The 56,599-nt window shown below is 66.2% G+C and carries 52 protein-coding genes and 1 tRNA gene; 29 read left to right on the top strand and 24 right to left on the bottom strand.

All coding sequences use genetic code 11. From position 1 onward, the window contains the following. The first annotated feature begins 117 nt into the window (after positions 1-117). On the top strand, positions 118-888 hold the full coding sequence (locus IEY43_RS16730) for a GntR family transcriptional regulator (RefSeq protein WP_188949949.1): 771 nt from the start codon (positions 118-120) through the stop codon (positions 886-888). A 21-nt stretch (positions 889-909) separates the two neighbouring features. Further along, entirely contained in the window at positions 910-1,599 is a 690-nt protein-coding gene (locus IEY43_RS16725) for a phosphonatase-like hydrolase (RefSeq protein ID WP_188949947.1), read from the top strand. Positions 1,600-1,667: 68 nt separating this feature from the next. Here IEY43_RS16725 and IEY43_RS16720 read toward each other — a convergent pair whose 3' ends face one another. Continuing rightward, the gene (locus IEY43_RS16720; protein WP_308425072.1) at positions 1,668-2,345 is read right to left on the bottom strand and encodes a metal-dependent transcriptional regulator; all 678 of its coding nucleotides are present in this window, start codon (positions 2,343-2,345) and stop codon (positions 1,668-1,670) included. Positions 2,346-2,634: 289 nt separating this feature from the next. Here IEY43_RS16720 and IEY43_RS16715 point away from each other — a divergent pair, with 289 nt between their 5' ends. The 7 genes from IEY43_RS16715 (at position 2,635) to IEY43_RS16685 (ending at position 9,429) form a co-directional block, all read left to right on the top strand. Beyond that, complete coding sequence (locus tag IEY43_RS16715) at positions 2,635-3,696, top strand: LacI family DNA-binding transcriptional regulator (protein WP_209550336.1); 1,062 nt, start codon at positions 2,635-2,637, stop codon at positions 3,694-3,696. After that, on the top strand, positions 3,689-5,203 hold the full coding sequence (locus IEY43_RS16710; protein WP_188949943.1) for a sugar ABC transporter ATP-binding protein: 1,515 nt from the start codon (positions 3,689-3,691) through the stop codon (positions 5,201-5,203). The genes IEY43_RS16715 and IEY43_RS16710 overlap by 8 nt, the downstream gene beginning before the upstream one ends. Beyond that, entirely contained in the window at positions 5,203-6,171 is a 969-nt protein-coding gene (locus IEY43_RS16705) for an ABC transporter permease (RefSeq protein WP_188949941.1), read from the top strand. The genes IEY43_RS16710 and IEY43_RS16705 overlap by 1 nt, the downstream gene beginning before the upstream one ends. A gap of 54 nt (positions 6,172-6,225) precedes the next feature. Continuing rightward, on the top strand, positions 6,226-7,164 hold the full coding sequence (locus IEY43_RS16700; protein ID WP_188949940.1) for a substrate-binding domain-containing protein: 939 nt from the start codon (positions 6,226-6,228) through the stop codon (positions 7,162-7,164). A gap of 80 nt (positions 7,165-7,244) precedes the next feature. Continuing rightward, positions 7,245-8,147 carry a ribokinase gene (locus tag IEY43_RS16695; protein WP_188949938.1) on the top strand — a complete coding sequence of 301 codons (903 nt, stop codon included), beginning with the start codon at positions 7,245-7,247 and terminating at the stop codon, positions 8,145-8,147. Between the two features lie 16 nt (positions 8,148-8,163). Then, positions 8,164-8,547, top strand: a complete 384-nt coding sequence (rbsD, locus tag IEY43_RS16690; RefSeq protein ID WP_188949936.1) for a D-ribose pyranase — start codon at positions 8,164-8,166, stop codon at positions 8,545-8,547. Between the two features lie 36 nt (positions 8,548-8,583). After that, positions 8,584-9,429 (top strand): oxygenase MpaB family protein, encoded by an 846-nt coding sequence (locus IEY43_RS16685; RefSeq protein WP_188949934.1) that lies wholly within the window; start codon positions 8,584-8,586, stop codon positions 9,427-9,429. Here the strand turns inward: IEY43_RS16685 and IEY43_RS16680 are convergent. Continuing rightward, positions 9,414-9,905 carry a DUF6328 family protein gene (locus IEY43_RS16680; RefSeq protein ID WP_188949932.1) on the bottom strand — a complete coding sequence of 164 codons (492 nt, stop codon included), beginning with the start codon at positions 9,903-9,905 and terminating at the stop codon, positions 9,414-9,416. The genes IEY43_RS16685 and IEY43_RS16680 overlap by 16 nt on opposite strands. 309 nt (positions 9,906-10,214) lie before the next feature. Here IEY43_RS16680 and IEY43_RS16675 point away from each other — a divergent pair, with 309 nt between their 5' ends. Next, on the top strand, positions 10,215-10,610 hold the full coding sequence (locus tag IEY43_RS16675; RefSeq protein ID WP_188949930.1) for a hypothetical protein: 396 nt from the start codon (positions 10,215-10,217) through the stop codon (positions 10,608-10,610). Between the two features lie 71 nt (positions 10,611-10,681). Here IEY43_RS16675 and panD read toward each other — a convergent pair whose 3' ends face one another. The 3 genes from panD to IEY43_RS16660 all read right to left on the bottom strand — a co-directional run bounded on the left by panD (position 10,682) and on the right by IEY43_RS16660 (position 13,436). Then, on the bottom strand, positions 10,682-11,104 hold the full coding sequence (panD, locus tag IEY43_RS16670; RefSeq protein ID WP_188949928.1) for an aspartate 1-decarboxylase: 423 nt from the start codon (positions 11,102-11,104) through the stop codon (positions 10,682-10,684). A 100-nt stretch (positions 11,105-11,204) separates the two neighbouring features. Beyond that, positions 11,205-12,755 carry a histidine ammonia-lyase gene (hutH, locus tag IEY43_RS16665; protein ID WP_188949926.1) on the bottom strand — a complete coding sequence of 517 codons (1,551 nt, stop codon included), beginning with the start codon at positions 12,753-12,755 and terminating at the stop codon, positions 11,205-11,207. A gap of 108 nt (positions 12,756-12,863) precedes the next feature. Next, a complete protein-coding gene (locus IEY43_RS16660) occupies positions 12,864-13,436 on the bottom strand; it encodes a DUF3060 domain-containing protein (protein ID WP_188949924.1) in 573 nt (190 codons plus the stop codon). 342 nt (positions 13,437-13,778) lie between these two features. On the opposite strand from IEY43_RS16660, the gene IEY43_RS16655 reads away from it, so the two are divergent. Further along, complete coding sequence (locus tag IEY43_RS16655) at positions 13,779-14,009, top strand: hypothetical protein (RefSeq protein WP_188949922.1); 231 nt, start codon at positions 13,779-13,781, stop codon at positions 14,007-14,009. A 217-nt stretch (positions 14,010-14,226) separates the two neighbouring features. Further along, on the top strand, positions 14,227-14,736 hold the full coding sequence (locus tag IEY43_RS16650; RefSeq protein ID WP_188949920.1) for a Dps family protein: 510 nt from the start codon (positions 14,227-14,229) through the stop codon (positions 14,734-14,736). Positions 14,737-14,845: 109 nt separating this feature from the next. Here the strand turns inward: IEY43_RS16650 and IEY43_RS16645 are convergent, their stop codons facing one another. Next, positions 14,846-15,631, bottom strand: coding sequence for an IclR family transcriptional regulator (locus tag IEY43_RS16645; protein ID WP_188949918.1), 786 nt, complete (start codon positions 15,629-15,631; stop codon positions 14,846-14,848). An 85-nt stretch (positions 15,632-15,716) separates the two neighbouring features. Next, positions 15,717-16,625 carry a carbohydrate kinase family protein gene (locus tag IEY43_RS16640; protein WP_188949916.1) on the bottom strand — a complete coding sequence of 303 codons (909 nt, stop codon included), beginning with the start codon at positions 16,623-16,625 and terminating at the stop codon, positions 15,717-15,719. A 182-nt stretch (positions 16,626-16,807) separates the two neighbouring features. Between IEY43_RS16640 and IEY43_RS16635 the strand changes: the two genes are divergently transcribed. Further along, positions 16,808-17,476, top strand: a complete 669-nt coding sequence (locus IEY43_RS16635) for an alpha-ketoglutarate-dependent dioxygenase AlkB family protein (protein ID WP_229777462.1) — start codon at positions 16,808-16,810, stop codon at positions 17,474-17,476. On the opposite strand, the gene IEY43_RS16630 is transcribed toward IEY43_RS16635, so the two are convergent. Next, positions 17,473-18,414: an endonuclease/exonuclease/phosphatase family protein gene (locus IEY43_RS16630; RefSeq protein WP_188949912.1), complete on the bottom strand. Its 942-nt coding sequence runs from the start codon at positions 18,412-18,414 to the stop codon at positions 17,473-17,475. The genes IEY43_RS16635 and IEY43_RS16630 overlap by 4 nt on opposite strands. A gap of 84 nt (positions 18,415-18,498) precedes the next feature. Between IEY43_RS16630 and IEY43_RS16625 the strand changes: the two genes are divergently transcribed. Beyond that, a complete protein-coding gene (locus tag IEY43_RS16625; RefSeq protein ID WP_188949910.1) occupies positions 18,499-19,779 on the top strand; it encodes an MFS transporter in 1,281 nt (426 codons plus the stop codon). Here the strand turns inward: IEY43_RS16625 and IEY43_RS16620 are convergent, their stop codons facing one another. Further along, positions 19,780-20,205, bottom strand: coding sequence for a VOC family protein (locus tag IEY43_RS16620; RefSeq protein WP_188949908.1), 426 nt, complete (start codon positions 20,203-20,205; stop codon positions 19,780-19,782). A gap of 192 nt (positions 20,206-20,397) precedes the next feature. Between IEY43_RS16620 and IEY43_RS16615 the strand changes: the two genes are divergently transcribed. After that, positions 20,398-20,473 (top strand) — tRNA-Ala (locus IEY43_RS16615). Between the two features lie 146 nt (positions 20,474-20,619). Here IEY43_RS16615 and IEY43_RS16610 read toward each other — a convergent pair. After that, positions 20,620-22,026: a trimethylamine monooxygenase gene (locus IEY43_RS16610; RefSeq protein WP_209550334.1), complete on the bottom strand. Its 1,407-nt coding sequence runs from the start codon at positions 22,024-22,026 to the stop codon at positions 20,620-20,622. Between the two features lie 814 nt (positions 22,027-22,840). On the opposite strand from IEY43_RS16610, the gene IEY43_RS16605 reads away from it, so the two are divergent. Then, positions 22,841-23,611, top strand: coding sequence for an SDR family oxidoreductase (locus IEY43_RS16605; RefSeq protein WP_188949904.1), 771 nt, complete (start codon positions 22,841-22,843; stop codon positions 23,609-23,611). Positions 23,612-23,627: 16 nt separating this feature from the next. Next, positions 23,628-24,647 carry an L-idonate 5-dehydrogenase gene (locus IEY43_RS16600; RefSeq protein WP_188949977.1) on the top strand — a complete coding sequence of 340 codons (1,020 nt, stop codon included), beginning with the start codon at positions 23,628-23,630 and terminating at the stop codon, positions 24,645-24,647. Between the two features lie 57 nt (positions 24,648-24,704). Here the strand turns inward: IEY43_RS16600 and IEY43_RS16595 are convergent, their stop codons facing one another. Both IEY43_RS16595 and IEY43_RS16590 read right to left on the bottom strand, forming a co-directional pair. Further along, a complete protein-coding gene (locus IEY43_RS16595) occupies positions 24,705-26,621 on the bottom strand; it encodes a heavy metal translocating P-type ATPase (RefSeq protein WP_229777461.1) in 1,917 nt (638 codons plus the stop codon). Positions 26,622-26,659: 38 nt separating this feature from the next. Next, positions 26,660-26,890 (bottom strand): heavy-metal-associated domain-containing protein, encoded by a 231-nt coding sequence (locus tag IEY43_RS16590; protein WP_204675566.1) that lies wholly within the window; start codon positions 26,888-26,890, stop codon positions 26,660-26,662. A 122-nt stretch (positions 26,891-27,012) separates the two neighbouring features. Between IEY43_RS16590 and IEY43_RS16585 the strand changes: the two genes are divergently transcribed. Then, positions 27,013-27,696: a Crp/Fnr family transcriptional regulator gene (locus tag IEY43_RS16585; RefSeq protein WP_188949900.1), complete on the top strand. Its 684-nt coding sequence runs from the start codon at positions 27,013-27,015 to the stop codon at positions 27,694-27,696. A 79-nt stretch (positions 27,697-27,775) separates the two neighbouring features. On the opposite strand, the gene IEY43_RS16580 is transcribed toward IEY43_RS16585, so the two are convergent. Together IEY43_RS16580 and IEY43_RS16575 are read right to left on the bottom strand one after the other, a co-directional pair. Further along, entirely contained in the window at positions 27,776-27,997 is a 222-nt protein-coding gene (locus IEY43_RS16580) for a hypothetical protein (RefSeq protein WP_188949898.1), read from the bottom strand. A 4-nt stretch (positions 27,998-28,001) separates the two neighbouring features. After that, positions 28,002-29,186, bottom strand: coding sequence for a S8 family serine peptidase (locus tag IEY43_RS16575; protein ID WP_188949896.1), 1,185 nt, complete (start codon positions 29,184-29,186; stop codon positions 28,002-28,004). Between the two features lie 221 nt (positions 29,187-29,407). Here IEY43_RS16575 and IEY43_RS16570 point away from each other — a divergent pair, with 221 nt between their 5' ends. Genes IEY43_RS16570 through IEY43_RS16555 form a run of 4 tightly spaced genes read left to right on the top strand, consistent with a single transcriptional unit; the run spans position 29,408 to position 33,381 of the window. Continuing rightward, positions 29,408-30,616, top strand: a complete 1,209-nt coding sequence (locus IEY43_RS16570; protein ID WP_188949894.1) for an NAD(P)/FAD-dependent oxidoreductase — start codon at positions 29,408-29,410, stop codon at positions 30,614-30,616. 2 nt (positions 30,617-30,618) lie between these two features. Next, positions 30,619-31,524: a P1 family peptidase gene (locus IEY43_RS16565; protein WP_188949892.1), complete on the top strand. Its 906-nt coding sequence runs from the start codon at positions 30,619-30,621 to the stop codon at positions 31,522-31,524. A 45-nt stretch (positions 31,525-31,569) separates the two neighbouring features. After that, positions 31,570-32,013 (top strand): universal stress protein, encoded by a 444-nt coding sequence (locus IEY43_RS16560; protein WP_188949891.1) that lies wholly within the window; start codon positions 31,570-31,572, stop codon positions 32,011-32,013. Between the two features lie 3 nt (positions 32,014-32,016). Beyond that, complete coding sequence (locus IEY43_RS16555; protein WP_188949889.1) at positions 32,017-33,381, top strand: mycothione reductase; 1,365 nt, start codon at positions 32,017-32,019, stop codon at positions 33,379-33,381. On the opposite strand, the gene IEY43_RS16550 is transcribed toward IEY43_RS16555, so the two are convergent. Both IEY43_RS16550 and IEY43_RS16545 read right to left on the bottom strand, forming a co-directional pair. After that, complete coding sequence (locus IEY43_RS16550) at positions 33,378-33,716, bottom strand: CHY zinc finger protein (protein ID WP_308425071.1); 339 nt, start codon at positions 33,714-33,716, stop codon at positions 33,378-33,380. The genes IEY43_RS16555 and IEY43_RS16550 overlap by 4 nt on opposite strands. Then, positions 33,709-34,740, bottom strand: coding sequence for an alcohol dehydrogenase catalytic domain-containing protein (locus IEY43_RS16545; RefSeq protein WP_188949887.1), 1,032 nt, complete (start codon positions 34,738-34,740; stop codon positions 33,709-33,711). The genes IEY43_RS16550 and IEY43_RS16545 overlap by 8 nt, the downstream gene beginning before the upstream one ends. Before the next feature lie 50 nt (positions 34,741-34,790). Between IEY43_RS16545 and IEY43_RS16540 the strand changes: the two genes are divergently transcribed. From IEY43_RS16540 to IEY43_RS16525, 4 genes are read left to right on the top strand one after another with little or no spacing between them, the layout of a single operon-like run. Continuing rightward, a complete protein-coding gene (locus tag IEY43_RS16540; RefSeq protein WP_188949885.1) occupies positions 34,791-35,480 on the top strand; it encodes a tyrosine-protein phosphatase in 690 nt (229 codons plus the stop codon). Continuing rightward, complete coding sequence (locus IEY43_RS16535; protein WP_188949884.1) at positions 35,477-36,568, top strand: ROK family transcriptional regulator; 1,092 nt, start codon at positions 35,477-35,479, stop codon at positions 36,566-36,568. Before IEY43_RS16540 ends, IEY43_RS16535 begins: the two co-directional genes overlap by 4 nt. A 57-nt stretch (positions 36,569-36,625) precedes the next feature. After that, positions 36,626-37,420 (top strand): polyphosphate--glucose phosphotransferase, encoded by a 795-nt coding sequence (ppgK, locus tag IEY43_RS16530; protein WP_188949882.1) that lies wholly within the window; start codon positions 36,626-36,628, stop codon positions 37,418-37,420. Between the two features lie 43 nt (positions 37,421-37,463). Beyond that, entirely contained in the window at positions 37,464-38,279 is an 816-nt protein-coding gene (locus IEY43_RS16525; protein ID WP_188949880.1) for an HAD family hydrolase, read from the top strand. Here IEY43_RS16525 and IEY43_RS16520 read toward each other — a convergent pair whose 3' ends face one another. From IEY43_RS16520 to IEY43_RS16510, 3 genes are read right to left on the bottom strand one after another with little or no spacing between them, the layout of a single operon-like run. Next, positions 38,280-39,488, bottom strand: a complete 1,209-nt coding sequence (locus IEY43_RS16520) for an amidohydrolase (RefSeq protein WP_188949878.1) — start codon at positions 39,486-39,488, stop codon at positions 38,280-38,282. Positions 39,489-39,498: 10 nt separating this feature from the next. Further along, a complete protein-coding gene (locus IEY43_RS16515; protein ID WP_188949876.1) occupies positions 39,499-40,218 on the bottom strand; it encodes a hypothetical protein in 720 nt (239 codons plus the stop codon). 9 nt (positions 40,219-40,227) lie between these two features. Further along, the gene (locus tag IEY43_RS16510) at positions 40,228-40,974 is read right to left on the bottom strand and encodes a DUF5058 family protein (protein WP_188949874.1); all 747 of its coding nucleotides are present in this window, start codon (positions 40,972-40,974) and stop codon (positions 40,228-40,230) included. A gap of 239 nt (positions 40,975-41,213) precedes the next feature. Here IEY43_RS16510 and IEY43_RS16505 point away from each other — a divergent pair, with 239 nt between their 5' ends. Both IEY43_RS16505 and IEY43_RS16500 read left to right on the top strand, forming a co-directional pair. Further along, positions 41,214-42,179 (top strand): Lrp/AsnC family transcriptional regulator, encoded by a 966-nt coding sequence (locus IEY43_RS16505; RefSeq protein WP_188949872.1) that lies wholly within the window; start codon positions 41,214-41,216, stop codon positions 42,177-42,179. 301 nt (positions 42,180-42,480) lie between these two features. Continuing rightward, positions 42,481-45,222 (top strand): aminotransferase class I/II-fold pyridoxal phosphate-dependent enzyme, encoded by a 2,742-nt coding sequence (locus tag IEY43_RS16500; protein ID WP_229777460.1) that lies wholly within the window; start codon positions 42,481-42,483, stop codon positions 45,220-45,222. A 70-nt stretch (positions 45,223-45,292) separates the two neighbouring features. On the opposite strand, the gene IEY43_RS16495 is transcribed toward IEY43_RS16500, so the two are convergent. The 5 genes from IEY43_RS16495 to IEY43_RS16475 form a co-directional block, all read right to left on the bottom strand. Further along, positions 45,293-46,525, bottom strand: a complete 1,233-nt coding sequence (locus IEY43_RS16495) for a serine hydrolase domain-containing protein (RefSeq protein WP_188949869.1) — start codon at positions 46,523-46,525, stop codon at positions 45,293-45,295. Then, positions 46,515-48,137 carry a biotin carboxylase gene (locus tag IEY43_RS16490; protein WP_209550333.1) on the bottom strand — a complete coding sequence of 541 codons (1,623 nt, stop codon included), beginning with the start codon at positions 48,135-48,137 and terminating at the stop codon, positions 46,515-46,517. The genes IEY43_RS16495 and IEY43_RS16490 overlap by 11 nt, the downstream gene beginning before the upstream one ends. 262 nt (positions 48,138-48,399) lie before the next feature. Then, the gene (locus tag IEY43_RS16485; protein WP_209550332.1) at positions 48,400-49,800 is read right to left on the bottom strand and encodes an NAD-dependent epimerase/dehydratase family protein; all 1,401 of its coding nucleotides are present in this window, start codon (positions 49,798-49,800) and stop codon (positions 48,400-48,402) included. Between the two features lie 195 nt (positions 49,801-49,995). Then, entirely contained in the window at positions 49,996-51,501 is a 1,506-nt protein-coding gene (gene putP / locus IEY43_RS16480) for a sodium/proline symporter PutP (protein WP_188949867.1), read from the bottom strand. A 142-nt stretch (positions 51,502-51,643) separates the two neighbouring features. Next, on the bottom strand, positions 51,644-52,600 hold the full coding sequence (locus IEY43_RS16475) for a LysR substrate-binding domain-containing protein (RefSeq protein WP_188949865.1): 957 nt from the start codon (positions 52,598-52,600) through the stop codon (positions 51,644-51,646). A gap of 264 nt (positions 52,601-52,864) precedes the next feature. Between IEY43_RS16475 and IEY43_RS16470 the strand changes: the two genes are divergently transcribed. Then, positions 52,865-56,356, top strand: coding sequence for a proline dehydrogenase family protein (locus IEY43_RS16470; protein WP_229777465.1), 3,492 nt, complete (start codon positions 52,865-52,867; stop codon positions 56,354-56,356). Positions 56,357-56,599: the final 243 nt, after the last annotated feature.

Here is a 56,599-nt window from a genome sequence, read left to right as displayed (position 1 = left end):
ACTTGTTCAAACAAGTTTGCCCAGTGTTCAACTTGGTTAATTTTCGTTAACCTAAGCTTCATTTGGAAGCCGGAAAAACCACTGATTTCAAGGGATTTCCACTTGTATGATCAAGTGGTGATTCAGAATAAGAACCAACCCAAGCACCAGTTGCTGGCCGCGGACCTGCGCGAGCGGATCGCGTCCGGCCAATGGCTGGAGGGGGAACCGATTCCCAGCGAGACGGAGCTGTGCGCCCAGGCGAACGCTTCTCGGGGAACCGTGCGCCATGCCCTGGCTACGCTGCGTTCCGAAGGCTTGATCGCAGGCGGCCAGGGAAAGCCCCCGGTTGTTGCGCATGCGGTGCGCTCGCAGTCCTTCAGCACTTTCATGTCCTTCACCGAGTGGGCGCATTCCGTCGGGCGGACTCCGGGGCAGCGCACGCTGGAACTCGCGCGCCGCCCGGCCACGGAGGAGGCCGCCGGGCAGCTGGAGCTGGAGCCCGGAACAATGATCGTCCAGGTGCTGCGCCTTCGCCTGCTGGATGACACCCCGGCCATGATCGAACGCACCAGTTTCGCGCCGGACGCAGGACGCCTGCTCTTCGACTTCGACACCGATTCCGGGTCGATCTTCAACTACCTGCGCGAACAGGGCGTGGATCTGAGCCGCGGCAAGCACATCATCGACGCGGTGGCCGCGGACGGCGAAGACAGCACGCTGCTCCAGGTGCCCGCCGGCATGCCGCTGCTGCGCGAACGGCGCATCACCTCATCCAGCACCGGCGAGGTCAAGGAATATTCCGATGACCGCTACCTGCCCCACCTTGCCAATTTCACCATTGAAAACACCATCGAGGAACGCGCGGCATTCACCCGCGCGCCGAGCTTGGCACTGCAAAGCTTTTAACCATACCCAAGGAGAAACACCATGATTGAACTGATCGTTTGCGACATGGCCGGAACCACCGTCGATGAGCATGCCGACGTCTACCGCGCGCTGGAGAACAGCGTGCGCGAAACCGGTGCCGAGGTCACCGCGCAGAACCTGCAGGCCTGGATGGGAGCCGAGAAGCGCGAGGCCATCACCGCATTGATCGCGCTGGGCGGAGGCGTTCCCGAAACGCGGCTGGTTGACGGCACCTTCGAGCGTTTCCGCGAACTGCTGTTCTCCTACTACGAGCAGAATCCTCCGGTAGCATTGCCAGGCGTTGTCGAAGCCTTTCAAAAGCTCGCTGCGCAGGGCATCAAGATTGCGCTGACCACGGGGTTCTCCCGCGATGTCGCATCGGTGATCCTGCCTCAGCTGGGCTGGGCCGTGGGCGAAGGCGAACTGCTGGACGCCGTGGTCACCGCCGACGAGGTGGCCGCCGGCCGCCCCGCTCCGTACATGATCCACCGCGTGATGGAGCTGACCGGAATCCGCGACGTGCGCAAGGTGATCGCCGCCGGCGACACCGTCAACGACCTGCAGGCCGCCAAGAACGCCGGAGTCATCGCGGTGGGCGTGCTGACCGGCGAGCTGGGCCGCGGCGACCTGGAGATCCACGAGCACGACGTGATCCTGGACGGGGTGGCGCAGCTTCCGGAGTTCATTTCCCACCTTGAGGCCAAGGCCTAGTTTTCGCCGGCAGGAACGCAGCGGCCGGGGAACCTCTCATGGTTCCCCGGCCGCTGCGCCGTTAAGCCTCAATCGATCACGGAGACCCACACGGCACCGGCGGCCCGCTGGCCCAGGCGCAGCGCGGCACCGGTCTTCGGGGAGGCGACCTCCAGGGTGTCTGAGAAGGCGTCGCCGGGGCGGATGCCCAGCCGGGCGCCGACGATGATCCCGTGGTCGGAGAAGTACTGCAGCAGTTCCGAATCGTCATCCGAGATCCGCTCGACCCGGACCTGCGAACTGTCGGTGATTTCCGTGAGCGATACCGCCTGCGGGATGCTGATCTGGCCTTCCGCGGTGGGGATGGGGTCGCCGTGGGGGTCGCGGGAGGGGTGCCCGAGCAGCTCGTCGATCCGCGCGATCATGAAATCCGAGACCGCATGCTCCAGCTGTTCGGCCTCGTCGTGGACCTGGTCCCATCGGTAACCGAGCATCTGCACCAGGAAGGTCTCGATCAGACGGTGCCTGCGCACCATGGTCACCGCGTAGTCGCGGCCCAGGCTGGTGAGGTTCACCGCGCCGTAGGGGGCATGGTCCAGCAGCCCTTGCTGGCGGAGCTTGGACAGGGCGCCGGAGACGGTCGAGAGCTTCATGCCGGCCTTGCCGGCAATGATGCTGGCGGTCACCGGCTCGTCCGACCACTCGGTGAGTCCATAGATGATCTTGAGATAGTTCTGCGCGCTGTCCGAAAGCTGATTTACCGACACGCTTCCCATGATAGTCAATTCCCGGTGGATCGGGCCGGGTCCCGCTGCTCCGGCAAGGCCTTCGGGGAACTCCGCGGCGCCGGATCTACCCCTGCGAATAAAGCAGACATATTTCGAGGGGTCAATTCGATAGCTATAAAACCCCCAGCGCGGATGCCCAAACGAAAGTATTCTCCGGGGAGGTTGGCGGTGTCCGCTCCGGATCCCGTTGACTTTGCCGCGCGTTTGCGGAAAACTGTGTAATCGATTCCATGGAATCGATTACACGTAAGCAAAGGGGCTTATCGCAATGAATGCGGTCACCATCAAGGACGTGGCGCAGGCTGCAGGAGTATCCTCCGCGACCGCTTCCCGCGTGCTCTCGGGGCATCCCTCCACCTCGGCCGCTTCCCGCGAAAAGGTCGAGGCCGTCGCCCGCGAGCTGGGCTTCGTCCCCAACGCCCAGGCGCGCTCGCTGCGCTCCACCAAGACCGACACTATTGCGCTGTTGATCTCCGACGTGCGCAACCCCTACTTTTCCGTCCTGGCCCATGCCATCGAGCAGAGCGCCCACGAGGCCGGGCTGATGACCTTCATCGGCAACGCCAACGAGGATTCGGCGCAGCAGGACCAGTTCCTGGCCGCCATGCTCTCGCGCCGGGTCGACGGACTGATCGTGGTCCCGCAGGGACTGGACCAGGCGGCGCAGCGCCCGAGCGAGATGATGAGCCGCATCGTTGCTTCCGGCACCCCGATGGTCTTCGTGGACCGCACCCTGCGGGGCATCGAGATTCCCTCCCTCACCGCGTCCAGCGCCCATGCGCTGGAAGCCGCCATCGCCGCGCTGACATCGCTGGGCCACCGGCGCATCGCCTTCATCGGCGGCCCCGACCACGCCTCCACCGCCCGTGAACGCCACCTTGCCTTCGACGCGGCGCTGGCCGCCAATGGCCTGCCCAGCGATCCCGCGCTGCATTTCGCCGGCGACTTCAAGGCCGGCTCCGGCGCGCAGGGCGCACGGTGGCTGCTGGCCCATCCGGCCGCGCCGACCGCTGTCGTCATCGCGGACGCGCCCATGGCCATCGGCGCGCTGACGGTGTGGCGCGAGGCCGGTCTGAAGATCTCCAGGGACCTGTCGGTGATCACCTTCGACGAGGTCGACGCGATGCTCATGCACGACCCTCCGATCGCCACGATCAGCCACGACCTCACCCTGATGGGACGCGCCGCGGTCGCGGCCCTGCAGGCCGTGATGGCCGGGCAAAACCCGGAACGCCGGGAATTCTCCAGCCACTTCACCCAGCGCGAATCCCTCGGTCCGGCGGCTGCCAGCCCCGGGGCGATGATGGAAGGAATGCCCACCCATGAGTAATGAAGCGCTACTAGTCCTGGACCGGGTCTGCAAGTCGTTCGGACCGGTCCGGGTCATCGACGAGGTCACCGTCCAGGTGCACGCGGGCAAGGTGTCGGTGCTGCTCGGCGAGAACGGCGCCGGCAAATCGACGCTGATCAAGATGATCGCCGGTGTGCACGAACCCGATGCCGGCCGCATCCTGCTTGACGGCGCCGAGGTGCGCATCCCCGACACCAAGGCCTCCGAGGCGCTGGGAATCGCCACCATCCACCAGGAACTGAACCTGGTCCCCTCGATGACCATCGCGGAGAACATCACGCTCGGCCGCGTGCCGCGCCGGTTCGGCATCATCAACCGCCGCGCCATGCGCCGGATCGCCCGCGACGCGCTGGACCAGCTGGGGTTGAACCTGGACGTGGACACCGAGGTCGGGGAACTGGGCCTGGCCCAGCAGCAGCTGGTGGAAATCGCCAAGGCGCTGAGCCTGGACGCCCGCGTGCTGATCCTCGACGAACCCACCGCGGCGCTGACCACCTCGGAGATCGCCCACCTGTTCAGCGTGGTCAACCGCCTGAAGGCCCAGGGCGTCGGAATGGTCTTCATCAGCCACCACCTCGATGAGATCGCGGAGATCGGCGACTACGTCAACGTGCTGCGCGACGGCAAGTTCATCGCCACCGTCCCGGCCGACACCGACGAGAACGAATTGGTCCGGCTCATGGTCGGGCGCGACATCGAGGCGCAGTTCCCGCGCGTGGCCCAGCAGCCCGGAGAGCACGAGCTGCTCAGCGTGCAGAACCTGTCGGTGGGCATGCTTCAGGACGTTTCACTGGCCGTCCGCCCGGGCGAGGTCGTCGCGCTGGCCGGGCTGATGGGCGCCGGGCGCACCGAGCTGATCCGCGCCATCGCGGGAGCTGACAAGTATTCCAGCGGCAGCGTCAGCGTGGCCGGCAAGAAGCTGCCCAGCTTCGACGTGGCCGCCGCGACCCGCGCCGGCATCGGGCACGTCCCGGAAGACCGCAAAACCCAGGGGCTGGTGCTGGATGCCTCGGTGGCGGAGAACATCGGTTATGCCACCATGGCCGCCACCTCCAGGGGCGGGCTGGTGGACCGCAAGGGCCAGCGCGCCCGGACCCAGGAGGTGGCCGCCAGGCTGCGCATCCGCATGGGCAGCATCGACCAGCCGATCCGCTCGCTCTCCGGCGGCAACCAGCAAAAGGCCGTGTTCGGCCGCTGGTTCACCGCCGGGGCCAAGGTGCTGCTGCTCGACGAGCCGACCCGCGGCGTCGATGTCGGCGCCAAGGTGGAAATCTACGAACTGATCAACGAGATCACCGCCGCCGGGGGCTGCGTCCTGATGGCTTCCAGCGAATTGCCGGAGGTCCTGGGCATGTCCGACCGCGTCCTGGTGATGAGCCAGGGGCGCATCGCCGGGGAACTGGTCACGGCGGACGCCACGCAGGACTCCATCATGGCCCTGGCCGTCAGCAATGTGCACCGCGAAGAAGAAATGGGAACCAAGTAATGAGCAGCACAACTACTGCCCCGAAGAAGGGCTTCGACTTCAAGGCATTCCTTGCCAACAACGGTGCGCTGGTCGGGCTGGTCATCCTCTGCCTGGCCCTGTTCATCGCCACCCCGCGCTTCCTGACCGGCCCGAACCTGCTGAACATCGGCATCCAGGTTTCCACCATCGCGGTGATGGCCTTCGGCATGACCTTCGTGATCGTCGCCGCCGGCATCGACCTGTCCGTCGGCTCGGTGGCGGCGCTCTCCGCCATGGGCTCCTCCTACGCGGTGACCACCGCGGGGCTGCCCGACGGGCTGTCCATCCCGATCGGCCTGGCCGTGGGCGCGCTGTGCGGCTGGGTCACCGGCGCGATGAGCGCCTACGGCAAGCTGCCCACGTTCATCGCCTCGCTGGCGATGCTCACCGTGGTGCGCGGCCTGACCCTGGTCATCTCCGACGGCCGGCCGATCTCCACCAGCGCCTCGGTGTCCTGGCTGGGCGACGACCTGGGCCCGATCCCGATGCCGATCATCATCCTGGTGCTCTCTGGCCTGGTCGCCGCGTTCGTGCTCAACCGCACCGTGACCGGCAAGAATGCCTTCGCCGTGGGCGGCAACACCGAAGCCGCGCGCCTCTCCGGCATCCCGGTCAAGCGCGTGCTGGTCACCGTGTTCGTGATCTCCGGCGTTTTCGCCGCGCTGTCCGGCATGATCCTGGCCGGGCGCCTGGACTCGGCGCAGCCGACCCTGGCCTCGGGCTACGAGCTGGATGCCATCGCCGCGGTGGTGATCGGCGGCGCCTCGCTGTCCGGCGGCGTCGGACGCATCTCCGGCACCCTGATCGGCGCCCTGGTCCTCGCGGTGATCCGCAACGGCCTGAACCTGCTCTCGGTGTCCGCCTTCTGGCAGCAGGTCGTGATCGGCGCGGTGATCGCGATCGCCGTCGGCTTCGACGTGCTGCGCCGCAAGAACGTCAAGCACTAGATTTTCCGCCTTACCACCACTGAATTCGCCAATCCAAGTTCAAAGGAGAACCCCATGAAGAAGATCCTGCGCACCTCCGCCGCCGTCACCGTAGGCCTGGCCCTGGTGCTGGGCACCGCCGCCTGCAACCGCGGCGAAAGCGCCGCCGAGGGCGGCTCGGCCACCCTTGCGGTCTCCACCCTGAACAACCCGTTCTTCGTGGACCTGCGCGACGGCGCCCAGGCCGAAGCCGAGGCGCTGGGACTGGAACTGTCCGTGGTCGACGCGCAGAACGACTCCGCCACCCAGGCCAACCAGCTGGCGACGGCCGGCACCAACGGCTCGGCCGGCGTGATCATCAACGCCGTGGACACCGAAACCGCCGAGGCCGGCCTGGCTCCGGTCGTCTCCGCCGAGCTGCCGATCGTGGCAGTGGACCGCGCGGTGGGCGACACCAAGATCGCTTCCTTCGTGGCCAGCGACAACGTCGCCGGCGGCGAGCAGGCGGCCAAGGCGCTGGCCGAATCGCTGGGCGGCAAGGGCAAGATCATCGTGCTCGAAGGCGTGCCGGGAGCCTCGGCCACCAATGAGCGCGGCGAAGGCTTCGACAAGGGCCTGGCCGGGTACGCGGACATCGACGTCGTTTCCTCGCAGACCGCCAACTTCGACCGCGCCGAAGCGCTGGACGTGGTCACCAACCTGGTGCAGTCAAACCCGGATGCCGTGGGCGTGCTGGCGATGAACGACGAGATGGCCCTGGGCGCCATCCAGGCGCTGGGGGACAAGGCCGGCAAGGACGTCAAGGTCGTCGGCTTCGACGGCACCGATGACGGCTTCAAGGCCGTGGAAGCGGGCACCATGGTCGCCACCATCGCGCAGAACCCGGCCGAGCTGGGCAAGCAGTCGGTGCAGATTCTGGCCAAGGCCATGAAGGGCGAAGAGGTCGAGGCCAACGTACAGGTCGCCGTGGACACCGTCGATTCGGACAACGTCGCGCAGTACGCGGGCAAGTAGCCTTCACCCAGCAGTACCAGCAGTACCAGCAGTACCCGCAGGCCCATCGGCCGCCGGGAGAGAGAAGCAGAGGAAAAACTATGCAGCAGGACATCCAGGTCACCATCGTGGGCTCCAGCAACGTGGACATCACCGCGCTGATGCGCCGGCTGCCCGGCCCGGGCGAGACCGTGCTGGCCGATTCCTACCAGCTTTCTCCCGGCGGCAAGGGGGCCAACCAGGCGCTGGCCGCGCAGCTGGCCGGCGCCGCCACCGAATTCATCGGGGCCGTGGGCAACGACTCCCACGCCGACATCGCCCTGGGCCAGCTGAAGGATGCGCAGGTGGTGCTCGATCGCGTCGCGCGGTCGGCGAAACCCACGGGTGTTGCCATCATCCAGGTGGATTCCGCCGCGGAAAACTCCATCGCCGTGGTCTCCGGGGCCAACGCCACGGTAGATTCGGACGCGGTCGCCGAAGCCGGGCAGCTGCACGGCATCGTGGTGCTGCAGGGGGAAATCCCGGCCTCCGGCATCACCGCTGCCATGGACGCCGCCACCGGACGCGTGGTACTGAACCTTGCGCCGGTCATCGAACTGGACCGAGCGCACCTGCTGGCCGCCAACCCGCTGGTGGTCAACGAGCATGAGGCGGCGCTGATCCTGCAGCAGCTCGATGCCAGCGACGCGCCGACCAACGACGCGGAACCGGTGATCGCCCAGCGTTTGCTGGAGCACGGCCTGGCCAGCGTCGTGATTACCCTCGGCGCCAATGGCTGCCTGGTCGCCGAGCGGGGCGCGCCGATCCAGCAGCTGCCGGCCATCAAGGTCAAGGCGGTGGACACCACCGGCGCCGGCGATGCCTTCACCGGGGCGCTGGCCGCCCGGCTGGCCCACGGCGATTCCCTGGCCCAGGCCGCTGGCTTTGCCGGACGCTTCGCCGCGCTCACCGTCCAGGGCCACGGTGCGCAGTCCTCCTACCCGCGCCACCTGGCAGATATCTAAGCGAAAGACCCCACTCGTGCTGAAATCAGAGATCCTCAACGCGCCGTTGCTGGCCGAACTGGCCAAGCTGGGGCACACCGACACCGTCGTGGTCGCCGACTTCGGGCTGCCGATCCCCAGGCAAACCCCCGTGGTGGATCTGGCCTTCGTGGCCGGACAGCTGGGATTCGCGCAGGCAATGGAGGTGCTGGCCCGCAACCTGGTCATCGAGTCCAGCACCCTGGCCAGCGAGGCGCGGGGCAGCGTGGTTGAAGAATGGTGCACCGCCCAGGGGCTTGTTCCCGGGTACATCTCCCATGAGGAACTGAAAGCCGCGCTGCCGCACGCCAAACTCGTCATCCGCACCGGAGAGGCCACGGCCTATGCGAACGTCGTGCTCTCCTGCGGGGTGCCCTTCTAACAGGGAGCTGACAGCCGCGCGGTTTAGACTCGAGGGGTGAATCCCCAGCCCGAGCCGCAGCCGTTCCCCCGCGACCAGCTGGCCAAGGCCGCCCCCGAGTCCGCGCTGCTGCTGGGCGCCGGGCGGGCAATCCTGCTCCAGCTGGCGCATCCGCAGATTGGGCGGGCCATCGCGGAGCATTCGGACTTCGCCGCCAACCCGCTCTCCCGCCTGCTGCATACCCTGGGCTACATCTATGCCCTGAGCAACGGCACCGCCGAGCAGCAGCGCACCATCATCGACTACGTGGATGCCGCCCACCGTCCAGTGCGCGGTGCGCGGGACAAGGCTACCGGCGCGCCGGCCTACTCGGCGCTGGATCCCCGGCTGCAGCAGTGGGTCGCCGCTACGCTGTTCGACTCGGCCCGGGTGATCGGCTCGCAGGTCCTGCCCGCATGGGACCACCACGCCAGCGAGGAGCTGTACCGGCAGTATGCGCGGCTGGGTGACGCGCTGCAGATGCCTACGCATTTCTGGCCGGAGACCGAAGCCGGGTTCAATGACTACTTCGCCGGGGTCACGGCCAACCTCCACGTCACCGACCAGATCCGCAAGCTGGCCGACGAGCTGTTCACCGGCTCCCGCGCACCGTGGTGGATCAGGGTGGCGCTGCCGCTGATGCGCGATGTGACCATCGCACAGCTGCCGCCCCGGATCCGCGAGCAGTTCGGATACGAGCTGACCCGAAGGGTCGAGCTGCGCAACCGCGTGACGGTGCGAGCGGCCTGGGCTGCCTCTCGGATCTTCCCGAAGGCCATCCGGCACCTGCCCATGAAACTGATGCTGCGCCACGTGGACGGCATGGCGTCCGGCGCGAAGAGTCCGGCTCAGCCCTCGTCGTAGGATTCCGGCATCGTGCCGCGTGGGGTCAGCAGCCGTGGCAAGAGCAACAGCAGGAATAGTGTTGCGACCATCAATCCTCCTCCGATATACAGTGAGAGCGGCCATCCCACCAGAACGTGGATAACAAACCAAACACTGCCTGCCACCAGCAATCCGGCACAAATGCCCGCGACCTTGACCACGCGGTGGCCCAGCAGCACCGTCGTGGCCTTCAGGCGCTGCCCGAAAAGATAACGGTGGACCAATACGGGCACCAGCATGAGGACGATCAGCAACGCCGAAAACACGAGCAAAATGACATAGAGGATTTCCTCCACGTCGGTGAGCATGACGAACCGCGCCTGGAAGGGCAGGATGATCAGGAATGCCGCCAGAATCTGGACCCCGGTCTGCATGACTCGGGTTTCCTGGAGGATTTCATTCCATTGGCGATGCGGAGCCTCCGGTGAGTCATCCGGTTGGACGTTCTTGGACATTGCTTCTCCTATCCGGCGTACTCAAGTAAGTTTTAATCGGCCGCTTGGCGTTTGATTCTACTCAGCCGGGGGCGCCCCGGCAGGATCTGCGACAAAGAGCTCGAATTCCCCTCATGTTGCGTGGGGGAAGAAGTTTCGACTATTAGTACATATGTACTAATAAGCAGAGTAGAGTCTATCTATGATCGAATTACTTCACGGGGTGCAGCGGGAAGGGATTCGGTGCGGATGGCCTGATGAAAAGGCCCGCCAAGCCGCGGAAGCCACCGGGCTTGGGACTGACCAGAGCCGAAGGGAGCTGAGAGCCTCATGAGCGCAGCAGGCAATGAGACCGGATTCAATGATGTAGGAGGCGGGCCGCCCGGCGATTCCTCGTGGGTGTGGGCCATGCCGTCTACCGGTATGAGCTGGTGCGAATGCGGCGAGGGGCATGAGCTCAACCGCGAGATCATCTGGGGCTTCTCGCGCGAGTTGGGGCTGGAGCGCCGACGCGATCTTGGCTACGCGGAGCTCTTTGAATTGGCCATGGAAGTCTGGCGCTACGACGAGGTGTGCAGCTTCTTCAAGATGGCGGTCGATGATGCCATTGACCGCGTCTACGGCCGGCATGCCAGGCGGTATCCCATGGTCAGCGCACTGGATATCATCGGCTACTTCTCCAAGCGCTGGCAGGGCTGCCCCGAGTTCGACTGCGAGGCCTTGTAGCATCGAGGATGCGCGGCAGGCCGCCGGGTGATGCCGGCGGCCTGCTTGATGCCCAATGCGATGTCCGGAAGTTAGTTCCCGGTGACCAGCGCGAACGGTGGCGTTTGGACGTTCTCGCCCACGGCTACCGCGGGGTCGTCGCCCAGATGGATGATCTTGTTGTCGGCGTCCACGTGAACCACGCTGGGTACGTAGCTGCGGGCTTCCGCGTCCTCCATCTGCGCGTAGCTGATCAAGATGACCAGATCGCCCGGGTGGACCAGATGCGCCGCCGCGCCGTTGATGCCGATGACGCCGCTGCCCGGCTCGCCGGCGATGGTGTAGGTTTCCAGCCGCGCGCCGTTGGTGATGTCCACGATGCTGACCAGTTCGCCCGGGAGGATGTCCGAGGCTGCAAGCAGCTCGGAATCTACCGTGACCGACCCGACGTAGTGCAGGTCCGCCTGGGTGACCGTGGCCCGGTGAATCTTGGATTTGAACATGGTCCGTTGCATACGATGTTTCTTTCGTGGTTTGGATGCCGTTTCCCGACAACCAAGCTTACGCTCATTCAGGGCCATTCGGTCAGAAATGTCGGGAAATCAACAGCTTCGACTATCCCCGCGAAAGATAAGGCTGCAGCACTTCGTGCACTGCTCCGGATTCCAGCAGCTCGCAGGCGGCTTCCAACTCGGCCGAAAGGAAGCGGTCCTCGCCGGGGCCGGCGACCTTGGTGCGCAGCAGATCCAGTACCGCGCCGGTGGCCGGGCCCGGCAGCAGCGGAGCGCGCAGGTCCAGTGCGCGGCCAGCAATGAGCATCTCCACGGCCAGGATGCGTCGCAGGTTCGCTACCGCGGTGCGCAGCTTGCGGGCCGCATGCCAGCCCAGGGACACGTGGTCCTCCTGCATGGCCGAGGAAGGAATCGAGTCGACGCTGGCCGGTACGGCCAGACGCTTGTTCTCGGCGACTAGGCCGGCCTGGGTGTACTGGGCGATCATCATGCCCGAATCAACCCCGGGGTCATCGGCCAGGAACGCCGGCAGGTCCCGCGAACGGGCGGGATCCAGCATTCGGTCGGTGCGGCGCTCGGCAATCGAGCCCAGATCCGCCACAGCAATGGCCAGGAAGTCCAGCACATAGGCCACCGGGGCGCCGTGGAAGTTGCCGTTGGAGGTCACCTCGCCGCTGGGCAGCACCACCGGGTTGTCGATGGCTGCGGCCAGTTCGCGGGTGGCGACCATTCGGGCATGGGCAATCGTGTCGCGCACCGCGCCGGTGACCTGCGGGGAGCAGCGCAGCGAGTAGGCATCCTGCACCCGACCGTCGCCTTCCTTGTGCGAAGCGACCACGGGGGAGCCGGACAGGAAACCGAACATGTTGGCGGCGCTGCGGGCCTGGCCCGGATGCGGGCGCAACGGCTCGTGCAGCTCGGGGCGGAAGACCTGGTCGGTGCCCATCTGGGCCTCGACGCTCATGGCCGCGGTGGCATCGGCAATGTCCGCCAGTTCGTCCAGGTCGGCGAGCGCCATGAGCAGCTGCCCGAGCATTCCGTCGGTGCCGTTGACCAAGGCAAGGCCTTCCTTCTCGGCCAGCTGGACCGGGGCGATGCCGGATTCTGCGAGCAGCTCGGGGACCGGGCGCAGGTTGCCGTCGGCATCGGTGGCTTCGCCCTCGCCCATGAGGACCAGGGCGCAGTGGGACAGCGGAGCCAGGTCGCCCGAGCAACCCAGCGAGCCGTATTCCCGCACGACCGGGGTGATGCCGGCATTAAGCAGGTCGACCATCGTCTGCAGCACGACCGGGCGCACGCCGGTGCGTCCCGAGGCCAAGGTCTTGGCGCGCAGGAACATCAGCGCGCGCACGACCTCGCGCTCCACCGGTGCTCCCATGCCTGCGGCGTGCGAACGGATCAGCGACCTCTGCAGCTTGGCGCGGTCCTCGGGCGCGATGTGGCGGGTGGCCAAGGCACCGAAGCCGGTGGAGATCCCGTAGACCGGGGTGTCCGAGGAGGCCAGCGCATCGATGTGGGCGCGGACCGAGATCAGCTGTTCGAGGACCTCGGGGGAGATCTCGATACGGGCATCGTGGCGGGCCACGGCGATGACATCAGCGGCGGTCACGCCGAAGCGCTGCAGGGTGACATCCGTCGAGAGCTTCACGGTCATGGGATTCCAATCAGTGGGAGGAATGATCTGTAATCCCATTGTTCGACAGTTCCCACCGGCGCAGGCCGTGAATGCGCGCGTAGTGTCTGAAATGCCGGACAGGGTCGGCTAGAAGGCCAACTCCACCCCGTCCAGCGCGTGGCGGCCCAGAGAGTTGCTCTGGCCGCTGTCCGTGCTCCGCGTGTCGCTGCTGCGCCATGCCACCACGTTGCCGATGCCGCTGACGTCCACCTGGCGCACGCTCTTGACCGCCACGATGTTCCCCGCCCCGCTGATCTCGACGGAGCGGGCATTATCCGCAACGATCATGTTGCCGGTGCCGCTGATGGAGATCTCCTTGCAGTTTCCGACCAGCAGCAGGATCTGGCCGTCCTCGGAAATCTCCGTATCCTGCGAGCACTTCTTCTTCTGCGCGTGCTCCAGGATCTTCTCGAATCCAAGCTGGAAGCTGTCGCCGTTGGTCTTTTTGGGCACGGAGCCGAGGCTGCCTTCGGTGCTGGTGGGATCCTTGGGCAACGGCGTCACTGTGCCCTGGATGGACGCTGTCGCGGTAGGTATCGCCGACGCGCTCGGCCTCGCTGTCTCTTCCGGCGACTGGATGCTCACGCAACCTGCCAGCGGTATCGCCAGGAATACCGCGGCGAGGGTTGAAACTGTGCGTTTATTCTGTGGCGCTGCCATGGTAGTCCTCTTGCGGTCGGTTGATAGCTGCTTCTATCTTGGCCGATCCGCCGGCCGATTTCCTGTTCAACTGCGCACACAAGCTTCCAGCCGCTGGTTGAATGGAGGCACATTAGTCTTGCCAAGGGGAATCGTCAGGCCGTGCGGCTCCGAATCCTAGGCACAGACCCAGAGTTTCATTCGCACCCGGGACATTCGGGAGACAAGGGACTATGCTATTTGCACCATGGTGAAACCCGTGGCCGAACGCAGCAATGCATGGGAGGACATTTGGACAGGTACCCATTCACCGCTCACTGAATCTGCCCACGTACGGCGGGCAGCACCAACTAAGGAGAAGCCATGCCGCACAAGAAGCATCTGGGAATCGGGCTGGTCGTCGGCGGAGCGCTGGTGGCCGCACTTTTCCTCTCATTTATCTACGTGGTGCCCCACGGATCCCCCGCGGATGCCGCACCCCTTTGGCTCGGAGCGATCTGGGCGATGTTGACCATGCTCTGGGGAATTTTCCGGCTTGTTGCCGGACCCAGCAAGCTCGACCATCTTCACGGCGGAACCGATGCGGGCTCCTAGGCTCGGAGCACGAAGCGCGGCGCGTCTAACTGGGACGCCCACTACAACAAAATGAAGGGTGGCGGAGCAATCTGCCACCCTTCCTCCATGAATCCTGAACGTCTCCCGTGTGCTTTGAGCTCAGGGTTCAGTGCCGCCGGCAATGAAGGTAGCGTGCGAAAGGTAAGCCGGGACAACCCGGCAGGAATGACCCCCAGGTCTGCAAAGGAGATGACGTATGTCGAGCAAGCAAAGTACGCCCGCACGCAAGACTTCGCTGGAAAATGCGGAACATGGATTCGTAGCCACGGAGGTGCTGCGTGATTCGCTGCAGCTGGTTCTGGTGAACATGCTGGACCTGCAACTGGTCGGCAAGCAAATCCACTGGAACGTCGTGGGACCGAATTTCCGCGACTTGCACCTGAATATTGATGAAGTGGTCGCCATTGCCCGCCGAGGTTCGGACGAAATCGCCGAACGCATGCGCGCATTGCATGCCACTCCGGACGGCCTGGCATCCACCATTGCCAAGTACACGCGCATCGAGCAGCCGGTCAACACCGAGGTGCTGACCACCGATGGCGTGGACATCATGGTCAAGGCCGTCCAAGCCACCGTGGATGTCATGCGCGAGGTCCATGATCCGGTGGATGAGGACGATCCGACCACTGCGGATATCCTGCATCAGTACATCGCGGAGCTGGAGCAGCAGGCATGGTTCCTGAGTGCTGAAACGCGCCGTCCCTAAGGTGTAGAACCCCGGCGGGATAGGCCGGGCAACCGGGCCAGCGGGCCAGCCGAATCGTGTGGTATCCGGCTGGCCCGTTGCTCTGAGCCGGGCCGCTGGTACTGTCTTGCTACTGCTGGCGGTGCCCGTGCAGCCGGGCCGTCAGTTGCGCTGCGGTTGCGCGGATGGGCTCCAGCAGATTCCCCCACTGGTCTTCAGGTATCCGGTCGGCCAAGAACGTCACCGCGACCGCCGCCACCGGCCAGCCGCTAGCATCGCGGATCTCTACCCCGAGCGAATTGAAGTCGGCCGTGAGGTCCCCGCGCTCTACCGCGTAGCCGCGTTGCGCGCTTTGATCCAATTCGCGCCGCAGCTGGGCGTAACTGGATATCGTGCTCTGGGATTCGCGCCCTGCGAAACTTGCAGGGGTTGGATACAGCGCCCGAACCTGGGACTTGGGCAGGGCCGACAGAATGGCGCGGCCGGAGGCGACCAGGTGGGAAGGCAGGCGCACTCCTACATCGGTGACCAGCGACGGGCGGCCCTTGGCGCGTTCCTCCACGATATACAGCACGTCCGCGCCGTGCAGCACGGCCAAGTGGGCGCTTTCACCGACCTTGTCCACCAGCTGGGCCACCAGCGGCGCACCCAGCCGGGCCAACGGTTCCTGGCGGGTGTAGGCGCTGGATAATTCGAAGGCCGCAACTCCCAAGCCGTAGGACTTGTCTTCCGGGTAGTGCGCTATGAAGCCGTGCTCGTGCATGACCGTCAGCAGCTGGTAGACGCTGGATCGCGGCAGATCCAACAACCTTGCGATCATCGCCGCGGGGGTCGGGGCCTTGCGGGACGCCAGCAAACTCAAAATCCTCAGGGTATTGTCTGCTGCCGGGACCTTGCTGCCCACTACTGCCTCCATGGTCGAATGATGCGAAACGCCTGCATCCGAACTCTAGCAACCCCAGCCGGGATCACCCCACCGGACGAAGGCGCAGTGCCTGCAATTAGAACACCACCGAGGACAAGCAGCTTTCAAGCTCGAGCAGGGTCGGGGGATTGGCGCCGATTTTCTGGACGGTCAGCGCGGCGGACAGGGAAGCGGTGCGCAACGCCGACTCCACGTCGTCTTCGTCCAGTTTTTCGTTGGACACCAGGGCCTGCAGCAATGGGCCGTTGCCGATTGCATGCAGCAGTCCGGACATGAATGCGTCTCCGGCGCCCACGGTGTCGGCGACGCTGACCTGCAGCGATGGCAAGGAGACTTCGAGCTGGTCGGTGCGTGCTTCGCAGCCGCGCACGCCGAAAGTCATGACAGCGAGTTTGGCGCCGCGGGCCAGGATATGCCCCAGCACCCTTGCGGTATCCCAGCCGGGGTAGAGCCACAGCGCGTCTTCATCGCTGAGCTTGACCACATGGCTCAGGGCGCACAACGCCTCTATGCGGGTCAGCGCGGCGCGGCGCTTGTCCACCAGCGCGGGACGGAGGTTCGGGTCGTAGCTGCGCAGCTGATGCGCCGGAGAGTTCGCAAAAACCTCATGGATCTGCGAGAAGCCAGGTTCCGTAAAGGCGGCGATGGATCCGGTGTGGAGAACTTGCGCATCGGTGGGGACAACTGACTCCAGCTTCCAATCGAGCTTGAAGTCGTAGGCCGCCTGTCCGCTGGGATCCAGTGTCACGGTGGCGGTGCTGGTGGCCGCTTCGGTGACCGAATCTGCGGCAAGCCGGACGTCTGATGCGTGGAGGTGTTCGATGATGGCGCGGCCGTGTTCGTCGCCACCGATTCCGGTCTGGAGGGTCACTTCATGCCCCAAACGTCCCAGCCCGACGGCCACGTTGAGTGGAGAACCGCCCGGATATGCCAGCCCATTGACGATGTCGACCAACGCTTCGCCTGCAACCTGTATTGATGCCATGCCAATGATCCTACGTACGGATGCTTCGAAAGTCCCCTTCCCCCTGCCTTGGCGTGGGAGAAGGTTGTCCAGAGCACATATTTACCGGCTTCTCTCGGCCCGCGGGGTCCTGGTGCTACAGTCGGTGGCGATGCGAAACCCGCAGCGGAACGGACCTTCCGCAGACAGGAGACGGGCAACTGGTGGACTTTCTCTTCGATGACAGCGCGCTGCCACGCGAGCCCCGGCAGCTGCGCCCCGGAGCATGGCATGTGCCCGGCTGGCTTGCGCCGGAAATGCAGTCCTGGATCATCAAAAGGTTCTTCGAATGGGGCAATGGCCCGGTCCCGCCGCACCAGACACTGTTCAACGGCCACCCGATGAGCGTGCAGAGCCTGTGCCTAGGCTGGCACTGGAGCCCCAGCAGCTATTCACGCACTGCCGACGACATCAATGGGGCTCCGGTAGCGCCGATGGAACCGTGGCTGGTGGAGCTTGGCCGGCGGGCAGTGCGCGACGCGACGGGGGACCCGGTTAAGGCGCAGTCCTATCGGCCCGACGCAGCCATCGTCAACTACTACGACGTGAACGCCACGATGGGCATGCACCAGGATGCTGAAGAGCGCATCAATGCCCCGGTGGTCTCGCTGTCGCTGGGCGATTCGTCGACCTTTCGGATGGGAAATACCGAACATCGCAACAGGCCCTGGCAGGAGGTGCGTCTTGCCTCGGGAGACCTGTTCGTCTTCGACGGACCGGCGCGCTTCGCCTATCACGGGGTGACGCGGATCCACCCTGGAACTGCGCCGCAAGGATGCGGGCTGGGCAGCGGGCGCATCAATATCACCTTGCGGCAGACCGGCCTCTCCTAGTCGTCAGCCAGGTCCACTGAAGCGCGCAGGGCATAGTGGTCCGAGTCTCCGGCCGGAATGCGTTCAAGCGAGGTGCCGGCGATGCCGCGGACCATGACGTGGTCGATGCCGAGCATCGCAAAGGGGGAACGAGGCCAGGTCATCGCCGGTCCCCACGCGCTGTAGTGCACGTCGTCCAACTGTTCCGCGACCGGCGCGAAGTGGCGGTCAGTTGAGGTGGCATTGAAGTCGCCGGCTGCAATGACTTTGGACGAAGGATCCTTTTCCACATAGTCAGCCAAGGATGCGAGCATGGTGTCCCGCTCGTCATGGCCAGTCGGACGCGCCGAGGCTGCATGGACCGCATACACCCTTACCGGCCCGGAACCCGTTTCTACGTCGGCCCGCAGTGCACGGTCCCAGCCCAAACCCAAGTCCAGCGGTTCGGGGTTGGACAGCGGGTAGCTGCTCCACAGGCCGACGGTGCTCACCGAGTAGTAGTACGGATGACTTGGCTTCAGCTCGTCCGTGACCAGATCGATCTGCCCCTCGCCCAGCTCTTGGAGCGTAATGACCTCGGCTCCCGAGCCGGCCAATGCGCGGGCAGAAGTCACCGCATCCTGATGGACGTTTTGCGAGGCGACAACCAGGGTGTCCTTGCCATCGACAGCTGCGGAGGGCAGGGACTCGGGGCCGAAAAGCACGCCCCAGACAACGGTTGGCACAAGCAGGGCAACGTAGGTTCCGCGCCCGCCCACGGCGATGGTCATGAGCAGCAGAACAAGAATGCCAAGCCCGAGCCATGGGGCCAGGTTGTCAAGGATGAGTCCCAGACCCGCGACGTCGGGTATCTGCTGGTGGAAAGCCAGGAGCGCAGCAAGGCCGAGGCACAGGAGGATAACCGTGAGTCGTGCCAGAATTCGTAATGCCGACAACCGGCGGCGTGATGCTTTGGACATTGGACTTCCACAGTGCCACAGAAAACGGCGGGAATCGAAATTTTCCTCAGCGTTGCCTGCAACTACGATGGAAGTCAGGCGTCGATGAAGCCGTGCCATCCCAAAACTCCCAAGGATTCAAACGTGACTACTTCTGCGCCCAGCAAATACTTATTCGGTGGCCGGCTGTTGCTGGCCATTCTTGCCTTGTCCATGGGCGGGTTCGGTATCGGCGTCACCGAATTTTCGCTCATGGGCCTGCTCCAGGAAGGCGCCGCCGACCTGTCCGTGAGCAATTCACAGATGGGCCTGATGATCAGTGCCTACGCCATTGGCGTTGTTATCGGCGCCCCGGTGCTGACCGCGCTGGCCGCCAAGATTCCGCGCAAGCGCGCAGTCCTGCTGTTAATGCTCTTCTTCACGATCGCGAACCTTTCGTCGGCCTTTGCCCCTGATTACGGAACTATGCTGGTCACCCGGTTCCTGGCCGGCCTGCCGCACGGCGCCTACTTCGGTTTGGCCGGAGTCCTGGCCGGTTCGCTGGTGCCCGGCAGCATGCGGGGGCGTGCCATTGCCTGGGTGATGCTTGGGCTCTCGGTGGCCAATGTTGCCGGAGTCCCGCTGGTCACCCGGTTGGGGCAGCTGACCGGATGGCGGGCGATGTTTGTTGTTGTCGCCGTGGTCGGTTTGATCACCATGCTGATGATCGCTGCGTTCGTTCCTTGGCACAAGGCGGAAGCTGGCGCAAGCATGCGCCGCGAACTCTCGGCGTTGAAGAACGTCCAAGTATGGATGGCCATGGGAACTGGCATCGTGGGGTTCGGCGGCTTCTTCGCCGTGTACTCCTACATCTCGCCGACGCTGACCGAAGAAGCAGGGCTGGATATCAATCTTGTTCCATGGGCCCTTGCGCTCTACGGATTGGGCATGGTCGTCGGCTCGCTGGCCGGAGGGCGCCTAGCCGACTGGTCGATTTTCGGGTCCATCAAGCTGACCAACCTGATCATGGTCGCAGCCATGCTGGTCTTCGCGGCCGTGACCAGCTGGATTGTCCCCACGCTCATCATGGTCTTCGTTCTGGGCGCGGTGGGCTCGCTTTTGATTCCCAGCCTGCAGACCCTGCTGATGGACTCGGCTCCCCATGCCCAGTCGTTGGCCGCTTCATTGAACCATTCGGCGCTCAACGTCGCCAACGCCTTGGGTGCGGCACTAGGTGCTGCGGTGATTTCCGCTGGCTTCGGCTATCGAGCGCCGTCCATAGTCGGTGCGGGACTGGCTGTACTTGGCTTTTTGCTTGCCTGGGCAACCCAAATCAGGGCGAAGAAGATCGGCCTGCTCGTGGGCAGCGAAGCCGTCGCCGCCCGCGAACAGGCCGATTCCAAGTAATTACGAGCGCACCGCGGAAATATTGAACATCCAGGTGACGCCGAACTTGTCGGTCAGCTGGCCGAAAGAGTCGCCCCAAGGAGCGGTGGCCAGTGGGACGTCGATCCGCGCCCCGTCCGACAAACCGTCCCACCATTTCTGCAGTGGGGCCGAGTCTGCTTCGTCCGTGCCGTCGCTGCTGAAGGAAACGGTGCCGTTGGGCATGAGATTCATTTCCGGCGGGGTATCCGAAGCCATGAGGTGAACACCGCGGTCCACGAAGAGGGACGAATGCATGATCTGGTCGGTTGTTGCCGGGCGATCATCATTCATTCCTTCTTTGAAAGTCATTAGCGACAGTTCTCCGCCGAATACCGAGTTGTAGAACTCCATCGCTGCGCGTGCGTCACCAGCGAAGCGCAGGTAAGGGGTCAGTCCAATGCTCATGGGAGCGCGCCTTTCGAATTAGGTAGGGGGACCGATCGGCCCTCGGGGAAGATTCTGCCACCCGCAACCGACAAAGTGAATAGCGTCCTGTGACCAGCGTCTCTGACGGTGGATTTGGTGTTTCTGAAGCATCTCCGGTAGAGTTTTATCTCGGTTCGAAGGTGATGAAAACCGGAAAAACCACCTTCTTTTGGGGGTATGGCGCAGTTGGTAGCGCGTCTGCATGGCATGCAGAAGGTCAGGGGTTCGAATCCCCTTACCTCCACCAAAAGGGAAATCCCGGAAGTCTTAGGACTTCCGGGATTTCTTTTTGCCAGCGGTTCAGTGCTTGCTGGATACCCAATGGCCGGGTCGGCACGCGCGATGCGCGTTCCGACCCGGCCTGGAGCAATTCAGTTGTTGTGCTCTGCCGAATTATTTCGAAGCAGTGGTTGTAGAGCTGTCTTTGCCGCGGACGATGCGTTCCAGTTCGTCCTCTTCCGGGTAGGACAGGTAGCGTTCCAAGGAGTCATCCAGTTCCCGAAGCCACGGCGTGTGGTGTTCGCAGGCCATGGTTCCGGTCATGACCGAAGGATAGACCTGATCTCGGTAGTTCAAGATGTTGTGCTGCTTGTCGTTCTTCCAGGCCAGGAATATGCGGGCGACCTCATCCAGGTCGAACATCGGATAATCCGTCTGTTCGATGAGGTCGCGGATATAGTCGGCCTGGAAATGGACTTCGTCGGCCGCGCTGCTGAGATTCTCAAGGCGCTGCGCCCACTGATCCATGTCTTGCTTTTGGTCGGACCGCGAGGGAAGCTGCGCGTCGCCTAGAATGACATCGCGAACATACCAAGCCTGCGCATCGAACATGTTGAAGGTAAACCATTGGTCTTGTGCACCGAGGTAGAACAACTGGTTGTTTGCCTCGCTGACCACGCCACGGTACAGCGACTTGGGATACAGGTTGTTGGGGGAGGACAGGGCCAGATCCGAGGGCAGGAACGGATAGTGGTGCAGGTAGCCGGTGCACAGAATGACCGCGTCGAACTGGCCTTCGGTGCCGTCCGCGAAGTGGGCGGTGTTCCCCTCGAAGCGGGTGACCAGAGGGCGCTCCTGGATGCCTTCAGGCCACTCGTATCCCATCGGGGCGGTTCGGTAGCTCATGGTCACCGAGCTTGCACCCATCTTGAAGGCCTGGATTCCGATGTCCTCGGCAGAGTAGCTGGCTCCGATCAACAGGACGTTGCGGCCGGCGAGGCGTTCGGCGCCACGGAAGTCGTGTGCGTGGATCAGCGTGCCTGGGAAGGTTTCAATACCGTCGAAGTCCGGGACGTTGGGGAAGCTGAAGTGTCCGGAGCCGATGATGACATAGTCGAATTCGTTGCTTTCGGTGATGCCGCTAGCCAGGTCTTCAACAGTGACGGTGAACTTCTGGGTGCTTTCGTCGAACTGAACCCAGCGAACCACTGTCGAGAACCGGACGTACTTCTTGACGTCCGACTTCTCGGCGCGGCCGTTGATGTAGTCCCACAGCACAGCACGCGGCGGATACGAGGAAATCGGGCGGCCGAAATGCTCGTCAAAGGTGTATTCGGCGAATTCCAAGGCCTCCTTGGGACCGTTGGACCACAGGTTGCGGTACATGCTCGAGTGGACTGCTTCGCCGTACTTGTCGATGCCGGTGCGCCAGCTGAAATTCCACTGGCCACCCCAGTCATCCTGCTTTTCGTAGCAGACGATTTCCGGGACCGAGCGACCGGCCTTGCGAGCCGATTCGAAGGCTCGCAGCTGAGCCATTCCGCTGGGTCCTGCTCCGATGATTGCAACGCGTTGTGACAAGCGTACCTCTCCGGCATTTCAGCCTAATAAGTTACTCCTTGCGCGGCGAAAAATGTTCAAATTCAACTGGGCTGCGCCACGCGGAACCTCAAATAAGCACCAGTCGAAACCCGACGGGTCACGCTGAAATAGCTCCCACGCGCCGGGCGTAAATCTCGTTCAGAAACGAGTGTGATGGATCAAGTCTAGCAGATCTTGAGATTGGACGACCATAAAAGCCCAAATCAACAGATGTTTTTGGTCGATTATATTCATTGTAGTGAGTTAAGATGACAAGCTCAGCGCGATATCCGACCCTTAGGTGGCAGGCTATCCGCCATCTTCATGTCCTGGGGCATTTGCTCCCGAAAAACCCGAGATTTCGGCTCTTGATTCAGCGAGAATTTAGTGTTGAATTATCGTCGAAAATGACGAGTAAATGGGGTCTGAATCGGGGGTGGCCTCCCGTGATGCTGTCGCCCGTGTTGCCCTCCAAGCGGGGCCTGCCGTCCAGCGCTGTCGCGCACGGTTGCCCATGCCTGTCGACGCTGCTGCAGGGCAGGCCGGGGCGGGATGCCGGGGTGGGCGGCAATGCGACCGCGCGGTCGGTGACGTGATTCCCGGGATGCTGGGTGGGGTGTCGGTTCGTGAACGCTTCGACGGGCCGTTAAAACCAGATTTATTATCAAAAATCTCATGTTAAGTCTGTTATATTTGGCGTGGCGACGAGGCCCCAACAAGATTTCAGCTGCCTGCTGGTCAGCGGGAACATCCGTCGCCGACAACTGACATGTGATGGCAGCACGCTGTCATCGGAACGGGGAAGCTGGCAAGCATGAGCAATCTATTCGACCTCACGGGCAAACTGGCCTTGGTCACCGGATCATCACGGGGCATCGGCAAGGAGCTCGCCCGCGGCCTGGCGGATGCCGGGGCCAGCATCGTGCTGCACGGGCGCGATGCCGACCGGCTGGCTGCAACAGCCAAGGAATTCTCCGAGGTCTACGGGCCGCAGCGCATCCACTCCGCTTGCTTCGACGTCACCGATGACCAAGCGGTCCGCACCAACATCGGGAAGATCGAGGAAGCCATCGGGGCCCTGGACATCCTGGTGAACAACGCCGGAATCCAGCACCGCGTGCCACTGCTGGACCTCGCGGTCCAGGACTGGCAGCGTGTTCTCGACACCAACCTGACTAGCGCCTTCCTGGTCGGGCGGGCTGTGGCCCGCGGCATGGTGCAGCGCGGGGCAGGCAAGATCATCAACATCTGCTCCGTCCAGACCGACCTGGCGCGACCGACCATCGCCGCCTACACCGCGGCCAAGGGCGGCCTGCGCAATCTCACCCGCGCCATGACCGCGGAGTGGGCCGGCTCCGGCCTGCAGATCAACGGCATTGCACCGGGCTACATCCACACCGAAATGACCCAGAACCTGGTGGACGACGAACAATTCAATTCCTGGATTCTGGGACGTACCCCTGCCGGACGCTGGGGGACCGTTGGCGACCTGGCTGGTCCTGCCGTTTGGCTGGCTTCCGAGGGGTCGAACTTCGTCAACGGACAGACTATTTTCATTGATGGAGGCATGAGCGTTGTCGTCTAACCTGAATGAACAGACCATGGCAGTGGTGGCCCACGCCGCCGGAGACCTCCGCGTCGAGCAGGTCAGCCTTCCTGCACCCGCCGCAGACCAGGCACGCGTGGCTATCGCCTATGGCGGCATTTGCGGCTCGGACCTGCACTACTGGAGCCACGGTGCGGCCGGCGAATCGATTCTGAAGTCACCCATGGTGCTGGGCCACGAAATCGTCGGCACCATCGTGCAGGCCGCGGCCGACGGCACCGGCCCGGCCGCCGGCGCTCGGGTTGCCGTGCATCCAGCGACTCCAGCAGAGACCGGGGAACCCTATCCGGCTGACCGGCCGAACCTCTCGCCGGGATGCACCTACCTCGGGTCGGCCGCGCGCTACCCGCATACCGAAGGCGCTTTCGCCACCGAAGTGAATCTGCCCGCCCGCATGCTGCGCGAACTTCCTGCGGGACTCTCCCTGCGTGATGCGGCACTGGCGGAACCGGCCGCGGTGGCCTGGCATGCGGTCTCCCGGGCAGGTGAGGTGGCCGGCAAACGCGTCTTGGTGATCGGGGCCGGCCCCATCGGCGCCTTGGCCGTTGCGGTGCTCAAACGCGCCGGGGCCGCCGAAATCATTGCGGTGGACATGTTCGAGGCGCCGCTGGACATCGCCGTCCAGCTGGGAGCAACCCGCGCACTGCGTGCCCCGGAAGTCGAGGAGGTCGCTGGAATCCATGCGGACGTGGTCATCGAAGCCACCGGCAACTACCGCGGGCTGGCCTCGGCCGTGCGCGGCGCGGTCCGCGGAGGACGCGTGGTCATGGTCGGGTTGCTGCCTTCCGGTGAACAGCCTGCGCTGATTTCACTGGCCATTACCCGGGAACTGGAACTGGTCGGTTCCTTCCGTTTCAACGGAGAAATCGACGAGGTGCTGCAGGCGCTGGCCGATGGATCGCTGCAGATCGGCGCCGCCGTCACCCACGAATTCCCCGCTGCCGAGGCCTTGGCCGCCTTCGAAACCGCCAAGGATGCCTCCGTCTCCGGCAAGGTGCTGCTGGACTTCCAGTAGTCGCCGCAAGGCAACGGCCCGCGACATGATCATGTCGCTGGCCGTTGCGCGTTCCGGTCAGCCGGCCAGCGCCACCGGCTGCTTCGCTGCGGCGGGTGCGCGGCGCGAGCCGGTGTCGCGCAGCAGCCGCATCGCGTTGGCGATGACCACCAGCACCGACAGCTCGTGCACCAGCATGCCGATAGCCATGGTGACTCCTCCGGCGAACACCCCGGCGAGCAGCAGCGCCACGGTGGCCAGGGCGATGACGATGTTCTGCCGCATGATGGACACGGTCCGTTTGGCGAGGGTGATCGCCTGCGGCAGGCGCAACAGGTTGTCGCCCATCAGCGCGATGTCCGCGGTCTCCACCGCGACGCCCGAACCGGCGGCGCCCATGGCTACGCCGATGTCCGCCGTCGCCAGTGCGGGGGCGTCGTTGATGCCGTCGCCCACCATGGCCACGGTGTGGCCCGCGCGCTGCATCGCTGCGACCGCCTGCAGCTTGTCCTCCGGCAGCAGCGAGGCATGCACCTCGTCGATCCCGACCCTGCGTCCGATGGCCTGGGCCACGAGCGGCGTATCGCCGGTGAGCATGAGCACCTTCACTCCGGCGGAATGCAGCTGCTGGACCATCGCCGCGGCATCCTCGCGCAACGCGTCGGCCACCGCCAGGACTCCGATCGCGGCGCCGTCCAAGGCGATGACCATCGGCGTCTTTCCATCCGCCGCCAGAGTTTCCGCGGCGGCCCGGGCTTCGCCGCGGCGGGTCTGGACGCCGTATTCGTCCAGCAGCGGCAGGTTGCCCACCAGGATCCGTCGACCGTCGAGCTGCGCCTCCAGGCCCATGCCGGGAACCGTGGTGATCTGCGGGATGCCCAGTGGGGCACGGCCGGCCTCGATGATCGGCTTGGCCAGCGGGTGCTGGGACCCTGCCTCGGCCGCCGCGGCCCAGTCGAGCACTTCCTGCCGCTTCAGCGAAGGATCCAGCACCACCACGTCGGTCAGCTGCGGGTGCCCCTCGGTCAGGGTGCCGGTCTTGTCCACGGCCACGGCGGTGATCTTCGCCGAGGTTTCCAGGAACTCTCCGCCCTTGATCAGGATGCCGTTGCGCGCGGCGCGGCCGATGCCCGCCACGATGGCCACGGGGATGGAGATCACCAGGGCGCCGGGACAGCCGATGACCAGCAGCGTCAGCGCCAGCACCAGATCCTGCGTCAGCACGCCGGCGACGGCCGCAAGCAGGATGATGCCCGGGGTGTACCAGCGGGAGAAGCGGTCAAAGAACGCCTGGGTGCGGGCCTTGGCGTCCTGGGCCTCTTCCACGCGGTGGATGATGCGGGCCAGCGTGGTGTCGGCGCCGATGCCGGTTGCCTTCACCTGGATGAAACCGCCGCGGGAGATGGTGCCGGCGAACACGGAATCTCCAGCTGACTTGTCCACTGGAATCGATTCTCCGGTGATGGATGCCTCATCCAGCGCCGCGGTGCCCGAGATGACCAGTCCGTCCACCGGAACCTTGGCCCCATGGGCCACCAGCACGGTCTCCCCGCTGCGAACCGATGCAGCCGGAACCTCCTGCTGGCTTCCATCCCGCAGCACCAGCGCGGTGTCCGGGGCAACCGCCACCAGCTCGGCCAGGGCCGAACGGGTTTTGTTCAGGGTCGCGGTTTCCAGCGCGTGGCCCACGGAAAACAGGAAGGTGACGGCCGCGGCCTCCCAGAAATTTCCGATAGCCAGCGCGCCCAGGGCGGCGATGGAAACCAGAAGATCGATGCCGATGACCTTGGCACCCAGCGCCCGGATGGCATTGGCCAGGATCTTGTATCCTGCCACCGCGGCCGCCGCGATCATGAACAGGTCGCCCAGCGCGAAGCTTGCATCGCCCATCCACCATTGGCCGAACGGCAAGACGCCATTGGCATTCATTGCGAAAGACACGAGAATCAGTGCGCCGGAGATGATCGGCACCTTCCACCGTGCGAGCCTATTCACTGTACTGCTCCCTTGCTGCGTGTTGTTGGGGCCTGCGGCTAGAACGCGGAGACGGCCGAGGTGTACCCGGCCTTGCCTACCGCGTCGACGAGGTCCTGTGCGGAGACCTTCGCGCTGTCGTGGTCTACCTCAATGCGCGAGGACGCAAAATGCACCTTGACCCGGTCCACGCCGTCAAGGCGCCCCACCTGCTTCTCGATCTTGGCGACGCACGAAGGGCAGGAAAAGCCTTCGGCGCGAAGGACCGTATGGGTTTGGGTGGCAGACATGGCATTCATCCTTTTCTCGGTCGGGTACGGATTGTTCCGTTCCTTGTACCAGCTACGTTAGCCATCCGGGATCGAGGATGCCTTGACGTAGGTCAAGTCGTCCGCGCCGCTAAGCTGGGGGCATGTCCAGCAATGACTTGTGTGTGGCGCGAGTGCCGATTTTCCAGGGCTTGGATCGCAGCCAACAGGAACACGTGGCCGAATTCGCCACGCCCCTGCATGTGGAGCGGGGGACCATCGTGGCCTCCCCGGGGCAGCAGCAATCCCGTTTGCTGGTGCTGCACACCGGAAAACTCAAAATCAGCCACGGTACGGCCGGCGGGCAGGAGCAGGTGCTGCGCACGGCCACGGTCGGGGATGTCGTTGGGGAACGCGCGTTCATCACCGGGCAGTTGTCCACTGATTCGGTCACCGCGCTGGAGGACAGCCAGATGTGCGTCTTCGAGCACCGGGATCTGGCACGGCTGCTCGGCGAATACCCGGACATCAGCCAGCGTATGCTGCGCACTCTTTCGGACCGCTTGGCGTCCACCGAGAGGCTGCTTGCCGCCATCACCTCCAGCGACGTCTCCGCCCGGGTTGCCGCCTACCTGCTCGACCAGCCGGCGAAATTCGCCAACGGCATTGCACGCATCACTCTTCCCATGGCGAAGAAGGACATCGCCGCCTATCTGGGCACTACCCCCGAAACCCTCAGCCGCCGGCTGGCCGCCTTCGCACAGGACGGAAGCATCGAGCTGGCCGGACGTCGGGAAATCAACATCCTGGACGTCGAGGCCTTGGAAGAGGCGCTGCTGGAAGAATAGCCGCCAATCGCGAACCAAGCCGCGCTCGCACCGCATGGCCGGCGGCGGCATGCGATGCCGCCCCCGGCCATGCCAGCTCCTAGAGCGCCTTGTACCGGCGTTCGGAATCGACGGATTTGACGCAGTCGAGGTTCTTGAGCTCCTTGACCCGTTCATCGGGCGCTTGGCCGATGACTTGCCCGAGCATGCCCAGCACCTGCTGGACTTCCAGCCCGTGGGACTCCAGCTGGGTGACCGCAGCGGGCATGTTGCTGGTGTAGGTCTCGGAAATCGTCACGATGAACGTGCGGTGGGAAGCCATGGCCCTACGCCTGCTCCTGCGCTGGTTCCGGCGACCTGGTCAGGCCGGCTCCCACGTCGACGGAGAACTGCTCCAAGCGCCTGGCCTGCTGCACCAGCTCGGCCCACAACTCGCGGGCACGGTACCCGGTGGCCTCGGCCAGCAGCGCAGCCACGCCGGCCACGTGCGGGGTGGCCATGGAGGTGCCGCTGATCGTGTTGTAGCGCTGTGCGCCCGGCCAGGACGAGTAGACCTTGACGCCGGGACCCGAGATGTCCACCTGCCCGCCGCGGCCCGGAAGGGTCCGTGCGGAGAACGGCGCCACCTGCAAGCCGGAGTCCAGCGCGCCGACCGCCATGATGTAGGGGCTGTTCGCCGGTGCTCCCACGAATCCCGGATCGTTGGAAGCGCGCTTGGCGTTGTTGCCCGCCGCGGCGATGATCAGGGTTCCCTGCTCCAGCGCCCGGCGTCCGGCGGTGACATAGGGAGGGTGGACCTCGCGGACATCGGCGCCCAAGGACATGGAGATGACGTGGCATTCGTTCTGCAGCGCCCAGTCGATGCCGGCCAGGATCATGGAGTCGGTGCCTGACCCGTTGTTGCCCAGCACCTTGCCGGCGAAGATCTCCGCACCGGAGGCGACCCCGTAGCCGCGGCCCGACTCGACCGTGCGCGGCCCGCAGGAGGTGCCGATGCAGTGCGTTCCGTGGCCATGGCCGTCCGCGGCGTCCTCGCCGGCCGCGAAGGACTTGGTGGTGACGCTGCGCCCGGCGAAATCGGGGTGCTGCGCGTCGAACCCGGTATCCAGTACTGCAACCTTGATGCCCGCGCCGGTGTACTGCGAATTCGCGGCCTGGACCGCCTGCAGGCCCCAGGTGAACTCGTCGTTGTCCGCATAGCTGGTGGGTTCGTCGTCGGCTTCGGTGAGGATGTGGTAGGTCCTTTCCGGAACCACGCGGGCCGGCAGGCGCTCGCCGGCCATGCGGGCCGTGAACTCGTCAAGCTGATCCGGTGGGGAATCCACCACGGCGATGCCCAGCCGCGGGAAGTACTCCGTTGTCTGGTAGCCCGCGGCAGTCAGCACATTGGGCACCTTGTCCTCAAGGGCTGCCATGCCAAGGGTCGATGGGTGGGCTGATGTCGGCGAATCGAAAATCAGTACGTAGCGGCCGGAAACTTCCGCGGTGGGTTGGCTTTCTGGGGTAATCATGACGCACTCCTCGCTCTGGTACTTAGCACTGTAGCCCCAGCGTTCCGACAGATAAAGGGGCGGAGCCCCATTAGCGGCTCCCGCCGGCTGAAACACGCGTACAGCTTCCGAGGCGGCAGGGCCCGGAACCTGCAAAGGTCCTGCGCGAACCCGCCGCAGTCATTGCCAGCGGTGCGTTGACATGTGAGGATCAAAGGACACCTACGCGTGAAAGGCGATCGATGAATCCGGAAACGATTGTTGTCATTGGCGCAGGGCTGGCCGCGGCCACCCTGGTCTCCGAGCTGCGCTCCCGCGGGTACGACGGGGTGCTGCGGCTGATCGGGGACGAAGCCTCGCTGCCCTATGAACGCCCGCCGCTGTCCAAGGGGTACCTGCAGGGCAACGACGCGGTGGCGGACTTCACCGTGAACACCGCCGCCTGGTACGCGGAAAACCATGTTGATCTGCGCTTGGATACCCGCGCCATCAGCATCGACCGCAAGCACCAGCATGTGGTGCTGGCCGACGGCACCACCGTCGACTACGACGCGCTGGTGCTGGCCACCGGAGCGCGCCCGCGGCTGGGCGGGGACGAGCCGATGGCCGGGCACGACCTGCCCGGGGTGCACGTGCTGCGCAGCCTGGCGGACGCCGACGCGCTGAAATCCGCGATCACCCAGGGCAAGCAGGTCGCGGTGGTCGGGTCGGGCTGGATCGGGATGGAAGCGGCGGCCAGCGCCCGCGCGCTCGGGGCGCGGGTGACCGTCTACTCCCCGGACGAGGTGCCGCTGTCCAGGGTCTTCGGCGAACGCTTCGGCCACCATCTGCTGGAACTGCACCAGGGCCACGGGGTGGATGTGCGCACCGGCACCCGGGTGCAGGGCATCGAGCTGGTGGACGGGCATCTGCAGGTCATCTCCGACATCGGCAGCAGCCGCGCCGACGTGGTGCTGCTGGCCATCGGCGCGGTGCCCAACGTGGAACTGGCCGAAACCGCCGGACTGGAGGTGGACCGCGGGGTGGTCGTGGATGCCTCGCTGCGCAGCAGCGACTCCAGGATCCTGGCCATCGGGGACGTCGCCCAGGGATTCAACACCAGGCTGCGCCGCCAGCTGCAGGTGGAGCACTGGGACAACGCGATCCGCCAGGGCAAGCTCGCGGCCGCCACGCTCACCGGGGCGGAGCAGTCCTACGACTGGCTGCCCTATTTCTTCACCGACCAGTACGACCTGGGCCTGGAATACGTCGGGGACGCAGCGCCCGGGGACGAGAGCGTGCTGCGCGGCTCCCAGGACGAGTTCATCATCTTCTGGCTGCGCGAGGGCCGGATCACCGCCGCCGCCAACGTGAACATCTGGGACGTGAACGACACGCTGCGCGAGCTGGTGGGCCGGACCATCGACCCGGCACGGCTGGCGGACACCTCGATCGAGCTGGGGGACCTGTAGGCATGGCGGCCTTCCGGGCACTGGAGGTGAGCGTGCCCGGGGTGGGCATCGGGCACTGGAGCACCGAGGGCACCGGGTGCACCGTGGTGCTTTTCGCGGAAGGCGCCGTCGCCTCGGCGGAGGTGCGCGGCGGGGCCCCGGCCTCCCGCGAGCTGGATGTGCTGGACCCGCTGATGACCGTGCAGCAGGTCGACGCCGCCCTGCTCACCGGCGGTTCGGCCTTCGGGCTGGCCAGCGCCGACGGGGTCATGCGCTTCCTGGCCGAGCAGGGGCGCGGGGTGCAGACCCCCGCCGGGAGGGTGCCGATCGTGCCGGCCCTGGGCCTGTTCGACCTGGCCGAGGGCACCGCCCGACCGGACGCCGAGTCCGGCTACCGGGCCGCGGCGGCGGCCGCGCGGCCCGAGGGGGCGCACCGGGTTGAGGTCGGGCTGCTGGGCGCCGGAACCGGGGCCCGCGCCGGACGCTGGCGCCGGGAGGAGTCCTACCCGGGCGGGCTGGTCTACGCCGAGCAGCGCCTGGGCGAGCTGGTGGTCGGCGCGTTGTGCGCGGTCAATGCCTTCGGCGACGTGCTGGCCCCCGGCGAAGCGCCGAGCCTGGACTCCGCGGCGGCGTTCGCTGCGCTGGCCGCGGCCGAAGGCGACGCGGGGACGGCGCCCCCGCGGACCAACACCACCATCGGGGTGGTGTTCACCAATGCGCGGCTGGACAAAACCGGATGCCGCATTATCGCCCAGGGCGCCCACGACGGACTGGCCCGGGCGCTGCAGCCGCCGCACACCCGGCTGGATGGGGACGCGTTCATCGCCGCCGCCACCGGCCGCGTGGAGGCGGACGTGGACACGGTGCGCCTGCTGGCGATGACGGCCACCGCCCGCGCCATCGCCTGCGCGGCGCGCAAAGATGCCTGAGCTCCTGGAACAGGGTAATTTGGTAGTCAGAACGAAGGAGCGCCCATGAGCACTGTTGTAGTCGGCATCGAGCCCGGCCAAGCCCCATCCGTCCTGGCCACCGCGGCGTCGCTCGCCGCGGACCTGAAGGCCACGGTCCAGGTGATCTACGCGGATTCGGGCCGGTACGTCACCGAACGCCTCCCGGAGCACAACGTGCTGGGTACCGCCGAGGCCGACTTCCCGGCCGAGCTGGCCGAGCTGGTCGCGGAGCACCTGTCCGGCGTGGACTACGAACTGCACAACGTGCCCGGCGATCCCGCCAAGGTGCTGATGGCGGTGGCCGAGGAGGTCGACGCGCGCATGATCGTGATCGGCACCCGCCGCCCGGGCCTGCGCAACAAGCTGGCCCAGTTCATCGACGGCTCGATCGCGGTGGCGCTGGCGCAGAAGCAGACCCGCCCGGTGCTGGTCGTGCCGCAGCAGATCATCGAACTGCCGGAGGCCTAGGCCATGGATTTGGCGATCGTGGGCTCCGGCTCGGGCAACTCGCTGCTCACGCCGTTCTGGGACGGCAAGCAGGTCGCGATCGCCGAATCCGGCGTCTTCGGCGGCACCTGCCTGAACGTGGGATGCATCCCCACCAAGATGTTCGTCAGGCCCGCCCAGCTGGCGCGCACCTGGCAGGAAGCCGAAAAGCTGGGTGTGCAGCTGCCGCCCGGGCGCGCGGACTTCGCCGCGATCCGCGACCGCATCTTCGCGCGCATCGACCCGATTTCCGCCGGCGGGCTGGAGTACCGCCAGCAGGCAGGGAACGTCACGGTGCTCGGCGAGGTGCAGCTGCTCGACGAGCGCACGCTGCGCACCGCGGACGGCACCGAAATCCAGGCCGAGCAGATCGTGCTGGCGGCCGGCTCGCGTCCGGCGCTGCCTGACATCGAGGGCATCGACCTTCCCGGGGTGCACACCTCGGACACCATCATGCGCATCGAGCAGCCAGAAAAGCTGCTGGTCATCGGCGCCGGCTTCATCGCCTGCGAATTCGCCTCGATCTTCGCCGGCCTGGGCACCGAGGTGACCCAGCTGGTGCGCGGGGAGAAGCTGCTCAAATACCTCGACGACGAGATCTGCGAGGCCTTCAACTCCCAGGTTGACTGGGATGTGCAGCTGCACGCCGAGCCGCAGTCAATTGCCGCCGGGCCCGAGGGCCTGAGCGTGCGCACCGGAGCGGGGACCTTCACCGCGGACGCCGTGCTGGTGGCCACCGGCCGCCGCCCGAACACCGAATTCACCGCCCCGGCCGGACTGGACCTGCATCCGGACGGACGGCTGCAGGTGGATCAGTTCCAGCGGGTGCTGCGCGGCGGGGAACCGGTGGCGGGCCTCTACGCGCTGGGGGACATCAGCGGCGAGCAGCAGCTGAAGCACGCGGCCAACCACCAGGCGCGCGTGGTCGCCCACAACCTGGAACACCCGGACGACCTGCGCGAAGTCTCCGAAGCGGCCATTCCCGCGGCGGTCTTCACCCACCCTGAAATCGCGCATATCGGGCTGACCGAGGCCCAGGCCCGCGCCGAGATCGGCGAGCACATCACGGTCAAGACCCAGAAATACGCGGACACCGCCTACGGCTGGGCCATGGAGGACGACCAGGGCCTGTTCAAGGTCGTCGCGGATCAGCGCGACGGGCGCATCCTGGGCGCCCACGTGCTCGGCTACGAAGCGGCGAACCTGATCCAGCCGCTGATCACCGCGATGAACCTGGGCATCGATGCGCACACCCTGGCGCGCGGGCAGTACTGGATCCACCCGGCGCTCATGGAGGTCGCGGAGAACGCGCTGCTGGGGCTTGACGTCCCGGAATCCGGGCGGCTCTAGGGCCGCTGCGGCAGCTCGAAGTACAGCGGGGCGTGCGCCTTGCACCCGGGGTTGAACAGGGCCTGGCAGGCCGGGCAGGATCCGGCGCCCAGGTACTCGGACGCGGTCATCCGGTGCGCGCACACCCCGCACAGCACCGCCGGTTCGGCGCCCCGCGCCGCCGGCCACGGCACCGCCGGGTGGTCCGCCAGTTCCCGGTGGCACAGGTGGCAGGGATACCAGGTCTCGCAGCAGGCATGGCGCAGCGCGATCACGTCGATGAGCTGGCGGTAGTGCGCGCAGCGGGTCTGCGAATCCATGCCCACCCCGCGCAGCGGCAGCGGTCCGCTAGCCACGCAGCATGACCTTGAGCGATTCGCGCGCCTCCATGGCCGCGTAGCCCGCGGCCACCTGCGCTAGCGGCAGCACCGAGTCGAAGACCTTGCCTGGCTCGACGCTTCCCTGGAGCACCCCGGGCAGCAGTTCGCCGATATAGCTGCGCACCGGGGCCACCCCGCCGGTCAGGGTCACATTGGGGCCGAAGAACTCGCGGCCCACCGGTCCGGTGGCGTACTGCGGCACGCCCACCCGGGAGATGGTCCCGCCGGGGCGGACGATGCCGATGGCCTGCTCGAAGGCCGGCAGCCGCCCCACGGCCTCCAGCACCTTCCCCGCGCCGTGGCCGGTCATCTCGCGCACCGCGGCGATGCCCTCCGCGCCGCGCTCGGAGACCACGTCGGTGGCGCCGAACTCGCGGCCCAGCTCCGTGCGGTCCGCATGCCGGCCCATCAGGATGATGCGCTCGGCGCCCAGCTGCTTGGCCGAGAGCACCGCCAGCAGCCCCACCGCGCCGTCGCCGATGACCGCGACGGTGTCGCCCGGGGACACCCCGGCGCTGCGCGCGGCGTGGTAGCCGGTGCCGTAGACGTCGGACAGCGCCAGCAGGCCGGGCAGCAGCGCCTCGTCGACGGCGGCGTCGACCTTGAACAGCGTGCCGTCGGCCAGCGGGACGCGGATGGCCTCTGCCTGGCAGGCGGAGGTGCGCGAATTGGTGCGGCCCCAGGACCCGGCGTGCAGGCAGGAAGTGGTCAGCCCCTGCCGGCAGAATTCGCAGCTGCCGCAGTTGATGGTGAAGGGGGCGATCACGAAGTCGCCGGGTTTCACCGTGGACACCGCGGAGCCGACCTCGGTGACCCGGCCGACGAACTCGTGGCCGATCGGGCGGGGCGTGACTGCCGGGCCGTGGTAGGGGTGCAGGTCCGAGCCGCAGATGCAGCTCGCGGCGATGTCGACCAGGGCGTCGGTCGGCTCCACCAGCGCCGGGTCCGGTACCTCGCGCAGTTCAACCGTGTAGTCTCCGAGCAGATAGGTGGCGCGCATGATGCTCCTTGCGTTGGCATGGGTTGCTGGTTCAAGCCTAGGATGTGAGCATGTTCCTTTCCAACCTCCGTGAAGCAGGAGGGATGCCTGCAGCGGGCGGGCGCATCGCCTCCGGGGTGCTCTTCCGCTCCGCCGCCCCGCACCTGGTCGACCAGCCGCTGGCCGACTGGGTGGCGCAGCAGCGCATCGAGCGCATCTTCGACCTGCGCAGCACCCAGGAGACCGGCTACCTGCCCGGCTTCCCGGACAGCTTCGCCGGCACCACGCGCACCCACCTGCCGCTGCTGGAAGGCGCCGTGGGGCACCTGGCCACGCTGGATGACATCTACGAGCCGCTGGTCACGGCGCACGGCCCGACCTGGGCCACGCTGGCCGCGGGCATCGCCGAATCCCGCGCCACCCTGGTGCACTGCACCGCCGGCAAGGACCGCACCGGCGTGGGCGTGGCCATGGTGCTGATGGCCGTGGGCGCTGACCGGGACGCGGTCATGGAGGACTACGCGGCCTCCACCGCGGCGCTGTCCGGCGACTGGCTGGCGGCCATGACCCGGCGCATGGGCGAGCACGGGGTGGTGATGACCGAGCAGATGCGCACGCTGCTGGTCGGGACCTCGGTGGAAGGGCTGGACAAGGCGCTGGACGCCGCCCGCCGCACCGGGTCGATTGCCGACTACCTGCTTTCCCACGGGCTGGGCCGCGCGCAGCTCGAAGCCCTGGGCGAGAAGCTGGTGGTCAGTTGAGCACCGAGAGCGCGGGCCCGCGCGCCCTGGCGGCGCTGACCGACGAGCGGGTTTTCGGCCTGCTGGCCCGGGACCCGGCCACCCGCACCGAGATCTCCGCCCAGCTGGGGATCTCCAAGCCCACCGCCTCCCAGTCGATCCTGCGCCTGCAGGAGTTCGGGCTGGTCTCCGAGGGGCGTTCCAGCGCGGAGGGAAAGCGCGGGCGCATCCCCGAACGCTACGCCCTGCGCACCGCCTACGGGCATGTGCTGGGGGTGGACCTGAGCGCCGAGCGGCTGGCCCTGCGCGCCAGCGACCTGGCCGGCACCGTGCTGGCCGAGCGCTCCAGCCCCGTGGAGACCTCCACCGGCGCCGAGCAGCTGCTGGATACCGCCCGGGCGCTGCGCGACGAGCTGCAGGCCGAGCTGGGCACGCGGCGGCTGGCCACTGGCATCAGCCAGGCGGCCCCGGTGCTGCACGCCGGAAACGGGGCCGCCCGCGTGGTGCCCACCCCGATCTTCGCGGCCTCCGGCGCGGACCTGGCCGGGCTGTTCGATGCGCGCAGCACGCTGCTGGACAACGACGTGAACTGGATGGCGGTGGCGGAATACGCCGGACGGGCCGGCTCCATGCTGCTGCTGTACCTCGGTGCGGGCATCGGCTCCGCGCTGGTGATCGAGGGACGGCTCTACCGCGGTCGCCACGGGCTGGTCGGCGAGCTGGAAACCCAGCGGCTGCAGGGCCGCACCCTGCTGGAGCACCTGGATGCCGGGGGACTGGTGGACACCCGGGTCCTGTTCGAGAAGCTGAGCGACCCGCAGCTGTGGCCGGCGCTGATCGAGCCGCTGGGGCAGGTGCTGGGCAACCTGCTGGGCTACCTTGATCCCGACGCGCTGGTGGTCACCGGCCCCGGGGCCAGCGCCGCGCTCACGCAGAAGCTGGCGGACCGGCTGGTCGGCCTGGTGCCGCTGGCGGGCCCGGACATCGGATATTCGCCGCAGGGCGGCGCCGGGGCGCTGGACGGGGCCCTGGCCGGGGCGCGCCGCTACGCCCTGGCCGAGGTGTGGAACGCCTACCGCCAGTGGCAGCCCGGCAGGCCCTGCCATTGACCGCACGCCGGGCGCTAGATACTGTAAAGAGTCCTTAATATTTTGAATGGAGTTCACATGTCAGCTGTCGCCACGGCCTCGCCCTATGCAGCCATCGGCTTGGATATGGGCGGTTCGTCCATCAAGTACGGCATGGTGGACTCCGAAGGGAAGCTCGTCGAGAGCACCTTCAGCCATGCGCCCACCCCCGCCGGCGCGCATCCGGACGCCGTCGCGCAGGCGATGGCGCAGATCGTCGCCGACCTGCGGCGGACAACCGGCAGCGAGCTGGCCGGCGTGCCGGTGGGCGTCACGGTGCCGGGCATCGTGATCGACGGGGTGGTGCACTCCGCGGCGAACATCGACAAGGCCTGGATCGGGCTGGACGCGGTCGCCCTGCTCGGCGGCGTGCTGGGCCGGAAGGTGAGCGTGCTGAACGACGCGGATGCCGCCGGCATGGCCGAGGTCTTCGCCGGCGCCGGCAGCCTCGACGGGAAACCCCGCGCCGGCAGCACGCTGGTGCTGACCCTGGGCACTGGCATCGGCTCGGCGTTCTTCCGCGACGGCCTGCTGTTCCCGAACGTCGAATTCGGCCACCTGGAAATCGACGGGGTGGACGCCGAATCCCGCGCCGCCGCCCGGGTGATCCGCGAGGAGAACCTGAGCTGGGAGCAGTACATCCAGCGCCTGCAGCGCTACCTGTCCCACGTGGAATTCCTGTGCAGTCCCGATTTGATCGTGATCGGTGGGGCGGTCTCCGAGGACCACGAGAAATTCATGCCGCGGCTTCAGCTGCGCGCGCGCATCGTGCCGGCGCAGTACAACAACGCCGCCGGCGTGCTCGGCGCCGCGCACCGGGCGATGGACCACTAGGGATCCGCCCCGCCACCGGCACCCGCCACCAACAAAGGAACCGATGCATACCATTGACCCCGCCGCCTCCATCAAGCTCGTCGCCGTCGACATGGACGGCACCTTCCTGGACGGGGCCGGGCTGATCCCGGACGAGGCCTGGCAGGTCATCGCCGACCTGCAGGAGCGCGGGGTGCATTTCGTGCCGGCCTCGGGCCGCCAGTACGCGACCCTCAAGCAGCAGTTCTCCCGGCTCGGCGACATCCCGATCATCGCGGAGAACGGCACCGTGGTGATGCGCGGGGATACCGAGGTGTACTCGAACATCATCGACCCGCAGCCCGTGGCCGCCGTCGTCGACGCGGTGCGCGGCCAGCAGGCGCTGGATGCCGGGCTGGTGCTGTGCGGGCGGCGCACCGCCTACGTGGAGCGCAGCGACGAGGCCTTCGCCCGGTCCATCGCCCCGTACTACCGCGCGGTGGAAGTGGTCCAGGACCTGCACCAGGTGGGCGACGAGATCATCAAGATGGCCGTGAACGTGGGCACCGGCAAGGTGGCGCAGATGGCCGCTGCGCTGGATGTCCCGCTGCAGGTGGTGGTCTCCGGAAGCCATTGGGTCGACGCGATGAACCGCGGCGTGCACAAGGGCCTGGCCCTGGGCCGGCTGCGGGAGTCGCTGCAGGTCACCGCGGAGCAGACCGCGGTCTTCGGCGACTACCCGAACGACCTGGAAATGATGGGCCAGGCGCGGTATTCCTTCGCCATGGCCAACGCGCACCCGCTGGTGGCGCAGGCCGCGAACTTCACGGCCCCGGCCAATACCGAGCACGGGGTGCTGCAGGTGCTGCGCGCCTACCTGGAGGGGCGCAGCAGCCTGTAGCTAGCGGCCCACGTAGTGGCGGATGCCGGCCAGCGCCGCGCGCACGCCGGTGTCCAGGGCGCCGCGGTACTCGGGCAGGAAGAACGGGGAGTGGTTGCCTGCCGGGGACGGGTCCGTCGGATCCGCGCCGCCGAACATCCAGAACACGTTGGGCACCCCGATGGCGTCGCCCAGCGCGCCGAAGTCCTCGGACCCCATCAGCGGGGCCGCCAGGTCCACCTGCTCCGGGCCGAATTCCGCCGCCAGCGCGGCGGCGATGTTGCCGGTCTGCTCCGGGTCGTTGTACAGCCGCGGGAACCGGTACAGGGTGGTGATCCGGGGCTGCGGGGCGGCGGAAGCGGCCGCCTCCGCGGTAATGATGCGGTGCACCGCGGCCAGCACCTTCTCGCGCACCGGCTCGGTGAGCGTGCGGATGTTCAGGGTGAACACCGCCCGGTCCGGGATGATGTTCTCCTTCAGGCCCGCGTGAAAGGAACCGCAGGTGACCACCGCGGCGTCCCGAGGGTCCAGCTCGCGCGAGGTGATGGTCTGCAGCCGGGTGATGATGTGGGCGCCGAGCACGATCGGGTCGATCGAGTCCTGCGGCTGGGAGCCGTGGGCCTGGGTGCCGTGCAGCGTGACCTCCAGCGAATCCGCCAGCGCCATGGCGGATTCCGGTGTCAGCCGGATGCTGCCGGCGGCGAAGGGGAAGACGTGCTGGCCCAGTACCGCCTCGGGCCGCGGGGCCTTGTCCCACAGCCCGTCGGCCAGCATGGCCGCCGCCCCGGCGCCGGTCTCCTCGCCGGGCTGGAAGATGAAGACCACGGTGCCGGACCAGCCTGCGGCGCCCCGCGCCAGCACCGCGGCCGCGCCCAGCGCGCTGGCCACGTGGGTGTCGTGCCCGCAGCCGTGCATCAGCGGCACCTCGGTGCCGTCCGCCAGCTGTCCCACCGCGGTGGAGGCGTAGTCCGCGCCGGTGGCTTCCTTGATCGGCAGCCCGTCGGAGTCGGCGCGGAAGGCGATGACCGGGCCGGGGCCGTTGCGCAGCACGCCGACCACGCCGGTGCCGCCGCAGCGGAAGTGCTCGATGCCCAGCTCGGCCAGCCGGGATTCGATGTAGGCGGCCGTCTGGTGCTCCTGCATGGACAGCTCGGGATTCGCATGCAGGTGCAGGTAGTCCGCGCGGACTGCTGCCTGGATGTCGGAGGTCGGTTCGAGGGTGTGGCTCATGGCGGTTTTCCTAGTTCTCGGTGGCGGCCTGGGCGGTGCGCTGGCGCAGCACCCAGGAGAAGACGATGGAGGCGGCGACGACCAGGGCGGTGGCGAAGGGGCCGACGGCCGGGACCAGCGGGATGACCGCGAAGTTCACCAGCAGGGCCGCGGCCACCGCGATGATGGTCGGGCGCAGCGCCTTCATGGAGACGATGCACTGCACCAGCACCGCGCCCATCAGCGCCGGCAGGATGTACAGGCGGGCGACCTCGATGACCTCGACCGGGATGTTGTGCACCAGCCAGGTGCCCAGCACGCCCACGAACAGCAGCAGGCTGGTCAGGTGCACGGTGGCCGCCCCGCAGATGGCCATCACCGCGGCCAGGTCGCCGCGCTTGGTGCCGGGTTTGGCGTTGATGGCCGACTGGGCCACGATGGCCGCCGGCAGCAGCTTGTTGGAGATGTTGCCGATCATGAACGCCTGGTACATGGCGGCGGAGCCGAGGATCGGGAAGTAGGTCAGCGGTTCGACCACCCACAGCACCCCGAAGGTGGCGGCCACGGCCAGCAGCGCGACCCAGACCATGCTGGCGGTCACTTCCATGCCGCTGAAGAAGGCGATGTAGATCGGGCCGGCCAGCGAGAGGATCAGCCCCAGGGTCATGGTGATGGACCCGTAGCGGCTGGTCTGCCGGTCGAAGCGCTCCATGGAAGCAGCGGCGCTGGAGGAAAGCGAGGTTGAGCTCATGATCGGTCCTTAGGCGGTGTGCAGGAAGTAGGCGGAGACGAGGGCGATGACGATGGAGATGCCCAGCGCCCATTCCTTGAGCCATTTCTGGTTCAGGGCCTTGGCCAGGTACAGGCACAGGCCCATGGACGCGGCGGAAATCCCGACGAGGATCAGGTGCACGTTGGACTTCGGCAGTTCGGCGATGGTCAGCGCGGAGAAGGCGCCCAGCAGCGCGGCGGTGGGGATCAGCGCCATGACCGCCGGGTTGCGCTTGGCCAGCGACTTGCCGCCCTTCTTCAGCAGCGGGGTCATGATCAGCGTGCACAGCATCCACATCGCCCCGGACAGGCTCATGGCCATGAACGCGACGGCGAAGACCTGCTGGGTATAGCTGTCCCCGCCCAGCGACGCGCCCATGGTGCCGGCGGCGATGCTGGCCGAGGCGGTTTCGGCGGCGGCCGAGCCGATCAGGCCGATGCGCACCAGCACCGCCGGGGTGCCGAACAACGCCAGCAACGCGATGGCGACCAGCACCACGGCCAGCGAGGGGCCGATCGAGGCCACCGCGCCGGCGCGGAATGCCTCTTTCAACTCCCGGGCCGGCATCTCGATGTGCGGAGCGGCGGCCTTGGCGGCCTTGGCGTAGAGCACCGTCTGGACGAAAATGACGGCGAAAACGCCCAGGATGCAGATCCAGAGGATCGGCGTATTGGCGATGGCCCAGATGTTCGTCGAGCTCGGGTCGGCGGCTGCCACGGCGAAAGGCGTTTGCATGGTGGTTCCTTGCAGGGAGGTCGATGCGGAGTGTGAGGTGGATCTCGTTGCTTTAACGGTCGCCCTTCCCGGCCCCTATTGGCAAGAATTGGGGATTCTCGCCAATTTTCTGTCGATTTCCCCCGTTTCAAGGAATCCGGAGCCGTTTGTGAGGGCAATTGGCAGCTGAAATCGCCATCTGTCCGCGGCCCGGCCGACAGATGTTGCGTTGCCGGCGAAATAGCCCGACAGTTGAAGTCATGGTTGATCTTCAGGTGTTGGGCGAACTCGAGCAGCGCATTGTCATGGCCCTCCAAGTCGACGGCCGGGCCACCTGGCGCAAGATTGCCAAGGTGCTGGACGAGCCCGAACGCACGGTGGCCCGCCACGGGGCTGCGCTGCTGGAGGAGGGCATGGTGAACATCGCCGCCATCCGCCACCGGGCCGGAGCGGTGATCGCGGCCCTGAACTGCGTTCCGGGCACGGTCCCGGTGGCCAGCGAGGCGCTGTCCGCCCGGGCGGACACGAGCTTCACCTACATGGTGACCGGCCAGAGCGACGTGGTCAGCGAACTGCACTACGACGGGGGACTGGACGAAATCCTCACCCTCCAGCTTCCGGCCACTCCCGGGCTGAGCCAGATCCAGGTGTACCCGATCCTGAAGTTCTTCAAGACCATCAGGGGCTGGCAGGCCGGGAACCTGTCACCGGCTCAGCTGCGGATGCTGGAGCCCGAATTCGGCGGCGAACGTACTGCCTGGCAACCGGCCGGGGAACTGGACGCAACAGACCTGACGATCATCGAAGCGCTGCGCCGGGACGGCCGGGCGAGCATCGAGGCGATCTCGCGACAGGTGAAACTCGGCGAATCCTCGGTAGCTCGCCGGGTGGAGGCGTTGCTGCGCGGCGAGCACATCAGCATCCGCACCCTGGTCGAACCGGCCCTGCTGGGACTTCCCGTCGAAGCGCTGCTGTGGGTCCAGGTCTCGCCGGAGCACATCGACGACCTCGGCCAGCGCCTGCGCGCGCTGCCCCAGGTCCGCTACCTGGCGGCCATCGCCGGGGACGCGCAGCTGCTGGTGGACGTCACGGTGCCGTCGCAGCAGGACTTGTACCGGTTCATCGCGCAGACCGACTGGGGCCAGCTGGTGCAGATCCGCACCTCGCTGGTGCTCGGGGCCCGAAAGCGCGGAGGACGGCTGACCACTCCGACAACCGCCCGATAGCAGCGCGAAGGGCCTGCGCCGCCGAGGCCCCAGCGGGGAACAGGCGCATCCAGTGCCGCATCCAGCGCGGTAATCCGGGAGTTTTGCCGCGTCGTGCCGTCGCGCGGGGACCGCAGCCGCGCCCCGGGTAAACAACAGGAAAATTCTTGGCTGATAGCCGATCATAATCCGTCATATGTGCTTCTGCTCATCAATCTGCGGCCAATTTCGCCTATTGTCTCGATTAGAAGGCAGCGCAGGACGCTTCCGTCACCGATCAAGTATCGGTTCGTGCTGCAGAGCTGAGAGGACAACGGCAACCGTGACAACGAGGTTAGCCAAGAGCAACTACCAGGCAATCGCGACGCCGGAGAGCGCGTGGAGAAAACGCAAGGACGCGTGGGAACACCTGGGCTATGTACTCAGCGAGATCTCCTCCACCCCGGTGGACGACGCCGGCCGGCGAGAGAACGAGCAGGAAGCGGGGCGGCTGCTCGGGCTGCTGTCCTCGATCGAACCCTACTGGGCCAATCCGGGACTGGAGTTCTTCAACCACGTGGCCGCCCTGATGTCCGACGGGCACTACGAGGACGCCATGCGCCTGGTCTATCAGGCCAACCAGACCTTCCGGACCCAGACCCAGTACTTCGACGCCGAGGGCCACGACAACGCCGCGCCCGAGTCCGCAGAACACGGCACCGCCAACGGAGCCTCCCGCCAGGACAGCGCCCGCGCGGTTCCCCAGGTGGAGATCCTGCTGGTGGACAACGGCCCGGCCGAGGAGATCGAGCGCTTCACGGAGGAAATCCTCGAGCAGCGCCAGCGCACCGATCCGTTCCACTACAACTTCGTGGTGGTGCCCAGCGTCGAGGACGCGCTGGCGGCGATCGTCATCAACCCCTCCATCCAGTCGGTGGTGCTCTCGGCCAGGTATTCGCTGGAATCCAGCCGTCGGCTCAGCTCCACGCTGCAGAACTTCATCGCCGGGCGGATGAACGGGTACTTCACCTCCCGGCGCCAGATCCAGGGGCTGCTCGATCTGGAACAGATCCTTGAAAAGCTGCGCCCCGAGCTGCCGGTGTACCTGATCGCCGGGGTGGCGCTGGAATCCATCGCCCACGAGATCACCGGGCGCTTCCGACGCATCTTCTCGCGCAACGACCGCATGGACCTGCACCTGTCGATCCTCGCCGAAATCACCGACCGCTACGACACCCCGTTCTTCGCCGCGCTGCAGAAGTACGCCAAGCGCCCCGGCGGGGTCTTCCACGCGCTGCCGATTTCCCGCGCGGCCTCGGTGAAGAACTCGCCGTGGGCCCGGGACCTGGTGGACTTCTACGGCAAGAACCTGCTGCTGGCCGAAACCTCGGCGACCTCCGGCGGGCTGGACTCGCTGCTGGACCCGCAGAGCTCCATCAAGAAGGCGCACGAGCTGGCCGCCCGGGCTTTCCAGAGCCACCGCACCTACTTCGTCACCAACGGCACCTCGACCGCGAACAAGATCGTGCACCAGTCGATCCTCGCCCCGGGGGACATCGTGCTGGTGGACCGCAACTGCCACAAGTCGCACCACTATTCCCTGGTGCTGGCCGGGGCGAACGTGAGCTACCTGGAGGCCTACCCGCTCAACGAGCACTCCATGTACGGCGCGGTGCCGCTGGAAGAGATCAAGGGCCGGCTGCTGCAGCTGCGCCGCGAGGGGCTGCTGCACAAGGTCAAGATGCTCACCCTGACCAACTGCACCTTCGACGGGATCATCTACGACCCGCGCAAGGTCATGGAGGAGTGCCTGGCCATCAAGCCCGACCTGGTGTTCCTCTGGGACGAGGCCTGGTTCGCCTTCGCCGGTTTCCATCCGATCTACCGCCAGCGCACCGGCATGACCGCCGCGGCGCGCATGGAAAAGCGCATGGAGACCGACGAGTACCGCGAACGCTACGCGGCCCAGGCTGCGGCGCTGCCCGAGCCCGGCACGTCCTCGGATCCGTCCAATGACGGGCTCTGGCTGCGCACCCGGCTGATCCCGGATCCCGAAACCGTGCGCTTGCGGGTGTATTCCACCCAATCGACCCACAAGACCCTGACCTCCCTGCGCCAGGGGTCGATGATCCACATCTACGACCAGGATTTCGCTGCCAGGAACCTGAATACCTTCCGCGAAGCCTATATGACGCATACCTCGACCTCGCCGAACTACCAGATCCTCGCTTCGCTGGACATCGGGCGTCGGCAGGCGGAGCTTGAAGGCTACGCGCTGGTCCAGCGCCAGGTGGACCTGGCTCAGTCCATCGCCCGGGCGGTGAGCCGGAACAAGCTGCTGAACAAGTACTTCCGCATCCTGAACACCGCGGACCTGATCCCGGAGGAATACCGTGCCACGCGCACGGCGAATCCGGTGCGGGACGGGTTGGCGGTCTGGGACGAATCCTGGCAGCAGGACGAGCTTGTGGTGGATCCGTCGCGGTTGACGCTGGACATCAGCCGGACCGGGGTGGACGGGGACACGTTCAAGCACACCTACCTGATGGATGGTCATTCGATCCAGGTCAACAAGACCAGCCGCAGCTCGGTGCTGCTGATGACGAACATCGGCACCACCCGTTCGGCCGCGGCGCACCTGATCGAGGTGCTGGTGAAGATCGCCGAGAGCCTGGAACGCCAGAGCCGGATCGACGGCCGGGTGCTGGCGATGGGCACCGTGGAAGGACCGGGAAAGATCCCGCTGCCCGATTTCAGCTCGTTCGCCCCGGAGTTCGACGGCGGTGGCGGCAGCGGCAACATGCGCGCCGCCTATTACCTGACCTACAAGGACCCGGCCACGGAGTTCCTGTCCTCGGCCCAGATCAAGGAGCGCATCGGCGCCGGGCAACGCGTCGTGTCAGCGGTATTCGTCACGCCCTACCCGCCGGGTTTCCCGGTGCTGGTGCCGGGGCAGGTCGTCACCATGGACATCATGCGCTACATGGATGTGCTCGATACCAGGGAGATCCACGGGTACCATCCGGACCTGGGTTACCAGGTCTTCACGAACCGCGCGCTGCGCGAATTCGCCGAGGACAGCTAGCGGCGAAGCGCACCAGGACGCCCCGGATGCCGCCAGGCTGTATCCGGGGCGTTGCGCCGTGGTCTCCGCTTCAGGCCGAGCTTCCCAGATGCCGAGCCACTGCTTCGAAGGCCCGTAGGGTGGGGAAGAGCTTGGACGCGTCCTGGGGCAGCGGCCAGCTGGAGAGCTTGACCGCCACCAGCTTCACCGCGGGGTCCATGTAGATCATCTGCCCGTGGATGCCCAGCGCCACCGCCGCGTTCGTGGTGGGATTGGGGAACCAGATCTGGTTGCGGTACCGGCCCCCGGGCATCAGGTTCTCTCCCGGAGACTGCGCGAACGCCTGGAAAAGCTCATCGCTTTGCCGGAAGCTGTCCTCGATCCAGGCCGGGGAGACAACCTGCTTGCCGGTCAGCGCGCGGCCGCCGTTGACGTAGACGTGCCCGAAGCGGGCCAGATCCCGCAGCGTGGTGTTGAAGCCGCCGTCGAACATGCCGGTTCCGTATTGGTCCACACCCATCAGCAGGTCCTGCTGGGCGCCGAGCTTCGACCATACATATTCTGACAGCAGCTGCTGCAGCGGCGCTGAACCGGAGGCCTCGCAGACCCAGCCCAGCACGTCCGTTTCGCAGGAGCGGTACTCGAATGCTCCGCCATGGGGCCCCTTCGCCTTGAGCGTCAGCAGGAAGTCGTACATCCCGATCGGGCCGATCGACCCGCGCTCCGGCGCCCAGCCAATGGCCTCTTCCAGCAGGCGCACCTCGGCGTTGGGATCCAGGTACTCCTCCGAGAACTGGATGCCCGAACGCATATCCAGGAGGTCGCGCACGCTCGCCCCGGCGTAGCCGCTGCGCGCCAGCGAGGGAACATAGCTGCAGACCTGCCGGGAAGCATCCAGCAGCCCGGCGTCGATGAGTGCTCCGGCCAGGGTGCCCACCAGCGTTTTGCTCACCGACATCAGCAGATGGTCGCTCTGCGCCGTCATCGTGTTGTAGTACTTCTCCCACAGGATCCGCCCGTTGTGGATGACGAGCACCGCGTCGGTGTTCGTCGCATGGATGACCCCGCGCACCGTCAAGGCCGGATCGGTGAAGCTGGATTTGGCGACCTCCAGCTTGCCGAGCTTCTCCTCGGCCAGCGGCAGCTTGACGATCGGCCCGTCGCCGCGTGAGACCCGTACGGTCGGGTGGATGCGCGCGATGTTCTGGAACGAGCGTTTGACGTTCTGCGGGGCCTGCCAGCCCGCGATGGACAGGGCGCCTTGCGGCTCCGGCCGAGCGGGAAGGACGCCGTCGCCTGGCGGGCCTGCCGAATCAGTTTCCATTCTCATTGGGAGGTACGTCGATGCCCTTGTACTGGGAGCGGATGGAGGAAATGAAATGCTTGGCATCGATGGTGAGCTTGGTTTTTTTCTTGCCTTCGTACTGCAGCTTGGCCTTGGTGACCAGGACCCCAAGATCGGCTCCCTTCCAGCGGTAGTCGTGCTCCCCGTAGATGCGCAGGAAGAACGCTTCCTTGTGGTTCTGCAGCTGGTGCCAGTCCAGGGCGGAGCGTGAGAATTGCAGTTTGCCCCGGGAATCGAGGTAGTAGTTGCCCGTGCGGGGCGCATGGGTCAGGTATTGGAGGATGTCGTCGGTTTCCTTGATGATCATGTGGCTCCACACATCAGCCCCTGACATCTCCTGCCAGCGTTCGTTGATCTCGTCCACATCCAGCATGAAGTCCACGTCCAAGTACTCCAACAGGTGGAAGAGGAACAGCGGAACGTCCGCATAGGCGCCGGCGGTGACGTTGGTGATCGCGCTGGCCCCGGAAATGCGCGGATTCAGCTCGCCGAGGTACACCTCGTCGGTGTCGGTGTCCACCAGCACGTCGACCTCGAAGAAGCCGCGGTACCCGGTCTTCTGCAGGCCGCTGCCGACATTCCGTACCAGCTCGATGGCCCGCGCTCGCTGCGAGTCCGTGAGGATGTCGGGGTGCATCTCATTGCCGCACCACCCTCCCTTGTAGGGGGTGAGCTCCTTGTAGCCGGCCAGTTCGGTGAGGATCGGCCCCACCACGGTGCCGCAGCGGGTCAGGACCGCCTCGACCGCGACCGGTTGGTTGTTGATGCGCTTCATGACCTTGAGGTCTTCGCCGAGAATGTACTTCGAATACTGGTTCCAGTTCTCTTCGTTGGCGATGAAGAATGTTGTTTTGCCCGAATCCCCGTAGGGGGTTTGCACCACCAAGTCGTCTCCGAGCTTGCCCTTGCGGGCCAGGGCCAGTAACTCGTGGTAGCTGGAAGCGGTGCCCAGCATGTTGGGCACCGAAGGAGCCCCGGCGGCGTTGCCCAGCTTGGTGGTGACGATTTTTGAATCAAGTTCGGTGCGCAGGGAAGCCGGGGGAAGGATCAGGTCGTAACCCAGCTCCTCGCAGATGGATTCGGTCTCTTCGTCGAAGAACACCATGGCAACCTTGGGTTTTGGTCCGCCGACGGTGCGCTGGGAGTCGATGAATTCGCGGACCTCCGAGTTCTCCAGCAGCCAGTTGTTGATCTCCTCGGCGCTGTCGAATTCCATATAGTGTTTCTCGCTGGGGGTGAAGACGCGCGGATGCTGTCCGTCCCACCCGTCGTAATAGGTGATGTAGCTGAACTTCCTCACCCATCGGTCCAGACCCAACAGGTTGACCGGTGTCGCCCCGATGAAATAGATCGGCGTCTGATTGGTGCGGAAGAAATGGCGCACCTCGCTCATGTTCTTCAGCTGCCGTCCGAAGGGCAGCACCCGCGGGGCCGCTTCGGGGTGGGGCTCGTTGTTGTAGGCGGCATCCATGGCGGCGTTTGCGGTCAGGCCGTCGGTGGCCTGGAGCTGATGACGCAGCTTGGACAGCTCACTGGGCTTCGGGATTCGGGGACGTGTTATGTGGGACGAAGCTTCGAGAATATTGGCCATGTCGGTAGTCGGGTCCTTCTCAAACGGTCAATAGGCAGGGCACTGCGCGCACGGGGTGTGACAGTTTCATGCTCAGCGCTTGCGGTGAGCACAGGAACACCGCGCGGTGAACGGCCGATGAACATTGGCCGGCGTCTGCCGCCGCCTCCCTCTGACATGGCGCGAAGCTGCGGGGACGGCCCGGCTGGGAGCCGGTGTGACCGAAGATGACATGGCGAAGGCCGGCGGATCCGCAAGGGATCCACCGGCCATCGCGGTCCGGCTAGCGTCCGACGGTTGCGGCGAAGTCGGTTTCCTCGAAGACGAAACCCGCCTTCTGCAGGACCTCGCTGGTGGCCTTGCGCCCGGTCAGGACCACCCGGGCGTTGGTTCCCATGGCCGCCGCGCCCACCGTGGGAATCAAGCTGCCGGTCGGCAGGCCGGGCATGCCGGCCAGCGAGCGCAGGGCCGCCATCACTTCTTCGTTGCGCAGCGGATTCGGGGCCGTGGCATGCACGATCCCGTCCGGGATCGCAGGCGCTTCCAGGCGCAGCAGGCAGCGGATGACGCGCAGCCAGTCCTCCATCCCGATCCAGCTGAACCACTGCTTGCCGTGGCCGATCTTGCCTCCCAGCCCGGTGTTCGCCAGCAGGTTCAGCGGGCCGAGCAGCGGGGCATCCGGGTGCATGACCAGCGAGGTGCGCAGGATATAGCGATGCTCCGCATTGACCTGGGCCTGCGTGAACGCCTTCTCCCAGGCGACAGCCACCCCGGTCATCTCGGGCAGGGCGCGCTCGCCGGTCGGGATGGGGCTGGATTCGGTGAGTTCAGTTTCGCCGGCGTCGGAGAAGATCGCAGTGGTGCTCGACTGGATCCAGGTGGCCAGCTTCGCGCCCTGGGCGGTGGCTTCGGCAAGGGTGCGGGTGGTGCGCACCCGAGAGTCGGTCAGCGCGGCGATGTTCTCCGCGGTGTTGCGCTTGTCCACTCGTTCGCCGGCCAGGTTGACCAGGTGCACCGGGCGGTCGCTGGCGAAGGCGCCGGTCCACGGGCCCTGGTGCTGCCCATCCCAGATGTACTGTTCGGTGGGGAAATCCGCCTCTCGGGTGCGTGAAAGGACCACCACCGAAGCGCCGCGGCAGACCAGATCGGCTGCCAGGTTGCGGCCCAGGAATCCGCGCCCGCCGGCGATGACCACGTGGGCGTCGAGCTTGATGTGCGCGGTATGGGCAATCAGCCGGTAGAGCCGGGCGGCGGCCACGGCGAAGTCCTCGCATAATTCCCTGCCCACGGTGAACTTGAAGGCTGTGGTTCCCGGGCCGTGCAGCTCGACGGTGAAGTGCAGCATGCAGCCGCCCTGGTGCTCGTCGACCCGCCAGCGCAGCACCATGGAGCCGCCCGGCTGTGGCTGGGTGAACTCGACCATGCGCGCGGCCTGGTTGCGGCGGGTGATGGAGCCGGACGGTGCGGTGGCCCGGTGCAGCGGGCCGAAGACCTTGCCCGGAGGCAGCAGGTCCACCTTGGTGCCGACTCCGCGCTGGTCGTCGTGCACCGTGAACCCCAGCTGCTTCATCCAGTGCCCGGTCTGCGAGAGGTTGCCGACGATCGAGTACACGGCGTCGGCCCCTGCTGCCAGGAACTGGGACTCGGTGCGCTGCCAGTGCGTGAACTTCTTGGTGCTGCTCATCGAGATTCCCCCTGCGTCGTGGAGCGTGTGGCTTATCCCAAGGCTACTTGGTGCGAGACGGTTCGGAGGGGAAGGCGGGGAAGTGTGCTTCGACTGTTACGCGATGCAGGGCCCGGGGAGAAGGCAACGGCTCCCGCCGTCTCCGAAGTCGGGGACGGCGGGAGCCGGATGAAGGGCAGGCAATGCCAACGAGGCTCAGGCAGTGACCTTGACGCCGAGCTCGTTCTCCATTTCGGTGAATTCCTCCTGCACCTGCTCGTTGCGGCGGTAGGTTTTCAGGGACACCAGCCAGGCGACCAGCAGGTTGATGGCGAAGCCCGGAACGATTTCGTACATTGCATCCGAAAGATCGGGAATGTTGCCCCAGACGAAGACGACCACGGCGCCAGAGACCATGCCGGCGAAGGCGCCGACGGCGGTCAGCTTGCGCCAGTACAGGCTCAGCAGCACGATCGGGCCGAAGGCGCCGCCGAAGCCGGCCCAGGCGAAGCCCACCAGGTCCAGGATCGAGGAGTTCGGGTTCAGCGCCAGCAGCACCGCGATGACCGCGATGAGCAGCACGCCGGCGCGGCCCAGATTCACCAGGGTCTTGGGGGAGGCCTTGCGGCCGGCGATGTTGTACAGGTCCTCCACCAGCGCGGAAGAGCAGACGATCAGCTGGGAGGACATGGTGGACATGATGGCCGCCAGCACCGCGGCGAGCACCAGGCCGGCGATCAGCGGGTGGAAGAAGACCTGGCTGAGCAGCAGGAACACGGTCTCGCTGCTGGACTTGTCCAGCGGGCTGTCGGCGAAGTAGGCGATGCCGATCAGCGCGGTGCACACCGCTCCGAGCGTGGTCAGGAACATCCAGCCGATGCCGATGCGGCGCGCGCTCTTGGCCTCGGCCGGGGTGCGCAGCGCCATGAAGCGCACCAGGATATGCGGCTGGCCGAAGTAGCCGAAGCCCCAGGCGGCGGTGGAGAAGATGGCGACGACGGCCAGGAAGGTGCTGTTGCCATCGAAGGAGGAGAACAGGTTGAAGGCCACCGGGTTGGCGTCGGTGATGCGCTGGCCCAGCGTGTTGATGTCGCCGACCTGCAGCACCGCGACGATGGGAACCGCGACCAGCGCCGCGAACATCAGCAGGCCCTGGACCATGTCGGTCAGCGAGGCGCCCAGGAAGCCGCCGAACAGGGTGTACAGCAGGGTGATGGCCGCGACGAAGAGCAGGCCGTTCAGGTATGGCCAGGAGAAGGTGGAGTCGAAGAACTTGCCGGCGGCGACCATGCCCGAGGAGACATAGAAGGTGAAGAAGCCGAGGATGATGATCGAGGAAGCGATCCGCAGCATGTGCGTGCCGTCCTTCAGCCGCTTCTCGAAGAAGCTCGGGATGGTGATCGCGTTCTGCGCGATGGCGGTGTAGGAACGCAGGCGAGGAGCCACGAACTTCCAGTTCAGCCAGGCGCCGATGAGCAGGCCGATGGCGATCCAGGCTTCGTGCATGCCGCCGATGTAGATGGCGCCGGGCAGGCCCATGAGCAGCCAGCCGGACATGTCCGAGGCGCCAGCAGACAGCGCTGCCACCCACGGCTTCAGGCCGCGGTCGGCCAGCATGTAGTCATCGATGTTGTTGGTGCGGCGATACGCGATATAGCCGATGCCAAGCATGGCGGCCATATAGATCGCGATCGCGATCATCTGAAAAGTCTGGTCGGACATGTTTCCTCATAACCTGTTCTGCCCGCCGGAGTGAGGTACCGGGACGGAGCGCGGGGTCTTGTGGTGCGAGTCACCACTATGGCACCAATCGGCGGGTTTGTCGCGCGCCCTCCGGAGCGTTGTTACCTAAATGTGACCCAACTCATCGAAGGCGCGGTTTTGGCGGCAGCGGGGCGGCCGACCCCTGTTCGTCGCTCATTCCGGGTTGCCGGTGCAGCAGTGAGCGCACCGCCTGCATGGCCGGGGACTGGGCCGAGGAGTGCCGCATTGCGGTGAAGATGGTGCGCATCGGCGCGCCGGGCAATTCGACCGCGCGCAGCGAGCCGGAATCCGTGCGCAGGACCAGCGCGGGCAGCATCGCCACGGCGTTGCCGGAGGCCACCAGCTGCAGATGGGCCTGCAGGTCCGCGGTTTCGTAGCGAACGTCCGGCTCGAAGCCGGCCAACCGGCAGGACTGCTCGGCCCAGTGGCGGCTGGCGGCTCCGTCGGGCTCCATGACCCAGGGCAGATGCGCGGCATGCTCCAGCGCGGTGACGCGGTCGAATTCCGTATTGCCCGCCGCGCCCCGGGCCGGCAGGGCCAGCCGGATGGCGTCGTGGGTTAGCACTCGTCGGTCGAGGTTTTCATAGTGCGGGGCGGCGTGCCCCGGGTACTGCTCGGCGACTACCAGATCGAAGTTGCGGCTGTTGGTTTCGTGCAGCGCCTCGGCCGGTTCCTGCTGGCTCATCTCCACTCGAAGCTGCGGGTGGGTAGTGCGCAGCTCCCGGAGCACCGGCGGCATCAAGGCCAGCATGGCGGTCTGGAACACGGCCAGGCGTACGGTGCCGGTGACCGTGGAGAGAGTCGCGGCCAGCGCCGCTTCGGCTCGCTCCATGGAATCCAGCAGCTCCTCGGTGTGGGCCACCAGCACCTGGGCTTGCGGGGTCAGTTGCAGGGTGCGCCCGGTGCGGCGCAGCAGCTCCACGCCGGCCTCCGCCTCCAGCTGCGTGAGCTGCTGCGAGACCGAGGAAGGGGAGTAGCTGAGCACGTCGGCCACTTCAGCGATGGTGCCGCGGATGCTCAGTTCCCGCAGCAGCCGCAATCGTCGCAGTTCAAGCATGGTTTACCCCCGCATTTTCCGGTGAATTTCAGACCCTTTGGAAACATTAGCAAATCCGAATGAAATCCTTCGGTTTTGTTCACTTTTGCTTAACCCGCAAAAGGTCCATACTCGATCTTGCACACAGCTTCGCGTGGCGCGTGGTTCCGGACCGGAGCAGGCGGCCAGCACAGCCCAAAACGACCTGAGCGTTCGGTGCCGAACCCCCATGTATGAACCGCATCGAAGGGACCACAAGTGTCTTCCATCAACACCCAGCACATCGTGCCGCCGGCCGTTGACGCCGCCGGCAACGCCCTGACCACCCCGGCCGAACTGGCCGACGACGTCATCCAACTGGTCCGCCGCTGGCTCACCGAAGCCGCGCAGTTCCCGGCCGACGCCTCCGCCGCCCGTCTGGCCGGAGTGCTCAAGGACCCTAATGGCCTGGACTTCACCGTCGGATTCGTCGACGGCGTGATCCGCCCCGAGGACCTGAACGTCGCCGCCGCCAACCTCAAGGCCCTGGCTCCCAAGGTGCCGGGCTTCCTGCCGTGGTACATGCGCAAGGCCGTGGGCCTGGGCGGCGTGATGGCACCGATCGTGCCGCAGATCGTGGTCCCTGCAGCCCGCAAGGTGCTGCGCGAGATGGTTGGGCACCTGATCATCGACGCCTCCGATGCCAAGCTGGGCGGCGCGATCTCCAAGATCAAGCGCGAGGGTGTCAACCTGAACGTCAACCTGCTCGGCGAGGCCATTCTGGGCGAGGGCGAAGCGGCCCGCCGCCTGGACGGCACCACCAAGCTGCTGGCCCGCGACGACGTGGACTACGTATCCATCAAGGTCTCCGCCACCGTCGCCCCGCACAACCACTGGGCCTTCGACGAGGCCGTCGAGCACATCATCGAGAAGCTCAAGCCGCTCTATGAGCTGGCTAACCGCGGCGCCAAGAAGAAGTTCATCAACCTGGACATGGAAGAGTACAAGGACCTGGAGCTGACCATCGCGGTCTTCACCAGGATCCTGTCCATGGACGAGTTCAAGAACCTGGAAGCCGGCATCGTGCTGCAGGCCTACCTGCCGGACGCACTGGGCGCCATGATCCAGCTGCAGGACTTCGCCGCGGCCCGCGTGGCCGACGGCGGCGCGCCGATCAAGGTGCGTGTGGTCAAGGGCGCCAACCTGCCCATGGAAACCATGGAAGCCGACATCCACGGCTGGCCGCTGGCCACTTGGCACACCAAGCAGGATTCCGACACCAGCTACAAGATGGTCATCGACTACGCGCTGCGCCCGGAGCACGTGCAGAACGTGCGGATCGGCGTGGCCGGCCACAACCTGTTCGACGTCGCCCTGGCCTGGTTGCTGGCCAAGTCCCGCGGCGTCACCGGCGGCATCGAGTTCGAGATGCTGCTGGGCATGGCCACCGGCCAGGCCGAGGCCGTGCGCCGCGAAGTCGGCGAGCTGCTGCTCTACACCCCGGTGGTCCACCCCGAGGAATTCGACGTGGCGATCGCCTACCTGATCCGCCGCCTCGAAGAGGGCGCCAGCCAGGAGAACTTCATGTCAGCGGTCTTCGAGCTGGAGAAGAATGAGGCATTGTTCCAGCGCGAGAAGAACCGCTTCCTGGCCTCCCTGGAAGCCATGAGCGAGCAGGTTCCGCCGCCGCACCGCGTGCAGAACCGCCAGGTTCAGGACGAGGCGCTGGCCGGCAAGGTCCAGGGCCTGATAGAGGGCACCACCGAGTTCTTCAACACCCCGGACACCGATCCGGACCTGAACCAGAACCGCGCCTGGGGCCGCGCGATCCTGGCCAAGATGCAGGACTCGACGCTGGGCAAGGACCTGGTCTCCTCGCACACCATCAACTCCTCTTCCGAACTGGACGAGGCCATCGCCATGGGCGTGGACGCCGCCGCCGACTGGCAGGCACTGGGCTCGGCCCAGCGCGCCGAGATCCTGCACCGCGCCGGCCAGCTGTTCGAAGAGCGCCGTGCCACCATGCTCGAGGTGCTGGGTTCCGAATGCGGCAAGACCATCGACCAGGGCGACGTGGAAGTCTCCGAGGCCATCGACTTCGCCCACTACTACGCCCAGCGCGGCCGCGACCTGGACAACGTCGACGGCGCAACCTTCGTGCCGTCCAAGCTGACCGTGGTCACCCCGCCGTGGAACTTCCCGATGGCGATCCCGGCCGGTTCCACGCTGTCGGCGCTGGCCGCGGGTTCCGCCGTCATCATCAAGCCGGCCAGCCAGGCCGCGCGCATCGGCGCCGTCATGGTCAAGGCCCTGTGGGACGCCGGCGTGCCGAAGGACGTGCTGCAGCTGGTCTTCGTCGGCGAACGCGATCTGGGCACCCAGCTGGTCTCCGACCCCCGCGTCGACCGCCTGATCCTGACCGGCGGCTACGAAACCGCGCAGCTGTTCCGTTCCTTCCGCAAGGACCTGCCGCTGCTGGCCGAGACCTCGGGCAAGAACGCCATCATCGTCACCCCGCATGCGGACCTGGACCTGGCGGCCAAGGACGTTGTGCAGTCGGCCTTCGGCCATGCCGGGCAGAAGTGCTCGGCCTCCTCGCTGGTCGTGCTGGTCGGCTCGGTGGCTGAGTCCCGCCGCTTCAACAGCCAGCTGATCGACGCGGTCAAGTCGCTGAAGGTCGGCTACCCATGGAACCCCGAGTCGCAGATGGGCCCGTTGATCGGCGAGCCGGGCGAGAAGCTGGCGCGCGGCCTGACCACCCTGGGCGCCGGAGAGCGCTGGGAACTGAAGCCGCAGCAGCTCGACGACTCGGGCAAGCTGTACTCCCCGGGTGTGCGCTACGGCGTGAAGCGCGGCAGCGAGTACCACCTGACCGAGTACTTCGGCCCGATCCTCGGCGTGATGACCGCCGAAACCCTTGAAGAAGCGGTGGCCATGGTCAACGAGATCGACTACGGACTGACCTCGGGCCTGCACTCGCTGGACCAGGACGAACTGGCCTACTGGATGGAGAACATCCAGGCCGGCAACATCTACGTGAACCGCGGCATCACCGGTGCGATCGTGCAGCGCCAGCCGTTCGGCGGCTGGAAGAAGTCGGCCATCGGCGCCGGCACCAAGGCCGGCGGCCCGAACTACCTGGTCGGCATGGGGTCGTGGACCGACGCGCCGGTGACCGAGACCGCCGCCCTGTCCACCTTCGACAACCGTCTGCTGAACACCGCAGGTCTGGACGAGGCAGACACCCAGTGGCTGTCCGCAGCCCTGGGCAGCGACAAGCTGTGGTGGAACACCGAGTTCAACCAGGCCAAGGACCGTTCAGGTCTGCAGGCCGAGCGCAACGTGTTCCGCTACCGCCCGGTGGACGTGACCGTCCGCTATGAGAACGAGACCAGCGGCCACGGTATTGCCGAGGCACTGCGCGTGCTGGCCGCCGGCGTGACCGCGGGCTCGCGCGTGGTGTTCTCCGCTGACGTCGAGCTGCCGCGCGGCGTACGCAACCTGCTGGCCGAGCACTCGGTCACCGTGGTGCGCGAAGATGCCGCGGGCTTTGCAGCCCGCGCCGCCAAGCTGGCTGCCAAGACCGGTCCGGAGTCCTCAGCCCGCATCCGCCTGATCGGCGGATCGCTGTCCGAGGTTGCCGAGGCTACCAACGGCAAACCGGACGTGGCGATCTACGCCTCGAACGTCACCAGCGCCGGGCGTGTGGAGCTGCTGCCGTTCCTGCACGAGCAGGCAGTATCCATCACCGCCCACCGCTTCGGTACCCCGAACCACCTGAGCGACTCGCTGATCTAAGACCACAAGGAGCTTGACCAGCACAGGCCGCGGTGCGCATCCCAGAAATGGGAGCGCACCGCGGCCTGCGGGTTTAAATGGCGCTTTTGGGCGGTTCATCTCTTCGGGGAACCCTGCACTTCGAGTCGCCGCCCGTGGGAGCGACTGTTCAACCGCGATGTCTTTGGGCGTGGGTGATGGGCAGGCTCCACCCCTGGGTGCGGGGTGGGGCCTGCCCATAGAACAAGGCGGTCCGTGCGGTCG

This window comes from Glutamicibacter protophormiae (assembly GCF_014647495.1).
Lineage (GTDB): Bacteria > Actinomycetota > Actinomycetes > Actinomycetales > Micrococcaceae > Glutamicibacter > Glutamicibacter protophormiae.
The sequence above is the reverse complement of the archived record's forward strand: the minus strand, read 5'-3'. Positions and strand labels throughout refer to the sequence as shown.

Bases quoted from the DNA above. Each gene is read 5' to 3' on its own strand.
- IEY43_RS16725 (WP_188949947.1), top strand. From the start codon at position 910: ATGATTGAACTGATCGTTTGCGACATGGCCGGAACCACCGTCGATGAG.
- IEY43_RS16715 (WP_209550336.1), top strand. From the start codon at position 2,635: ATGAATGCGGTCACCATCAAGGACGTGGCGCAGGCTGCAGGAGTATCC.
- IEY43_RS16710 (WP_188949943.1), top strand. From the start codon at position 3,689: ATGAGTAATGAAGCGCTACTAGTCCTGGACCGGGTCTGCAAGTCGTTC.
- IEY43_RS16705 (WP_188949941.1), top strand. From the start codon at position 5,203: ATGAGCAGCACAACTACTGCCCCGAAGAAGGGCTTCGACTTCAAGGCA.
- IEY43_RS16700 (WP_188949940.1), top strand. From the start codon at position 6,226: ATGAAGAAGATCCTGCGCACCTCCGCCGCCGTCACCGTAGGCCTGGCC.
- IEY43_RS16695 (WP_188949938.1), top strand. From the start codon at position 7,245: ATGCAGCAGGACATCCAGGTCACCATCGTGGGCTCCAGCAACGTGGAC.
- IEY43_RS16680 (WP_188949932.1), bottom strand. From the start codon at position 9,905: ATGTCCAAGAACGTCCAACCGGATGACTCACCGGAGGCTCCGCATCGC.
- IEY43_RS16675 (WP_188949930.1), top strand. From the start codon at position 10,215: ATGAGCGCAGCAGGCAATGAGACCGGATTCAATGATGTAGGAGGCGGG.
- panD (WP_188949928.1), bottom strand. From the start codon at position 11,104: ATGCAACGGACCATGTTCAAATCCAAGATTCACCGGGCCACGGTCACC.
- hutH (WP_188949926.1), bottom strand. From the start codon at position 12,755: ATGACCGTGAAGCTCTCGACGGATGTCACCCTGCAGCGCTTCGGCGTG.
- IEY43_RS16660 (WP_188949924.1), bottom strand. From the start codon at position 13,436: ATGGCAGCGCCACAGAATAAACGCACAGTTTCAACCCTCGCCGCGGTA.
- IEY43_RS16655 (WP_188949922.1), top strand. From the start codon at position 13,779: ATGCCGCACAAGAAGCATCTGGGAATCGGGCTGGTCGTCGGCGGAGCG.
- IEY43_RS16650 (WP_188949920.1), top strand. From the start codon at position 14,227: ATGTCGAGCAAGCAAAGTACGCCCGCACGCAAGACTTCGCTGGAAAAT.
- IEY43_RS16645 (WP_188949918.1), bottom strand. From the start codon at position 15,631: ATGGAGGCAGTAGTGGGCAGCAAGGTCCCGGCAGCAGACAATACCCTG.
- IEY43_RS16640 (WP_188949916.1), bottom strand. From the start codon at position 16,625: ATGGCATCAATACAGGTTGCAGGCGAAGCGTTGGTCGACATCGTCAAT.
- IEY43_RS16630 (WP_188949912.1), bottom strand. From the start codon at position 18,414: ATGTCCAAAGCATCACGCCGCCGGTTGTCGGCATTACGAATTCTGGCA.
- IEY43_RS16625 (WP_188949910.1), top strand. From the start codon at position 18,499: ATGAAGCCGTGCCATCCCAAAACTCCCAAGGATTCAAACGTGACTACT.
- IEY43_RS16620 (WP_188949908.1), bottom strand. From the start codon at position 20,205: ATGAGCATTGGACTGACCCCTTACCTGCGCTTCGCTGGTGACGCACGC.
- IEY43_RS16605 (WP_188949904.1), top strand. From the start codon at position 22,841: ATGAGCAATCTATTCGACCTCACGGGCAAACTGGCCTTGGTCACCGGA.
- IEY43_RS16600 (WP_188949977.1), top strand. From the start codon at position 23,628: ATGGCAGTGGTGGCCCACGCCGCCGGAGACCTCCGCGTCGAGCAGGTC.
- IEY43_RS16590 (WP_204675566.1), bottom strand. From the start codon at position 26,890: ATGTCTGCCACCCAAACCCATACGGTCCTTCGCGCCGAAGGCTTTTCC.
- IEY43_RS16585 (WP_188949900.1), top strand. From the start codon at position 27,013: ATGTCCAGCAATGACTTGTGTGTGGCGCGAGTGCCGATTTTCCAGGGC.
- IEY43_RS16580 (WP_188949898.1), bottom strand. From the start codon at position 27,997: ATGGCTTCCCACCGCACGTTCATCGTGACGATTTCCGAGACCTACACC.
- IEY43_RS16575 (WP_188949896.1), bottom strand. From the start codon at position 29,186: ATGATTACCCCAGAAAGCCAACCCACCGCGGAAGTTTCCGGCCGCTAC.
- IEY43_RS16570 (WP_188949894.1), top strand. From the start codon at position 29,408: ATGAATCCGGAAACGATTGTTGTCATTGGCGCAGGGCTGGCCGCGGCC.
- IEY43_RS16565 (WP_188949892.1), top strand. From the start codon at position 30,619: ATGGCGGCCTTCCGGGCACTGGAGGTGAGCGTGCCCGGGGTGGGCATC.
- IEY43_RS16560 (WP_188949891.1), top strand. From the start codon at position 31,570: ATGAGCACTGTTGTAGTCGGCATCGAGCCCGGCCAAGCCCCATCCGTC.
- IEY43_RS16555 (WP_188949889.1), top strand. From the start codon at position 32,017: ATGGATTTGGCGATCGTGGGCTCCGGCTCGGGCAACTCGCTGCTCACG.
- IEY43_RS16545 (WP_188949887.1), bottom strand. From the start codon at position 34,740: ATGCGCGCCACCTATCTGCTCGGAGACTACACGGTTGAACTGCGCGAG.
- IEY43_RS16540 (WP_188949885.1), top strand. From the start codon at position 34,791: ATGTTCCTTTCCAACCTCCGTGAAGCAGGAGGGATGCCTGCAGCGGGC.
- ppgK (WP_188949882.1), top strand. From the start codon at position 36,626: ATGTCAGCTGTCGCCACGGCCTCGCCCTATGCAGCCATCGGCTTGGAT.
- IEY43_RS16525 (WP_188949880.1), top strand. From the start codon at position 37,464: ATGCATACCATTGACCCCGCCGCCTCCATCAAGCTCGTCGCCGTCGAC.
- IEY43_RS16520 (WP_188949878.1), bottom strand. From the start codon at position 39,488: ATGAGCCACACCCTCGAACCGACCTCCGACATCCAGGCAGCAGTCCGC.
- IEY43_RS16515 (WP_188949876.1), bottom strand. From the start codon at position 40,218: ATGAGCTCAACCTCGCTTTCCTCCAGCGCCGCTGCTTCCATGGAGCGC.
- IEY43_RS16510 (WP_188949874.1), bottom strand. From the start codon at position 40,974: ATGCAAACGCCTTTCGCCGTGGCAGCCGCCGACCCGAGCTCGACGAAC.
- IEY43_RS16505 (WP_188949872.1), top strand. From the start codon at position 41,214: ATGGTTGATCTTCAGGTGTTGGGCGAACTCGAGCAGCGCATTGTCATG.
- IEY43_RS16495 (WP_188949869.1), bottom strand. From the start codon at position 46,525: ATGGAAACTGATTCGGCAGGCCCGCCAGGCGACGGCGTCCTTCCCGCT.
- IEY43_RS16490 (WP_209550333.1), bottom strand. From the start codon at position 48,137: ATGGCCAATATTCTCGAAGCTTCGTCCCACATAACACGTCCCCGAATC.
- IEY43_RS16485 (WP_209550332.1), bottom strand. From the start codon at position 49,800: ATGAGCAGCACCAAGAAGTTCACGCACTGGCAGCGCACCGAGTCCCAG.
- putP (WP_188949867.1), bottom strand. From the start codon at position 51,501: ATGTCCGACCAGACTTTTCAGATGATCGCGATCGCGATCTATATGGCC.
- IEY43_RS16475 (WP_188949865.1), bottom strand. From the start codon at position 52,600: ATGCTTGAACTGCGACGATTGCGGCTGCTGCGGGAACTGAGCATCCGC.